Source organism: Methanosphaerula palustris E1-9c (assembly GCF_000021965.1).
Taxonomy (GTDB): Archaea; Halobacteriota; Methanomicrobia; order Methanomicrobiales; family Methanospirillaceae; genus Methanosphaerula; species Methanosphaerula palustris.
The window spans coordinates 1,256,281-1,312,539 of record NC_011832.1; the positions used below are offsets into that span (position 1 = coordinate 1,256,281).

The window sequence follows — 56,259 nt, forward strand, 5'->3', positions numbered from 1 at the left end:
GAATGATGAAGCGGTGTTCTGGGTCCGTCAGAGTTATGAACGGGCCCTTGATGAATCCAGGTCCCCCTGCATCAGAAAGATGAGCAGGTACCGTGATATTGCTGCGGTCATGGGGACATTTCCTGCAACGCTGTACCTTGAGATGGAACTGGTGACGATGGCACAGGTTCAGAGACTGCAGAAATCTCTCAATTTTACCGATGTGAAGGCGGTTGATGCCGAGGTGGCCGCTGTCAGGTCGGTGAAGAGCGGCTACGAACTCTCCCTTATGGAGAAGGCTGGAAGGATCCACCGGCATGTGCTGGAGGATTGTATGCCTTCCCTCCTCTCAGAAGGGATCGATGAGGTAGAACTCAACAGCGACCTTTACTCCCTGATGGTGAAGGAAGGTCACCAGGGGATCATCCGGTTTGACATGTTCAATGAGATGATCCTGGGACAGATCGGTTTTGGTGTCAGTTCCATCTATCCGACCTGTGTCAACACCCCTGGAGGGATTTCAGGTATGCATCCGGCGGTACCGCTGATGGGATGCCGGGAGAGGCGACTCCGGAAGGGCGACCTTGTTGTTGTGGATATCGGGTGTGGGGTTGAGGGATACCAGACCGACAAGACCATGACCTACATGTTTGGTTCGCCCATTCCTGATGCAGCGGTCCAGGTGCATGAGCACTGTGTGGATATCCAGAATGAACTGGCTTCGCTCCTGAAACCGGGTGCGATTCCTTCAGAGATCTACTCTACCATCATCGATGGGCTGAGTCCTGAATTCCTAAAAGATTTTATGGGATTCGGAGGGCATCAGGTGAAGTTCCTTGGTCATGGTATCGGATTGTGGATCGATGAAAAACCCGTGATCGCGAAAGGGTTTGATGAACCGCTGGAGGAAGGGATGGTCTTTGCACTTGAGCCCAAAAAAGGAATCCAGGGAGTCGGGCTGGTTGGCATCGAGAATACCTTTGTCGTGACTCCTCAGGGGGGTCGATGCATCACCGGTGATAATCCCGGACTGATCCCGGTATACTGATCCTGAAGTCCATCGTCCACTCCGGTCGACCCACTCTCTACCTCGTCAAATTTTTTTGGATATGAGGATCTGTAAAACAGTTTAATATTTTGAACCAATCGGTTGATCACGCAATCCAGTCTGACCTGATCGGCAAGAACTGTGTCAAGAATTATTTTGACGCCGTTGTTTTAATAGACAATTCACCCGACAGTCCAGGTGATCTCTGCATGCATGGACTTTCCGCGGTACCTGAGCCCGTTATGCTCCATATTGAGGTGATTCCGAAGGTACTGGCGGATAATTCCGTCCTGCTGTTCATCGACGCCGCCCATTCTGGCTCCGAGGTCCATGACGGCGTGGCCGAGTGTCGGATACAACCGACCGTCCGGGTACTCTTTGCAGACGATAGAAGCCGGTACCCCGAGCTGGCGGAGTCCACGGTACAGGCAATCGGCATGGGGGATATCGTTGAACTCGCATCCGAGGACCTTTGGCCAGAGTTCCTTCATCGCAACAGCGATCGGTGGGGGGGTTCCATGCCAGAAGAGGACGACCCTCCCCGAGCAGCAGGTGTTGACTGCTCTGACCACTGCTTCCAGGTCCGGGGTGAAGAGTGAATAGGGAGCGACTAGGAGAGGATACTTTTCTGTGCATCCTGTGTCGAGGTGTTCCCATCCCCCTGCGATGACCGAGATTCGTGACTCCATCGAATGTTTGACTGCACACTTGGTCAGGGAGTCTATCATCGCCTCGGATTTTGTCACTTCGGTGACCCGGTTTCCTTTTCGGGAGATCAGATAGGGGAGCATCGATCTGTCCCCAACCAGCAGTACCGACGAGCCGGACGGGGGGGCGACCCGCTCCATCAGATATTTGGCCTGAGTGACCCATAGCCGGGGATCTGCCATTGAAAGTCGAATTGTCTCTTCTGGTTCCTCTGGGACAAGATGTGGAGTGGAGAGGTACTGGTTATAGGTAAGGCGCCAGGTCTCGACCCAATCTGTGCTGCTATCAGGTTCTTTCATCTGCATCATCTCGTCCAGTCCTCGTCGTATGGGTATTGAATGTGATAGGTCTTTTGATAATATATTGTTCTTAATTATTTCTGAAGTTAATTAAATTTATCTATATCTGTGATGCACCGGCATGTCAGTCCGAGTTTCTATCGCTGGATGATCAGCAGACCTCCGCATCTGGATCGGACTCACACATGACGAAGGTCGGTGAATGCGGCGATCGTAGCACTGGTCGTGACAAGGTCGTCCCTGCTGAGATCATGAACATTGGTGTGTCCGGTCAGACGAGTGAAGTCCTCTAACTCTGCTGTGGTAACGTTGAGGAAGTTTGCCAGTCGGTCGGCCCCAACCTCGCTCTTCATCCTCGGTCGAAGATCGATATCCTGAGTGGTCAAACCCTCCGGGCATCGTCCGGTTGAACAGATCCTGTGCTGCTGACAGCCGCAGGCCATCAGGGCGGCGGTCCCAAGGGCGACAGCGTCCGCACCAAGGGCCAGAGCCTTGGCAATGTCAGAGGAGATCCGAAGCCCGCCGGTGATGACCAGTGACGTCCCGGTTGCACCCAACCGATCCAGTGTCTCCCTCGCCCTGTAGAGGGCGAATATGGTGGGGACCGAGGTCGAAGCTTTAATGAACTTCGGGGCTGCCCCGGTTCCTCCTGGTCGACCATCGATGGTGACAAAGTCGGCCCCTGCATAGACGATTGCCTCGAGGTCAGCTTCGATATGTCCGGCTGCAATCTTGACCCCGACCGGGCGTCCTCCGGAGATCTCCCGGAGCCAGGTTACCTTGGTTTTCAGGTCGTCCCGGGTTTTGATATCAGTGAAACGTGCAGGGCTGATGATATCCGTTCCTTTCGGATACCCCCTGACCGTCGCGATCTCGGGGGTGACCTTCTCACCGGGTAATCGAGCTCCGAGACCTGGTTCTGCAGACTGACCCAGTTTTATCTCGATCGCGTCGACAGACCTGAGCATCTCGGCTGTCACGCTGTACTGGTTCGGAACATACTCAAAGATGTATCGATACGCCTGCGCCTGCTCTTCGGGGAGCACCCCGCCTTCACCCGATCCGATGGCAGTTCTGACCTTGGCTGAACCGCCTGCAAGGGCGATCTTTGTCTCCTTTGAGAGAGCACCAAAGGACATGTGTGTCACATAAAATGGGGTGTCGATCACCAGCGGATGAACTGCCCGGGGACCTATAACGGTTCTGGTTAATACCGGAACGTCTGCATTGATCGGAATGCGTGCGATCTGGGCTCCACAGATCAGCAGTTTGTCCCAGGTTATCACCTGCTGTGTGGTCCGCATCGGCTCGATCACAGACCGTCCGGTCTCTGCCATCTGGTGGATATCGGTCAGGTACTCCTCGATGAAGAGAGGTGCCTCCATACGGTTGAGTAAAGCCTCCGTAACCCTGTCCGGAAGGGCCGGCGGAGTCGCCATCTGACTCGTTGTTCCGCAGACCGGGCAGGTGAACCCGATATGTATCTCCTTTCCCTTTTCGATCACTGGCTGCAGGTGTGAACGGTCTGATCCGCAGATCGGGCAGATCCAGGTATCGGAGAGGTCATAGGGCTCGGCTCCCTTTGGAATGTCATTCTCCTCTTCACCCTCGTTGCTGTCATATTCGAATGAATTACAGACATTACACCGGTAGATCATGATATTGTATCCGTTGAGATTGAGAGGGCGAGGGGGATAAGCGTTGTGACGGCGGGTCTCTCGCTATGGAATGACCTCTTCTATATTCGGTCTTTTTAAAAATATGAATATGGGGAGCACGGTTCCTCTCCTAGGGTCAGATGATCAGTTCAGATTCTCCTTCTGGACGGGTCAGGACGATCCCCGCGATCAGCACCGCGAGTACAGCCACGGTTCCCATAATTTCGTATGGGTTGGTGAACGTGGTGGCATTGCTGACATTACTGACGATCACATGTCGGATCATGCTGGTCAGCCCGGCGATCAGCAGCGGTCGTGGTTCAAAGTGTCGTGTCTGAAAGTAGACGGTCACGGTAGTGAGCAGGGTCAGCACGGTGATCGAGAGAAGGAGTGCTTCGAGAACCTCTACGACTCCCGTCTGCAGATCCGGGGATGAGAAGAGGTCGAGAATCTCTCTGATCGCGTCGTATAGTGAGAAAATGGCGACGATCGAGAAGAGGGCTGCGATAACCACATACGCTGTCAGTTGTATATCTGTGATCACACGGATCACGAAATGTACACTTGTCGCTTCGTCAGGGATTTTTGCCATCCCCAGTCTATCGGCGCATAATAGATATATGCGTGTCGAACTGGTTGGACTGGTAGTGCTCGTCGTCGATGTATGTTCTGATCAGAGGGGAATGATAGAGAAAACGTGCACTTTTCTTTCCACTTTTTCTTTGGGTTCACTCGATGTAAGAAGCCATCAGTCCGAAACCTATTCTCTTCTACGATAGGAGATCTGTCGACTCATCTCAACGGACCACAATAAATATCTGGCCACCTGAACTTTTACCTACCAGGTGAGGTGATGAAGGATATGAGAAGGAAGGAGAGGCAGTTGACACCAGAGGAGACGGATCGCCTTCTTCAGACTGGTGTATTCGGTGTCCTCTCGACGGTGGGTTCAGGGGGAGTACCCTATGGGGTCCCTTTGCATTATGTCTATCACCATAAAGTGATCTACTTTCACTGTGCAACAGATGGCCTGAAGCTGGACCTCCTGGATCAGAATAACCGGGTCTCGTTCTGCGTTGTCGTCGATGCAGTCGTTCTCCCTGAGCGATTCAGCACCCGATATTCCAGTGTGATTCTCTCTGGCAGGGCTTTTGAAGTATTTGACCTGGAGAAGCGGGCCGGCCTGGTGGCACTTCTTGGCAAGTATTCAGCCGGCTATCTCGATCAGGGAACCCGGTATATCGAGAAGGCCTGGGAGAGAACGAAAGTCTACAGGATCGATATCGAGACCTGTACCGGAAAAGGGACGATCACCTCAAAGTCCAGTCGAGACTGAAATTCCACGGGATACGACCCACGGTAGAAGGGGGCCGGTCTGAATGATGGAATCTCTGACCAGCGAGGCATGATGGGGCGAGTTAGATCTGGATCCAGATATGATAATGGCATGGTGACCATCTGGGATGAATCAATGCCCGCAGGTCATCGGAAAAAAACAAATACATTTATATTTCTATAGGTCCTTATAACACCACACGGAGTTGAGTACATCCCATATAATCGAACAACAGATACCCCCCAGGAATACAGTCTTGAAGGTGGGGTAAACTCTTCAGGGGTTCAGACTACCCGCGTCAGGTTGCCCAAGCGATGGAATAAAGAGCAGTTTGCCTCGGCTGATACACTGCTCGGGGCAAATCATATCCGGGTCAGATGCATCGATGGTGTCACCCGGATGGGAAGGATCAAAGGGAAGATCAAGAAAAGATCCTGGATACGTGAAGGAGATACGCTGATCGTGGTTCCATGGAGTTTCCAGGATGAGAAATGCGATATCCTGTACCGCTACCTGCCTCCGCAGGTCGAGTGGCTCCGTAAGAACCATTACATCTGATTCGTCCTCTTTTTTCTTCAGTGCCGGTTCGGTTGTATTCATCTTCCGGGTCATTACGATCAATTGTCACCGAGCGGAGCTGGTCAAGTATCTGGCCGCGTCTGCACGTTCCTATAACAGATCCCAATTATCATCGTGACTGTATCCGCGTCTACGTGTGCTATCCGGTATTCGTTCCACTCGGTCTGACATTTGAAACCGGCGGCGATGATCGCATCAAGCACTGTCATCACCTGTGCTGCTATTCACAGGGGAGGTGATAGGGAGATCTTCAAAAAAAGTGTTCCTTTCCTCTCCACAGTCAATGTGTGTTTCCCCTCGCATACGAAGCGTAAATCCCCACGACGCAGAGGATTGTGAAGAGGATGAACGTATCATGAACACTGATGACGAACTGTGGGTAGAGTGCAGGGACGATCTCAACACGACCGATCACGATCGCAAAGATCATCGAGGCGATTCCCATCGAGAGCATCTGCCCGAGGAGCCTCATCGTCCCGTTCATTCCGGAGGCCACCCCATAGAATCGTCTGTCGACGGAACTCATGATCGCATTGGTGTTCGGTGAAGAGAAGAGCCCTGCTCCGACACCGAGCAGCATAAGGATTGAAAGGATGGACCAGAGCGGTGTGCTCTCAGTGAGGAAGAGACTGAAGAGACCGAGACCAAGGGCTGTACACCCCATCCCGATCGAGGCCACCACCCGTGGTTCAATCCTATCTGAGAGTCGGCCAGCAACGGGTGAGACGATCATCATCATGAATGCCTGGGCGACCAGGATCAGGCCGGCGTGTTCTGGAGTGAAACCCTTGGTATACTGGAGGTCCAGGCTTAAGAGGAACGTCACCGCAAAGGTCGCACTGTAGTTGATCAGGGCGGCGAGGTTTGAGAAGAGGAAGACTCTGTTCTCGACAAAGAGGCGCATGTCGAGGACTGGGGTGGGTACCCGTCTCTCATACCAGATAAAAGCTGAAATCGTGACCAGTCCGACGGCGATTAGGGCCCCTCCGGTGACGGATGGGAGTTGTGAGAAGCCGTACATCATCGCCACCAGCCCGACAGCGTAGATCAGAGAGCCGGCCCGGTCCAAGCGTTCGGTGGGGCAATCTGCCCATTCGCCTTTGAGTTTCCAGATGATGAGCAGCACCGCGGCGACGCCGATGGGGACATTGACGAGAAAGATGGACCGCCAGCCGAAGTACTGGGTCAGCACGCCGCCGAGAGGTGGGCCGAGGGTGAGTCCAAGGTAGACCGATGTGATATAGATCCCGAGCGCTCGCCCACGCCGCTGTTTTGGGACCACCGAGGTGAGGATCGCAACAGCGGTACCGAAGATCATTCCACTTCCGGCCCCCTGGATCACTCGCATCCCGATCAATGCAGGCGTGGATGGAACCATGGTCATCAGAAGCGAGGCGAGGGTGAAGATCGAGAGCCCTGCGAGAAAGACCTTCTTCCTTCCATGGATGTCTGCGATCTTTCCGAATGGAACGATGACGAGTGCAGAAGCGAGCAGGTATGCGGTCGCAACCCAGGAGAGTGAGACTGCATCCATATGAAATTCACCACTGATGAAGGGCAGGGCGATGTTGGTGGCAGAGCCATCGAATGGGGTCAGAAATCCGGAGATAATGGCTATGATGAGGACGATCCGCTCCTCTGAAAAAAATGATGCCGGCGACGATGAAGGCTGTGCATCATCAGCAGTTGCTTTCTGTTCCTTCATCCTGTTCCCACTCCTGGGGTGCTATAGAGACCATACGTTCCAGTCATGATTGTGATCCGACCGTTGTAATATTCTCTTTTCATAGTAAAAAAGAAAGAGGAAACTGTACCCGGGGAGACTGGGGTGGGCCCGGAGATCCTCTCAGATCCAGCTCATTTTTCTACTTCTTCTCCGATACTCAAGTATGGAAGAGATACAGATCATCGAAGTTCTGCCTCAACTGGTACTTGGTATGCGGCAAAAAGGGGCTTATCGTGATATTCCGGCGATGCTCGGCGAGCTCTATATCTATGGGATCTCTCATCAATCAGTCCTGACCGGACCGCCGGTCTTCATCTGCCACGAAGGATCGGTCGAGGAGGCTATGGTCGCCAACGAGACCGGGGATGCCGATATGGAGGTTGCTTTTCCGATAGAAGGATCGATAGAGGGTGAAGGGCCTATATCGATCTATGAACTTCCAGGTGGGAGGATGGCGAAGGTGCTGCACCGGGGGCCCTATGAGGATTGCGGGCCGACCTATACCCGGCTCTTCGCCTGGATAGAGGAGCAGGGGCTTGCCGTCACCGGCCCGGTTCGCGAGGTCTACCTGAACGATCCGACCCTGGTGAAGCCAGAGGAGTTGATGACCGAGATTCATGTCCCGATTTAAGCGCTGGAGAGCGAGGGTTTGATGAAATCTTCCCCTCTTTCTCCCCGGTGGCGTCGGCCTGCCAGATCCGGGTTCGAATGGATTTTTGTAGGTTGGTACAATTCCGTGCAGTCGAACCTACCTGAACCATACTCCTTTATCGGTCTGGGATCCACCTGATCATCAGATGGATGCAGTGATTGAATCAGTGCTGATCGGTCTCGGCCTTGCGATGGACTGTTTTGCTGTCACCCTTGCGACGGGGAGTTCAGCCGGTATCGATCGATTCAAGACAGCGATCATCCTCGCGGCGACATTCGGTCTCTTTCAGGGAGGGATGACGATTGGTGGCTGGTTGCTTGGGATATCCTTCGCTGGTTTCGTCACCAGATATGCACCCTGGATCGCATTTTTGCTGCTGACCGGGATCGGTGTGAAGATGTGTATCGAAGGGGTCAGGGGCGGGGATACCCGGGAACGGCCATCGTCACTCCGTGCCGGTGTGGTCATTGGACTTGCCATCGCCACCAGTATCGACGCGCTGGCAGTCGGGATCAGCTATGCACTGCTCGGAGTCGAACCTGTGATCCCGTCCCTGATCATCGGTGCGGTTGCATTCTGTATTTCGTTTGCCGGGGTCTATGCTGGTATCAGATTGGCACCGGTTCTTGGCACCCGTGTGGACTTCTTTGGTGGGGCTGTGTTGATGTTGATCGGGGTTAAGGTGCTGGCAGATCACCTGGCCCTGATCTGAATGGCAATGAATGAGTTGGTGTGGGTTATACCGGCTATATGGCGATGAATTGTTTTTATTTTTTAAGAATATCCTGAAAAAAGTACAGGGTTTTTATGGTAAGCAGAGATCCTGGCGCCACCTGAATTCCGGCGGTCGTCTTCAGTTTCACTCAGTATTTTTTGTGATGGGAGAGGGATCAGCGCATCTCAAGGAATCTGCGTGTCGAAAGGCCGATGACCCGAAGGATACATTTCAATGTCCTGCGATCCAGTTCGTCAGACTTTGGGACAATCACGGTAACCAGCCCTGAACTGTCATGTCGCCGCATCTTCAGATGATTCTCCTGGATCGTTACAACCGTAAACCCAATATTGGCGAGGCACTTCTCCATATCCTTCCAGGAGATCACCGGAAGTTTTGAGAGTTTATCAGGTTTCATTGGTTTTGGTTGTTTTCCTGGTTTTTCTTGAATTTGAGGTGCGGTCTGTTTGGTCACAGTTCCACCTCAATTGATTCGGCACCATCGGGGAGATGCAGGTTTTCCTCTGGCTGAAGGTACAGGCAGATGGCCTCCCTGGCATGGGTAAGCGCCTCCTCCTTAGTCCGTCCCTGTGTGATACAGCCCGGTAATGCTGGACATTCCATCACGATCCATCCATCCTCTCCTTGTCTGCTGGTAATCATCAGTTTCATTGGTTGCCGTCCTCACCAGTTGAATGATAGTTACTGTGATTTGGTTCCGGAAGATATAAATTTAGTACAGATGGCTGATCCCACATTTATCTTAAGTGGAATCTTAAGTGGATACCTTTTAACATGGCTCGATTTAATGCATCATGATTCCTTCATCCCCAACGTGGTTTGTTCTCGGTTATCCGCTGTCAATTTTCTCAATTTCTTTCTCATTCTGACCAGTCTTATTCCAGATTTCGAGAGTTGCCGCTCTTTGAGTGCCTGTTGATGAATTGTTCTGAGTTGTGCGAGATTGTAATCGAAACCTGCGAAGAGGTTTTGCAGACTTGCTCGTGCCACGGTCGTGACCCGGATATGTCCTGGGTAGAATTGCCGTTTGATGACAGTATAGGTTCGTTAGGTTCGTTCCACCAGCGAGCGTACCCTACTGATAACTCTGTTTCTTCGTTTTTCTTTGATCGATAAAGGATGGTTTCGCACTGTACGATGCATGGTTTTGTCCTTTGATGCGATTGGCTTAACGCCTAAATATCCTTTGTCAAGGAACATCGTCTTCTCTGACTGCGAGAGATCGATCCGACTATCATGGACTGATGCAGTAGTGGTTACCTGCGCCCGGACCAGTTGATATTCTCTGGTGATGATGGTGTGGAGTTTATATTCGAGATGAGAATTCATTCCTTTTTTTTGCCCAGGTACCGTCCCGTGATCGTCGGGTACAGGCAAGATCACTTTGTGCTTTCTCTGCCGGGGCGTGACCGGGATCTGATGTGATGAATGGTGCATCCAGGATGACACCATGTTTAACCTGAAGTCCACGTGCATCGATCTGATGCTGCAGTTCGTTCCAGATCTCATCCAGTACCTCACAATCAGCCGATTCTGAAACGATCAGGGCGTCGAACGATCCGGGATCGTCGCAGAAAAATTCAGAAAATATCGGAACGAGATCTGATCGTTTGCCTGTCGTTTGAGTTTATAAACCGAAAGACCATATCACTGCTGGAGAAAAAGCAACTTCATGACCTGGATCACGTTGGTGTGGGGATGACCACCCAATTCTGTATTGCTCTGATACGCCAGGGCCTGAAGAGGATGAAACCGCTCCCAGTCGATCATACTACTGATCCCTTGGAGAGGATCTCCGCCACGGGCCGCGAGATCAGCATATTCCTGGTTGAGAATGAAATTCCCGAACGTGCTCATATCAAAAGATCGATCGATAAATGGATGAGGGTAAGTTAGGGTTAATAACAATTCTCTGTAGAGTTCGCCGTTTGCGTCGAGGCACTTGAGGGTCGCGCAGAATGCATCCTTTCCGGCATCCTGGGCCACAGTTCCACCGTGCGCTGTGCTGACCGCAGAGGCGGAAGCAGCGTGGTCACCCCGGCATTGATCTGGCAAGCGTGTCAAACGTGTGGTTGCGGTACCGACACTCTTTGCATTGCTGTTCTGGTAGACCAGCTGTACGGTGTATGCCTCTTTTCTCTTCTCGGCAGCAGGGTCGCTTTCGCCGGCAGTCATGTATGCTACGCAGGCAAACTGGTTGGATAAGATGACCGACTGGATGATCGTGTTGAACGTCGCAGCGTCAGCAATCGGGATCGCAAGTTTGCGTAATGCGCTTTTCATATTTTCACTCTGTATAATATCTGCTATGGGTGTAGTTGCTCCCGGTTCGTTTTACGAACCACAAACAGTGTAATTTGAGGGATTTTTTTACGGTTTTGAAAAATGGGGTGAAAACAAAGAAATTTTCATATCCTCCCTTCAATTTTTTTCAATTGTCGAAATTATTTCGTTTTAGATTCAATTTTTATACGCTCCTGAATCGTAGTTCTCCAGTTGAAGCCAGATTAATGACTCAAGGAGCAATTCTGTCTGGGTTCTGCCAGATTCTTCCTGGTTCATGGTTCGAATGAAAACGCCCGTTCATGGGCATTTTTACCGAGCTGTTTTTGATTTATGATTTAAGAATCACTACCATCTATCACACATCTAAAGATTTTTAATTCAGCCGTCAAACCTGTCAGAATCCTTCAAATAAAAAATATATAAATACTCGGTATTATAAGATATATCTTGAGATACGTCTTGATTTTATGAGATGTTTTAGTTAAGGAGAATAAATAATGAATGAACACTATTTTAGAATGGATGATGGCCGCGCCCAGAGAGAGCCTGGTTTTGCAGGACGCGAAGGTTTCAATTCAGGACCTCCCGAGAGGAATGAGGAGAGTTTCGGAGATAGAGAGCACCACAGTTTTGGTGGCCACGGGGATTTCAGACCAGGGCCTCACGAGAGGTTTGATCGAGGTTTTGGTGGCAGAGGGCATGGCGCCTTTGGTGGCGGGCGTGAACGTTTGTTCAATTCAGGCGACTTCAAACTTGTCGTCCTCAAACTGCTCTCTGAGCAGCCGAGTTACGGATACCAACTCATCAAGACCATGGAGCAACGCCTTGCAGGCGGTTACACCCCGAGCGCCGGCGTTATTTATCCTACCTTGACAATGCTGGAGGAAGAGGGGCTTGCCATCGTATCTTCAGAGAACAACAAGAAGATCTATTCGGTGACCCCAGAAGGAGTCCAATACCTTCAGACCAACGAAGGTCGAGTAACGGAGCTGTTCAACCACCTCGAAGAGGCGGGAAGGCATTTCCAACGCGGCCGGTCTCCTGAACTCATGCAAGCCTTCCATAACTTACGCGGCGCTGTAGCGGCACGCGTGTCGCGCGAGAGCGTGACACCAGAACAAATCAGCAAAATCACGGAAGCGATCAATGCCGCTGCCAAGGCCATTGACGAACTCTGAGTTTCCACCTCAATCACCGACAGCGTACGTCGAAACGACGTTAACCCAATATAAGGAGGATCGCAATGCGAAAACAGTTATCATGAGCCCATGCCGGATTTACGAAAAAATACGTTACTAAAATTGGAGATTTAGGAAATCACCTGACCCGGAAATTTAACGAGCTGGTCGCAGTGACTGACATTTCATTTACTATGGGACCGGGGAAGATTTTCGGCCTGCTTGGCCCAAACGGCGTCGGCAAGACCACTTCACTCTCGATGCTCGCCACCTCCTCAAACCTATCGAAGGAACTGCAACAGTGAGCGGTATCGATGTCCAGAAGGATCAGGACGGGGTCCGGAAGGCCATCGGGATCGTTTTCCAGGATCAAAGCCTTGACGAGGAACTCACAGCATGGGAGAACATGGACTTCCATGGCCGGCTTTACTGCGTACCCACGGGAGATCCGGAAGCAGCGGATCGCCGATCTTCTGGACCTTGTCGAACTCACCGACTGGAAAGACGACATTGTCAGGACCTTCTCCAGCGGGATGCGGCGGCGTCTTGAGATCGCCCGGGGACTGCTTCACCACCCCTCGGTTCTCTTCCTCGATGAGCCCACGCCCGGCCTTTGATCCCCCGACCCGGAATCACCTCTGGCAATATATCGCCACTCTTGCGAAGAGGAGGGGATCACAATCATCATCACTACCCACTATATGGATGAGGCAGACCGGCTCTGCAACCGGGTCGCCATTGTCGACCACGGAAAGATCATCGCGCTGGACACTCCCGCAAACCTCAAGGATGGGATCGGTGGGGACGTAGTGACGATCCGCTCCCTGGATACCGCTGCAATTGTCGCTGTTATCAGGGAACCGTGAATCAGCCGGGTTGACGAACACGAAGTGGGAACCGCCGAGATCATGCGGCAACAGATGAAGATAATGAGGAGGCACTGATCATGGATATCATCTACACCATCTGGCTCCAGAGCATGATGCGGTTCATCCGGTCGCAGAGCCGGATCATCGGGAGCATATCAATGCCGCTCTTCTTCCTCGGGTTCGGGCTGAACTCGGTGGTCAGCATCCCGGGTCTCGGCAAGAACTATCTCCAGTTCCTGATCCCGGGCCTGGCCGCGATGAGCGTCCTCTTCACCTCGGCCTTCTCGGGTATCCAGATCATCACGGAAAAGCAGTTCGGGTTCCTGAAAAAGACCCTTATTGCACTGGTGATAGGGCTTGCGATCATGCTTGGCCAGACTGCCGGCGGGGCAACGACTGCGGTGACATCATCCATTTGGATAGATCAGGTGGAACATGATCCGGCGGATAAAAAATAATTTTTCCCGGCTTCGCCAGAAAACATTTTAACGAGCGGGATAATCGGACAACCGGGGGTTATAATCCCCTGATTAATAGAGGTCTGATTGTAAACCATGTCACAAGGACAGAGAGTATGATGGTGAACCCAATAAAACCAAAGACCAGCACTTTGCTCTCAAGAAAGACTCTGTATGCAGCCGGTGAAAGGAGTGCATTGAGCATCAGGTTTGCAAGCCAGTTCAGCACCATCCAGACCAGAAAGACAATGATCAGCGAGATGAAATTAATAACGCCCAGATCCTGGACATTTCCCTCCTTTTGTCGATTATTTTTTTGTTTTTTCATTGATAGGATCCATTTCATCTCTTCAGATGGGATATCAGGATTCTTCAACTGGTCCGGGTGATCAGACTTCCTGTCTGTATGCTGCACAATCTCTCATCTGCAGTCAATATGTTTAAAGAGGATCCTCATACCTATGATCCTGATCGAGCAAGGGTTTTATTATCTGACTTGCGGGAAGCCAGGGAGCCGATCACGCACTTCACCGCGCAAAAAAAACATGGGGTCTGAGCGCTAGATCGAACTGATCTGAGTTCCCTCGCCCAGGTACACCCTTAATCGATTCCTGAACCTGACGGCGTCCGGTGTGTCGAACAGTAACTGAATCCGCTCCGATATACGCTGCACCCCCTCGGGTAACGACGCGCAGGGAATCGTCAACTGGAGAGAGCGATTGGAGAGGGTGAATTCCTCCCCCTCCCTGACAGCCTGAAACCGGATCGGCTTGATTAACGGTACTGCCCGCCCCTGCAGAGTGATCACCCTGATAACCAGTGAGTATGGCTCGCAGAGGGAGATCCCCGGTTCTTTTCCTGCAGTGAATGAGCGCTTCTTTGATTCCTTCATTCTTTCACCATATTCTGTTTTTAGGACAGAACAGATTTCCGTAAGAAATAGATGTGGCTGGAGGGATATACGTTCCTCTTTGATTCAGGGGCCGTGATAATGGGAATCCAATCCACGGGTTAGATCTGAGGGGTTCTCTGTGCCAAACGTTCATTGTCCATGAATAACAACCGTTGTGGGAAGTGAACCGATGAAACAGTGTCCGGGATGTGGAACTTCGGTCCTGCCGGGGTGGTCGTTCTGCCCATCGTGCAACAGGGATCTGCGGATTCTGCCAACTGCCGATGATCCTGAGTTGCCGGCCCCGAGAACTGAGGTGGCACCGTCACATTCTGGCCGTGCGCGGCGGTGCGAAACCTGCGGGCATCTGAACCCAGAGGATGCTGATCGTTGCGAGGCCTGCGACAAGCGGTTCGTATCTCACGAATTGAGGCTGGACAGTCCTGTGGTGATCGGGATTATTTCGATCGTGATGGTCCTGCTCTTTGTCGTGTTGTCACTTCCTGGTGGTCTCTTATCCGGACAGCAATACACCCACCAGCTCCCGCCTTCTGCCGGTATCGGGCCGCTATCGGGTGCAGGTCCCAACGCAAGCCTGACCCGGGTCACAACCCTGACTACGTCCCTTCCATTGCCGGTCGTTTCTGCACCGGTCGTCTCCACCGTCCTCACTACAACCCTTCAGGCACCAGTTCCTGTTGCGAGTGGTGTACCTTCGATCGTTCAGCAACCCGTGGTCATCACCTCGACCGCTCCGTCTACACCGGGGAGCCAGGTACCGGTGGTTCCGGCCGGACTTCCGAATGCGAGTTCGTTTCCGGTGTCAACGGCTGGAACCCCAATTGGAGTGTCCTCCCTTTCGTCGACACCGACAGCAACCCCTTCGCTCGCCTCCACATCCAGCCAGGTTGTGACGATCCCGGTGCCGGCAAACGGACATCTGACCGGGCAGTTAACGTGGGCCGGTACAGGGAACTATGCCAGCGACTTCTTCACTCTATCTCCTGGAGAGGTGCGGCTGACCGCCACGGCTGATACGAGTTCTGGGGTGATCGCCGAAGTTCGGGACCGGACCGGTACAGTCCTAGGCAGGGTATCGACCGGTGGTTCGCAGCAGGAATCGACGATGCTGACCATCCCGGAGAACAGCACGTATCTGATAGCCATGATTGGCGAAGGTGGTTGGACGGTGGCGGTCACCCAGGCCACGGTGAACACGCTGTCGCAATCGGCAGATCTCTCTATGACTACTTCTGCGACCATGACTGCAACCCAGGGAACGGGGACCTCTACCCAGCAGGGTGTTGTCACCCCGCAGGTACCACCCACCCATGCTTCGCTGCCGGTCAGTTAAGGGATGATCATTCCTGATGGGGCGATGGTTTTGGATCCTGGGCTACCGTCTGGCAAACCATTATCGTCCCAGCACCGTATTCACACTTTATGAACAACTGGAAGTCTGTTGCTGCAGTCCTCCTCGGGCTGCTCTTCCTGGTCACAATCTGTGCAGCAGAAGATGATCAGTTCACTCCAAACTCAACACCTGCCTCGGTGAATCAAACCCTTCATTCCATGCGTTCTGATAATCTGACGAACTTCAGTGGAACCACAGAACCCGTGATTACGCTCGTTCTGCTCCAGAGCAACAACACGAAGATGCCGGGCCCCCGGGACATGGCTTTTGGGCCGACCTCGATCTCGATCAAGACTACTCCATCCTCGCTGATTGTTATCTCGCTGCTGGCAGTAGCCGCACTCGCAGGACTTATTCTCTTCAGGAGGCGTTGGTGAATAGATCGGATTGGATCGGTTTCATCACTCTGGATCAAGGGATCGGTTCCTTACCAGATCCTCTATCTGTGAGGAGAGTCCAGTGATGGGTATGATGGAAGAGAGCAGTGGCAGAGGTACCACTCGGCGAGCGGGCCCTCGGGAACAGGAGAACGTTGCCATCTTTGGATCACTCAGAACTATCCACAATGATCTGACCAGTATCCCGGCTGACATTATCGCTGTCAGGGAATGGACACGTTTCCGATGCAGGTTTGGCTGTGCAGCATATGGCACACACTTCTGTTGCCCCCCCTTTGTCCCTTCGACTGAAGAGACCAGAACGATGATCGCTGAGTATCATTCTGCGGTGCTGGCCCGGTTCGACACCGCGACCTTTCCATCCGGACCGGACGGCCTTCCCCCATCGAGAGGGGAGATTCTCCGGACTGTCCAACAGACGATCGCCGATCTGGAGAGGGCCGCTTTCCTCGCCGGGTACTATCGTGCGTTTGGGATGGGTGCCTCCCCGTGTGCTCTCTGCTCGACCTGCGTGGCGCAGGAGATGCTGGATGCCGGTACCACTCCTACGCCTGCTGATGCAGTCAGATGCCGGCAGAAGAAGGTGATGCGTCCTTCGATGGAAGCTCTTGGGATCGATGTCTTTGAGACAGTCAAAAATGCTGGACATTCGATTGAGGTGCTCACTGGACGGGATGATCCTCCCATCTACTTCGGGTTGGTCCTCCTCGATTGAAAGGGTATGGATTCATCAGATAGTCGATCAGATCCCTCATACAATTTTCACCTCGAGGTCGTAGAGGGCAGCGAAGATACCTGTTTTTTCTCTTCAGTCCTCTCTTTCACCATCAGATGCATGGTCACTATCCTAAGTATTATCAGTTCCATCTGCGAATGTGTAAGATAGTTGACAGATCAACTTGATTTGGGAGATATTCATCTCATCAGAAAACTGGCCTACCTGTACTGGTTCAAGCGACGATTTATGGCAAAAGAGTTGACGTTGTACGGGCTGAGCCCCGGGCATCACCCCTTTCTCATGGTACTGTACCACATGGATGGTGTTCGCCTTGAGGAACTGGCACGAGTGCTTCGTGTCGATAAGGCTGTATCCACCCGCATGGTCAGGGGGCTGATCGAGGAAGGCTTTGCATACCGGGAGAGAGATCGCACGGATAAACGTGCCTATCGCGTTTTTCTGACTGAAAAAGGTCGAGCGCTTCATCCCAAAATTGTCGAGATGATCGATATCCTGACTGAGGTGTACCTGGATGGGTTTTCAGATGAAGAACGGATCCTGCTTGTGCAGATGTTCGATCGTATGGTGAAGAATGTGGAACGGGCGGAATGCGACCTGAATGAAAGGAATCAAAAGATTATGAGTAAGAGTAGTAAGGATGCCGGGGAGGATCTGACGGAAGAGCCCGGGTCAAAGAAGGAGGAGGATGGAGTATGAACCGCCTTTCTGATAATACCAGTGATGAAAAGTACAAACGGGTCGCTCTGGCCATTGCCGCCCTCGGCACACTGGTCGGGGTGCTGAACGGTTCGACCCTGATCATTGCACTGCCGACGATCATGGTGCAGCTGCATACCACCCTGTTCGGCGTGATGTGGGCGCTGATCGTGTACATGCTGATCACCACTATCCTGGCCCCGGCCTGGGGTCGGCTGGCCGATATCTATGGCAGAAAACGGCTCTATGTCTGGGGGCTCGTCACCTTCACCATCGGTTCGATCCTCTGTGGCTTTTCAGCCGACATCGGGCAGCTGATCGGATTTCGAGTTATTCAGGCGATCGGGGGATCGCTGCTGGTTGCGAACGGGACGAGCATCGTCGCTGATGCCTACCCGCGTGGGGAGTTGGGCCGGGCGATGGGTGTCCTCTCGATGATCATGGCGGCCGCGTTCGTCGCAGGACCGATCCTCGGCGGAGTTCTGACCGTGATCGACTGGCGGCTGAACTTCTTCTTCAACGTCCCGTTCGGGATCGCGGCGATCATATGGGCACAATGGAAACTGAAAGATATCGTTGCCCTCGATCGACACAAGCATTTCGACCTGCTGGGCATGGTCTACTTCACGGTTTCAGTGATCGCCCTGATGGTCTATGTCGGTGCAGGGTTCATCGTCGGCCTTCTCTCGCCGGCGATGCTGGCGACGCTCGTTGTGGGTCTGATCAGCACCTGGGCCTTCATCAGGCAGGAGCAGAAGAGTCAGTCCCCTCTGATCGACTTATCGCTCTTCAAGATTAAGATCTTCACCTACGGGCAGGTCAGCGCACTGCTGAATTCGATCGCCAGGGGTGCCGTGATGATCCTGCTGATCCTCTTCTTCCAGGGGGTCAAGGGTGAGGATCCGTTCACAGCATCGATCATGATCGCCCCGCTTGCCATTGCACTGACGATCAGCGGTCCGATCGGTGGGAGGCTCGCCGATAGATATGGCTCACGGTTGATCGCCACTGTTGGTCTGATCTTATCGCTGGTCGGACTGTTCGGCCTTGCTCTGATGCATTATGATACACCCTATTGGTACCTGGCTGTCTGCCTCTTCATCAACGGGTTCGGGTCCGGGCTCTTTCAGCCGCCGAATACCAGTGCGATCATGTCATCGGTTCCACCTGACCGGCGAGGAGTCACCTCCTCGATCAGGGCGTTCTTCGGGAACATGGGTATGATGGTCTCAATGTCGTTTGCGACACCGATCCTGCTCGGCACCATCTCAATGGACGAGATGATGCAGATGTTCGTGGTCGGCGGGTCCAGTATCCCGGTCGCGGTCCAGCAGACCTTCACCGGCGGGATCACCATGGCCTTTCTGCTCGCGTCCCTGATCACCGTACCGGCGATCATCGTATCGGCACTCAGAGGGAAGGACGATCTCCATCATCTGCATAGCATACCTGCAGAGTAGATCGATGGGTGATCCCACACAGAAGAACAGATTCACTCGGCCGGGGCAGAGATCCTGGTGCAGGTGATCATCCTTTTTTGACGGTCGTTCACCGCAAGTGATTTATCCGAGTTGAGCACTTCGAAACGATACATATATGGCCGGCATATCCCATCCAGGGGCGTATATCTACGTCTGTACCAGGCTGCAGATCCGCAAGGGAAGGTTGATTCCCGAAGATCAGTACGAGCGGATGCTTCAGATGTCGTCTTCGCAGATCATCAGAATGATCGGGGAGGGGAACTACCGGGCACAGGTACTCCAATTCCCTGGGGGGGCCCTGAATGCAAATCAGATCGAACAGGCCCTTACCGATAACCTTGCCCTGTCGTTTCAGAAGGTGCTGGATCTCGCTCCCGGAATGCTCGGTCTGCTCACCTCGCGATATCTGGCTCGATGGGATATCGTCAACGTGATGCTGGTTCTCCATGGTAAAGAGCACAGGATCTCAGATCAGCGGATTCTGAGCGAGTTGATCCCTGCCGGGGAATTGGATCGGTCATTTCTTGAATCCCTGATCGGTCAGGAGTCAATAGATCGGATCGTGCCGATGCTTGAGGATTGGGAACTCTACCCTGTGCTTTCTCAGTGGTACATGCAGAAGGAGGGAGCCGGCAGGTTTGCCCGGCTCGAAAATCGACTGTACAAACAGTATTATGTCAATCTCCTTCATGCACTGCGAAACGATCCTCAAACAGATTATGTCTTCACCCGGTACATCCGGCTGGAGATCGATCTTGTCAATCTTAGGAACATCTTTCGGCTCAGGAGCGGCGGAGTCACCCATGATCTCGATCACTACCTGATTCCTGGTGGGACCGTAGACCTTACAACCTTGAACACCCTGTACGGTATCGAGGAGAAGGGTGCGTTCGTCGAAGAGATCCGGAGAACCGGTATCTTTCCGCTCATCATCAGGGGGTTACAGGAGATAAATCGTGAAAAAACAGTCGATTCAGAGATGGTTGGGGAGATGCTCTGGCTCCGCTGGCAGCAGCGGAGGACCCCAATTCATGAGGTCGAGATGGCCGTGACCCGGGCCCGGTTGGATCAGATGGATCGTCTTGCGATCCGTCACCCCTTCTCCGTCCTTCCGGTGCTCTCGTACCTGGAACGGAAGAAGTATGAGGTATTTAATCTGCGAGCGATCATCAGGGGGAAGGAATACCGTCTCCAGAACGACCTGATCCGTCGGTATTTGGTGATATGATGCCCAAGGAGGAGCGATGAGAACTGCTGATATCAAACCAACCAGATCGGAACTTCTCGCGGTCAAGCGACGGATCCGGTTATCAGATCGGGCACACTCCCTGCTGAAGAGAAAACGGGATGGATTGATGCTGGAATTGATGCGGGTGATTGGAGAACTGAAACAGGTACAGCACGAACTTGCCGCACGATATGATGCTTCACAGCAACTGATCGCTGTCGCGTACATGATGGAAGGAGCGATCGGAGTGGCGATCGCTGCAGAGTCGATCGAGCAGATTCCAACGATCGAGCGGGGTTTGAAGCATCTTCTTGGCGTGGGGGTGCCGGTTTTTCATGAGCAGGGGGTGAAGAAGAATCTCGACGAGCGTGGGTACTGCATCCTCGGAACAGATTCGGTGATCGATGATGTGGCTGGAGCCTTCGAGGATCTGCTCGACGTCGTGATTCGTGCAGCAGGTCTTCAGACCGAACTCCGATTGATCCTCGCCGAGTTCGTCCGCACCCGCCGCCGGGTCAGGGCCCTTGAGTACCGGGTGATCCCGGACCTGATCGAGGAGCGAAACTATATCCAGTTGAGGCGGGACGAGATGGACCGGGAGGAGGCATCACGCCTTTTTCATATTAAGAAGGTCAAGATCGGTCGGAATCCTGTCAAATGATGAGATCTGAAGGGGGTCGACCATCCGCATCCCACTCCGGCCGACCGGTTCGGTGGAGACGGCCCGACTGATCAGACATTTTGCCTCTTGTGCAGCGGTGGGAAGCGGATACCCCCGAGCGAGGAGAGCGGTCAGTGCTGCTGAGAAGCAGCAACCAGTACCATGTACTGGATAGGGCCTCCGGAATGATGAGAGGGGGATGACGGTGCTGGCTGTGATCAGCAGATCGGTGGCTCTGGCACCTGCTCGATGACCCCCCTTGATGATCACCGCCGCTGCACCGAGATCCAGCAGAACCTTCCCTGCCCGGATCACCTCATCGTCTGAACAGAGCGGGCTGAGTCCAGAGAGCACCTCTGTCTCGGGGAGATTCGGTGTGATCACGGTCGCCCGTGGTAAAAGACGCTCTTTCAGCAGTTCTATCGCCTCTTCTGCGAGGAGCCGGTGACCGCTGGAGGAGACCAGCACCGGGTCGACGACGAGGGGAACGCCCTCTGGGAGGAGATCGGTGATGGTATCGATCACCGATCCGTCACCGAGCATTCCTGTCTTGAACGCTCCTATGTGAAACTCTTCGAGCAGAACCTTGAGTTGGGTCGCCACGATAGGTGCGGGTTGAACCCAGGTACTGTCGACCCTCTCTGGGGTCTGGGCTGTCAGCGCTGTGATCACTGAAAGACCCCACACTCCCATGGCAGCGAAGGTCGACAGGTCGGCCTGGATCCCTGCTCCCCCGGTCGGGTCCGATCCAGCGATCGTGCAGGCACAGACGGTTTGAGATCTCTGCATCCAGAGAGGATGGTGTCTGTGGTGTCTTGAAGGTATGTATATCCCGTAACCGGAACGAATCCAGGGATTATCTGGGGGACACTGAATCCATACGTTCATATACGGCCACCCGAATATCTGCTGTTGCATGGATCTCACCTACCTGGTTGTTCTTGGCTTTGCCCCCGCGCTCTTCTGGGTCTGGTTTTTTTATATGCGGGATCGGTGCAGGTCCGAATCGCCGACCTGGATGCTCTGGCTCTTCATCCTCGGGATGGTGGCGATACCACCAGTTGCCCTGATAGAGGGGGCTTTTGATCCCCTTGTTCATTCTACCGTGTTCATCAGTGTCATAGTGGCCCCGATCGTTGAGGAACTGGCCAAGTTCTTGGTGGTGTACCTGACAGTTTATAGAAATCATGCCCTCACCGATCCAATGGATGGGATCATATACTCAACGACGGCCGCACTTGGATTTGCAGCCCTTGAGAACTTCTTCTATGTCTTCGGTGCATATCAGGAACTGCTGGTTCTGCCGTTCGAGTTGAGCATCGTTCGAGCGCTTCTTTCAGTACCTGCCCACGCCCTGAACTCAAGTATGTGGGGGTATTCACTTGGTCAGGCAGTGGTAGTGCCACACGAGGCGAAGAGGCCGATCATCCTGCAGGGACTCCTGGTTGCGATGTTCTTTCATGCTCTCTTCAACCTGTTACTCACCTTTAATGAACCCGGGTTTGCCGTGACAGCGCTGGTTCTCGTTCCATTGATGTGGCTGATCGTCAGCAAACGGATCAATGCAATGCTGGTTCGAAAATTCTGTGTCCTCAGACGATGAGGAAAAAAAGGGTGAAGCCGACGTCACTCGTATCGAAGGGCATCAATCGGGTTCAGGTTAGAAGCCTTCCATGCCGGGTACAGTCCGCTCAGCACGCTGGTCCCAATTCCGAAGCCCATTCCATAAACTATCGCGATCAGACTTGACGGATAGAAGAGATACTTGGTGGTCTGGAGCATGAAGAGGCTGATCACATACCCGCCGCCAAAGCTGAGCATCCCGCCGATCAGGGAGCCGATGAATCCGAGGATCAGCGCCTCATAGATGAACATCCAGCGCACTTCTTTCCGTCGTGTCCCGAGCGAACGCATGATCCCAATCTCTCTGATCCGTTCAGTCACCGACATCATCATGATGTTCAGGATACTGATCCCTGCAACCAGGAGAGATATCCCACCAATCACTGTTGTGAATGTCGAGATCTGATTGAAGGCACCCAGGATAGAGTCAAGGATCGACTTGGTGTCGTAGACGTCGACGACCTTATCCTGTCGGTTGAATCTCTTCTCAATTGCCTGCTTCACCGATACAATCTGTTTCAGGTCGGAGGCTTTGACGATCGCTTCATTGTACCCCTTGACACTGTAATGCTCGGAGAACCATTGTTTACTGACGATCAGAGCGTTGTCAGGGTTGATATCCAGCCCGAGCCCGCGCTCCTTGAGGATTCCGACCACCGGGAGGATCGTCCCGTCTCCCAGGATCACCTTCGAGCCGACCTTGACCTTCAACTGATCGGCGATCGTCTTCCCTATCATGGCCCCGCTGTTTCCACGCAGATATACTCCGCTCTCCACGGTGAGCATGGTGGGCATGTCGTCAGGGTCCATCCCATAGATCGAAGCGACTCCTTTCTCATTTCCATAGGTGATCCTATCGCCGCCGGTATAGATTGGAATCACCTTGTTCGGAGAGACTGCCCGGGAGAGTTCAAGGATTTGCTGTTCAGAGAGCCGGTCATTGGTGACGGTAGTCCCCGAAAGCCCTCCCGTACCTGAATGGGGCGAGACCACGATTGAATCCCCAACCGAGGTGAAACTATCTGAAACCGAGAGGACGATTCCATTCCCGAGGATCCCCATCGATGAGATCGAGAGCACTCCGATGATGATCCCGAGGATCGCCAGCAACGAGCGGAACCAGTTTCTTCGCAGGTTTCTGACTGCAAAATCAACGAATATCATGCAATTCTCCCGTCCACGATCCGGATCATCCGACTGGCATAGTCGGCAACCGATGCATCGTGCGTGACCATGATGATGGTCTTTCCGTCCTGGTTCATCGTGGTCAACAGGTCCATGATACCCTTCCCTGTCTTGGAGTCCAGGTTGCCGGTAGGCTCATCGCAGAGGAGGATGTCGGGGTCGTTGACCAGCGCCCGTGCGATCGCAACCCGCTGCTGCTGTCCGCCTGAGAGTTCACTCGGCTTGTGTGTATAGAGCTGGACATCATCGAGCCCTGCGGCCTTCAATACCTCCAGCGGCTTGAGGCCGCATTCATCGTTCTGACATTTCAGGATCAGCGGAAACTCCACATTCTCCAAGACCGAGAGGAGTGGGATCAGGTTGAAGTGCTGGAAGATGAACCCGATCGTGTCCCGTCGCAGCCAGGTGAGTTCGTCATCACTCAGGTCCTTAACATTTGAACCGTTGATGATCAGGTCCCCTGATGTTGGGATATCGAGGCATCCCATCATGTTCAACAGCGTGGTCTTGCCTGATCCAGAGGGGCCCATGATCGCGATGAACTCGCCCGGGTAGACCTTCAGCGAGACGTGATCGAGTGCCACCACATCCCCTGCTGGGAGGGGATAGATCTTGGTCACCTGATCGAAGAGGAGGACCGGTTGATCTGATCGTTCATCAGAGGGTTGAAGCGCGTTCACCCGAACAGGTCACCCCCTCTTCCAGGATTTGTTGATCACATATCCGACGACGAGGATTGCCAGGAGCAGGATCACAACCCAGAGGATGGGAAACGAAGTATCTGCTGTGGTTGAGGTGTCAGCCGTATCTCCCAGCGAAAGTGGAATGGTCTTGGAGAACTGGTTTCCATCGGCATCCAGATAGGTGACGATCACCGGAACGCTGGTTGCACCTTTTGCATTGAAGGTCAGCTCAAAGCTCGAGAAGTCGTCTGGCTGGAGAGAACCGACAACATACTGTTTGTACGGATCGATCCCGGTCACATCCTTGCCAGGCGTGACAACGACCGCCTTGGCCGGGGTGAGCCCGGCATTGGTGATGTCTCCGGTCAGGTCGATCGTTGAATTGGACTGTTTGATCACGATATTCGAGATGACCATATCTGCCCGTGTCTTGGACTCACTGAATTCCACCGGGATGACAAGCGTCTGGGTGTGTCGGTTCAGACCATTGGTGAACAGGACCTGCACCGTGAGGTTCGACGGGGCGGCCGGGGTGATGTTCAGCGTGGTGGTCGAAGCGCTGTTCGATCCGAGCGTCCCGATGAACGAAGTGGCAGGAAGCATCGTGATCGAAGGGCCGGCTGCATTGACGGTCACTCCGTTCACACTGTTCTGACGGGGGTTTCCCACAGAGAGGGTGATGGAATCCTTCTGGCCGGCACTGTAGGCGTCAGGCTGACTCTGAATAGCGAGGACAAGGCCGGTGTTGTCGATCTTCACCGGCACCAGGTATCGAAGGCTGGTTCCTTCGGGAAACTGAAGCGAGAACTCTGGGTAGTAGATCCCATCTGGGGCTCCCGCCTTGATGGTGAAGGTGAACGACATCTTCGCCCCGGGACCGATATCCCCTACTGCCGCGTAATTCTTGTCGTTGACCGTGATAGCCCCGTTTCCGGTCAGCGCCCCCCGCTTGACCGTGATACTGTGGCTGGCGGTGTTGACCACATCGACGGTCAGCGTACCGGTATCCCCGTACATCAGCACTTCAGGGTCCAGTTTCGTACCGGTCACCTGCAACTGCCCGGTATCGCTCGTCTGGGAAGCGATGACGCTTTGACTCAGCGTCTGGGTGGTGGTCGATACAACTCCAGATGTCGTGGATGAGGTGGTTATTCCTGCAGGGATTGTATATCCTGCAGGAATGGTCTGGTCTACGGCCCCTGCTGCGCTGATAAGGAGGCAGAGGAGCAATCCGATGAATACAAGTCTTCTCATGGTTATAAAACTCCAATTATTTTTACTGCGACGGCGATGATGATCGGAATACAGACGATGATCGCCGCATGGTGAGTGGAGAGGTCTTCAGCCTCCCGTACTCCAAAGATCCAGATATATCCACTCCAGAGCAGGCAGATGATCCCAATCAGGGTCACCATCTGCATCGTTTGGGTGTGCTGGATCTGGTCGACCATCGCTCCGATCATCTGTGGATCCCCGAGCGCTGGCAGTCTGAGCGATCCGGTGAACGGCGCCAGCACCGGAATCGTGATGAGCGAACCGATGAACCCTGGAATGAACCCATAACTGGTGAACTGGAGCAGCTGCAGGAATTCTCCACCACCGAACAGAATCCTTGAGATGATCGTAAAGATCCCGGTCACGATCACCCAGACCAGGTAGGCCATGAGGATCGCAGAAGCCAGGGTCAGGAGAGGATCCAAACTCGTGGGGGTGTGGCCAATCAGTTGATTCTGGATCTGACTGTTCAGATAGCCAGTCCCTGCACCTCCAAACCCAGATATCAGGACCAGCAGTGCAGGGATTCTCAGATCGAAGGGATCCTGTTTTTTTGCTGCAAAAAAAACCCCTGGTGTGAGGAGCGCCAGGATCGGGTTCGTGTTCTCCATGTGTATCTCGTTACTCTTTCTTTGTGGTTTATTTGAACATTGGTATCTGGTTGGCGCCGCTCGTTTCAATACAGATACCTTCAATCTGTATCTATGCGATCAGTCCATATATCGAGAACAGCACCGATACAAGCACCGGGATGCCAACCGTGATGACTGCGTTACGGGTGGTCAGATGCCGGGCCTCCCTGACACCAAAGATCCAGATGTTTGCACTCCAGAGCAGGAAGACGATGCCGATAAGGGAGATCACCGCCATCGACGGGGTCTTCATCATCCCGGTCATCGCCGACTGCATCAGGGTGGGATCCGCGATCGATGGCAGGTGGATCGTTGAGAGGTACTGGAACATCAACGGCAGCGAGATGATACTGCCGATCAACGAGGGGATATATCCGTACCCTGTGACTTCGAGCACCCGCTTGAAGTCTCCGGTCCCATTGAAGGCCATCGAGATCAGATAGAAGATCCCGGCCATGATAAACCACATCACCAGGACGACGATGATAGCACTGATCGCACCGATCCCCTGAATGATGCCGATCATCTGCTGTGAACTTGCAGGGAGCACCTGCATCGTGACGCCGGTGACTATATAGGCCGAGATGGCGCTGACAATTCCCATGAGGAGAACGATCACTGCCGGGATGCCGAGGCTGACCGGTCTCTCTTCGATCCCGATAAAGAAATTTTGAGGAGCAGTGAGTATTGTTAAAAATTTATTATCCATGGCTGATCAGTGAATCAATGAGTTATCATCAAAGTTTAATTTGTTGGTCAATTTTTCTGAATCGCATCCGAACCGAGGGGAAAAAAGGAGATTATCCTCTTATCATGTCCGTTCAGGCAGGTACATCACGGTTCTGTATCAGTTCGAAGGCTGCAGAGAAGATGGCCCCGGTTCCCAGCAGCAGGGCGATCAGCCAGATTATTCCACCGAGGATCGGGATCAACTGGAGCAGATTCAGCAGGACGAAGCCGATAATGAAGAGGATCAGCGGCGAGGCTGTCATCTTCAGCACATCTCCGAGGAATTTTCCCAGCGCCAGAGATGTGACGAGCCCGGAGAGCGTCGTTGTGGCCATGATGAGCAGGGCGACGAGCAGGGCCAGCGGAATCCCTACTATGGAGATCAACAGCAGCAGACAGATGATCCCGCCGCCGATCAGTCCTCCTATCCCGAAGATCAGTGTCCTGACGGGATGATTCAGCACAGATCCTCCGACGGCCGTCGCCGCTCCCGGGAAGAGAACGATCAACACGAGCCCGATGATCAGGAACCCGAGCGCCATCAGAAGAGCCAGGACCGCAGATATCCAGCTCCAGTTTCCGTGATCTTTCGATCGATCTCCAGTCTGGTTCGCCTCTTTGTGGTCCTGGGGACTATCGATCACCATGCTTCCGGCTGTCCCGGTGTTCTGGAAATTCGAGCTGCCGACCCGGAGCGTGCCGTTGATATTCCCGGCATTGGTAACGGAACCGCCACTGAGCAGGGCGTCCCTGCTCACCGTTGTGGCGTTCATGACGTTCACCTTCCCGCCGGCTGCGATCAGGTTGGTTCCCACACTCCCGTTCATCACTACACTGCCCCCGGCAGCGATCACCTTCCCGCCAACATTGGCGTTGATCGAGACTTTACCGCCGGCTGCGATCAGATCTCCTTTCACCGGTGCATTCACCTGAATCATGCCGCCGGCCACCACCAGGCTGTCGACCGGTGCATCGATCACAATGGTACCGCCGGTAGCGAACACATCATCAGAGATGGGTGTGGTCAGATGGGTCTGGTTGTCGTCGAGGATCACGACGGCCATCGAGGCGGTGGGTATGAGCATCAACAGCACGAGCCCTACTATCAGGGCCGGCCATTGCAATATCTGTGGAGTCATAGAGTTTAGGTCAGGCTCAACCGATTTATCTGTTGTGTCAGGTGTTGATAGGAATGACGACTGGTTGTTCTCTTACCTGCTGCCAGTGTCTCATATCCTGAACGGAGACCCGGGGGTGAGATAATTGCCAGGTGATCGATTCGGTCTGCTCGCTCCGTATCACTATATTATTATCTTAAGGGTGACACCTTGTGTCAGTGGGGATCGGGAAGGTCGTCGGTACTGGACATGTCGACTTTCCTGAGTCTCCCCAATCAGGAGACCAATGAACCATATCGTACCCGTTGATCAGGATCTACCGGATCACCATGCAGCCTTGAGGGAGGGGCCGGTCCCTTCAGCAGTGAGGGAGAGTATCATCCGGATCGAACATCTCTCCAAGGTCTTCCCATCCAAACAGGGACCGGTGGCCGCTGTCGATGATATCTCTTTCGAGGTAAAACGTGGCGAGATCTTCGGCCTGCTCGGCCCGAATGGGGCCGGCAAGAGCACGCTCATCAGGATCCTCACCACCCTGATCTCCCCGAGTTCCGGGGCCGCGTTCATCGATTCCTATGAGGTATCGGCTTCTCCCGAGCAGATCCGCGGGTTGATTGGTGTCTGCCCGCAGAACAGTACCCTGGATCAGGAACTGACCGCCTACGATAACCTTGAGTTTTACGGCAGGTTGCAGAACATGGAGGATCGGGTGCTCAAGCCCCGGATCTGGCAACTCCTGGAGATGACCGGGCTTCAAGACAGGGCCCGTTCTCCAGTCAGTACCTTCTCCGGCGGAATGAAACGGAAACTTGAGATTGTCCGGGCGTTCATCCATAAGCCGGATATCCTCTTCCTGGATGAACCGACGATCGGACTCGATCCCGAGTCCCGGCGCGAGGTGTGGCAGCAGATTGAACAGTTGAACGTTGAAGAGACGACGATCATCCTGACCACCCATTATATGGATGAGGCCGAGAGGCTCTGCAACCGGATAGCATTCGTCGACCAGGGTCGACTGATCGCCCTGGACACGATGGAGAACCTGCGACGATCGTTTCCGGTTGGCGACCTGATCGAGATTGGGGTTGTGAAGATAACCGGGGATCTCCTCGCCCGGATCAGAGAGATACCCCAGGTTGGTTCTGTCGATGTCAGGGGACTGAACCTGCTGATCGTGACAAGAGATGCGAGTATCGTCCTCCCCGATCTCCTGCGGGTCCTCGAACAGTTCTCAAACCCAATGACCTCGATTGCAATCCGGTCGCCGTCCCTCGAGGATATCTTCATCTACCTGACCGGGCAGGTTCCAGAGTCCGATGCGATCGCGACCGGTGAAGTCGGGAGGCAGGATTCATGACATCATCCCTGCTGCGGGGAGCCTTTGCGATCTTCAAACGGGATTTTCAGAAGTTCCTGAGCAATCCGTTTGTGATCCTGATGACCCTCTTCATGCCGATCATGTACCTGATCATCTTCGGCAGCGCGATGGGCGGGTCTATCAGCCACATCCCGATCGGGGTGGTGCAGGACGAGCCGTACCTGGTGGAGACTCCGCTCTTCGCCTCGGCAGTTGCTGGATTGAGCACGATGCAGCAGGTGGACAACCCTCCAACCTTTGATGTAACGGTCTTCACCGATGAGGCGAGCGCCCGGCGTGCGGTCACTGACGGAAGGATCATGGCTGCTGTCATCTTCCCCTCCAGCATCTCGGCGGATAATACGATCCGCATGTACATGGACAGTTCTGAGTTTACCATCCCCGCACTGATCCAGGCTGGATTGAACGGTGTCCTGGCCCAGAACGGGGCGCACAATCCGGTGCAGGTCACCAAGATCTATGGGGATATCGGTTACTTGCAGTTCTTTGGGGTTGGTGTCATTGTCATGGCCATCTTCATGACCACGATGATGGGGGGCGGCATGGCGATGATCCGGGACCGGGAGATGGGGATCGTCGAAGGGTATCTGGTCACGCCGGTGAAACGGTCGAGCACCCTCCTCGGCATCATCGCAAGCGGCACGGTCAAGGGATTTCTCGCAGGATTTATCATCCTTCTTGTCGACCTCTTCGTGGCCGGGATCGTCATCGACAGTGCGGTGAACTTTCTGCTGATCCTGGCTGTCATCTTCATCATCAGCATCGGACTCACCAGTCTGGTGGTCGCTTTCGCCTCCCGCTTTGCAAACCAGCAGATCTTCGCCTCCTCTGTCGCGTTCCTGAACCTGATCCTCTTCATGACCAGCGGTGCTTTTTACCCGACACTCGGGATGCCGGACTGGCTCCGCTGGATCACGGTGATCAATCCTGAGTCCTACGGCGTGCATGCCCTTCGCTCCCTGGTTCTCAGGGGTCAGGGGCTCAATCTCATCGGAATCGACCTGCTGGCGCTGATCATCTTCTCGGTCTTTGCGATCGCGATCGGCATTGCGACCTTCCGACGGACCCTCGATTGAGGGATTACCCTTTTTTGTTCGGACCCGGGGATGTTTGGTCTCTGGTCGGTAGAACTTTTGAAGGCTGCAGTTCCCTAGCACTGATCGACCATTTCCTGCAGCAGCAGTGCAGGGCCGGTCACGATCTGTCCGGTCCCCCCGTCGAACTGATGATCTTTTTAAAGGTTGCCTGGTAGGACTTTCGAGGGCTGTTCAACGATCCGGGAAGGACAACGGGAATAGATCCACGGTGTCCGGGTGTGTCAGAAAAAGTGATGCCGGCTGCAGTCCCAAACGCGGCCTTTGGAAACGACAGTTCCGGGGGGACCGTGATGATCGAGGATTTTCAAACGGGATCATACATCACAGGTGGTTGATGAACAGGGATTACGCATCTCTTCTTCCAGGATCTTATACCCGGTCACCACCAGTGCGACCAACACGGGGCCGACGATGAAACCCAGGATTCCCATGAATGGGAGGCCGGCAAAGATGCCGATCATCATCAGCACCGGGTTGATGGCGACTCTCTTCCCCATCATCACCGGCCGGTAATAGAAATCGATCCATCCACTTAAGAGTGGATATCCGATGAACACCGTAATGGCCGCACCCTTCATATCCCCTGTGGCGATCAGGTAGAGGGTCATGAGAAGAATGATGAATTGGGCCCCAATGAGAGGGATCAGCATGCCGAGTCCTATTATGGTGGCGAACAGGATCACGTTTCCATAGCCGAGCACCATGAAGAATGGTATGGCAAGGATAAAGGAGAGGATCGCAGCCGATATCTGGATGATGATGAGCGAGTAGATGGTATCTCCTGAAATTCTGGCCATCTTTTCCACGGCAGATGCCAGTTTGGGGGAGAGGTTGCAGGTCAATGTGCCCCAGATACTCTCCCCGAAATAGAGGAGCATCGAGAGGGAGAGGAAGAAGATCACAACCTGAATCAGGAGCTGCAGCAGGTTGCTGGTCATTCCTATGATCGACTCCAGCATCGACTTGATCAGCATTTGAGGGATGCTGGAGAGTTGACTGGCTATGGACGATGGGAGAAATGAGGATATGCCGGCATTTTGAATGCCCATCACCAGCGACGTGATCATGGAACCGATCTCACCACTGTTGGCCAGGAGCACGTTCATCGATACCGATACCACCAGGATGACTGTACAGAGGATCATGATGGTAATGAGCGCTGCAGAGATCGATGGTTTGAGACGACGCGATAATCTTTTTTGGAGTGGCATGAATGCAACGGCAAGGGCGACGGCCCATACGATCACCGTCATCAACGGCCAGAATGCAAAGACGGCCACAAGAAAGATCGCACTGATAAGGAGCCACAGTTTCTGCTCTTCAGTGATCAGGGTTATCTCCATATATCTCATCTATTCGAGGAGTGAAGTGAAAAATGTATGGAACTTGAAGATCGGAGGATCTCTTTCGTTTAACTCGCTCACGAATTCTCCTGATCCCGGCAACCCTACGAGCATCACCCGTGCTCGTCATCACGGTCACGTACCACCCGGCCGGCTCTTCGACGCCATCATTCCACCTGCATGCCCCTCTTCGATCACGATGTGCCGGCCCAGGGTGGTCACCATGCTCTCGGATGGTTAGGATTCCCTTTCCTCTCCATGGCACCGGGTCCGCACCGACACCGCTGGTGGGAATCGGTCCCTCATCGGGAACTGAGGGGCCGGGTCGTTCTCTTCGTTTTCTGATTCGAATGCGATCGGGTACTCGAGGAGACCGGCTTTGTTCAGAACGGCGAGATCTGTGGAGGGGATGGCACGGAGGAGGGAACGGTCCGGTTCGCGCCTGATCGATGGGGATGAGCCTGGTCCTTCACGCATCTCCTGCAGAGCCGGGTGGGGACCGGATAGATATGATTCAAACGGCCAGGTGCCGCCAAAGGTCCAATCATCGGTTTTCTGCAAAATCCCTTCTGTTTCATTCAGGCGTTTGTCCCTCTTTTTCGAATTCCTGCAGGATTCTCTTAAAATCTTCTTTCTCGATCTCCAGGAGACCGAACCGGAATGCATACCCCCATGACTTTTTGTTCCGGATGAAATGGAGATCTTCGATGAGCGGCTCGATCTTGACCTCTCCCGTGTACAGGTACTTCACATCTCTTCGGAACGGTTTGAAGTCTGGCGTCATCTCCACCTGCACAATCTCCTCGCCTGCAATGGTCCCCAACGCCGTGAATGCATGGAGCGGGTCATCCCCTCCCAGCACCCTCTTTGGGGAGTAGTACACAATGGAATCACCGGCATGCATCCGGGCTAAACCGGATCGTTTCCCATGTCCTGTCTGGGCAAATCCGCCTTTGACGCCAACCATCACGTGTTCTCTGGACGCCACAATGATCCAAAAGTGGGGAATGTTCATCTCTCTCAACAATTTTTATTCATTGTTTTGTATGAAGAGTAATCACATACCCATCGGGATCTGCGAGAATCAGCATCTCTCCAAATGGTCCCATCGTCGGGGGTTGAATTATTCGTATTCCGGTTTCTTTAGCGTTTTCAAAGATGTCTTTTACATCTGGAAGATAAAACCAGAGCCCTATTCCAAAGCCTACCTGTGATACCTGATTCAGATCTACAAGCGGTTTGCGTATAGCAAAAATTGCACCCATGCCTGTAGAGAAAACTACTGCATCAGGACGGGTTTCATCCTCTACACGAAAGCCGAGATTATCGTGATAAAACTTTTTTGAGAGGGATATATCCCGGACCTGTAACGAAACAAAATCGAGACTTGTTGGATTTTCTTTTAGTTTTTTTGACATCTGTTTCACCTTCCCATTGATTTTTGGTCATGCGTCAGTGTTCCTTAAAACTACATAAAGGAAGTATATGTTACTCAATTTCAGTATTCCTACAGTTAATAGAATCTGAAATCTCTGGAGTATGAGTGATGAGAGAACGTGTCGATTATCATGATTTGGACCACCCCCGGTTGCAGTACTTAACTAATTTTTTCAGTGTCTTTAATAATTCATCAGCGCTTCGAGTCTCCTTCAGATATACAGGGTTTCTGAGGGCCGGAATTTTCAACATGGCCTAAAAGCTAATCGTACGGCCTCCCAGACAAACAACTGGAACTGATCAAATCTGAACGCGTCCATCTTGATGGTTCCCAGATGAAAAAAGTGTTCTGGACGATGTTTGTTTCGATGACCGGGCTGGTTTTGGCGAGGGTGCTGGACCCGAAGACGGCACGGTTGATGGTGGGTGAATGTAAGTATCAGGGCAAATGCCCATTAATAATTAATTTTTTATAGATTTTATGGATATAATTTGACTGGTTCTGTCGCGTTATCGGGACCTTTTAACCAGACAACATTAATCGATTACGACGATATTCTTTTCTTTAAGTCCCGTTAATGCAACAGTACCTTAATTGTCATTGCTTTGTCGTTTTATTTTATTATCGGCATCCTGAAGGATACCGTCGAGATCTTCGAGCAACTGACTAAGTTTAATGGGGTCTACTTCCACTGGCTCGGACAACCCCTCACAGACAGTATTGGATCCAAGGTAGATTACACTCCATATCCCGAGAATCTTCAAAACCGGAATCAGTTTTTCACCTGACTGCGTAAGCGAATATTCAACCTTCGCGGGGACTACTGCATAGACTGTCCTTGTGATTATACCGTCGTGCTCCATCTCACGGAGTTGTTTAACGAGCATCCTCTCGCTGATTGCCGGAAGTTTACGAGAGATCTCGTTATACCGCTGAGTCCCGTCCTTTAATGCAATAACGATCAGCAGTTTCCACTTCCCTCCGATCACATTAAGTGCAGCCTCGATCCATCGCCAAAAATCCTTGTTCTTCGTCATCACAGTCACTTTCTATTTTGTTAGCACCGGCTAAAATTGTTAGTATCCACTATAAATTGACATACATTGGATCTTTGTAGTGAAGAAATACAAAAAAATGGAGTTGAAGGATTATGGAGATAGTGCCTGGAATTCACCAAGTCGATGGTGTAAATGGTAATTGTTTTATTATTGTTCGGGACGATCTAACACTTATAGATACGGGAATGCCCAAAAACAGCGCAAAAATTGTAAACTATATTCAGGATATTCTTAAACGTAAACCAACAGATATCAAAACGATCGTCCTGACACACTTTCATATCGATCACGTGGGCGACGCCAGCGATCTCAAAAAACTTAGCGGTGCGAAGGTGGCCATTCATGAAGCGGATGCGGACTATGTTGCCGGCAGAAAAACCCAGCCTGTACCGGGAGGTGTTAAGGGAATGATCTTTAAAGTCCTCATCCCCTTGTTTTTTGGATCACGACCTGTTGAACCGGATATAGAGCTCAACGACGGTGATACCATCGCTGGTCTCACCGTCATTCATACACCCGGACATACTCCGGGAAGTATTTGTCTTTTTGATCAGGCATCAAATGTTCTGTTTGCAGGGGATCTATTGAGGTTTAACGGCAGTAAAATCGAAATTGGAGTGGTGCCATTAGACACAAGTGAGGTACAACAATCAATCAATAAAATCGCCGCACTTGATTTTGCTATCATGCTGTCGGGACATGGAATACCTCTTAGACCCGATGCATCGGTAAAGGTCCGGGAGTTTGCAAAGAGAGATATTCGAAAAAATGGATTCCCGGGAAAATGAAAAGGAAGACTCTGAAAATATTTGAAGAGGGTCCTAAGAATTTAAACGGGACCTCGTACCCTGTCTATCGCACTACACATAGATCAGCTGACAAAGCGTTTTAACAGCCTCATGGCTGTAGATAAAATTTCATTTGATTCGAACACGGGGAGATCTGACAGCATGTCAATTAAAATTTGATTGTTCTCTTATTTCCTCCAATTGAAGATTTAAATGGAACATCATTCGCCGATTTCCGGAGATGAAGAATGAATAAATCCAACTCACCTCAACCCACAAAAAGTGAAAAAGCGTTCGATTGGCGTTTTGTAACACCTCTCTATATCGGCTCCGCACTAAATCCTGTCAACAGTTCGTTCATTGCCACTGCGCTGGTGCCAATAGCAGCGGCCATCAACGTTCCGGTCGGACAGACTGCTGTTCTGGTCGCAGCACTCTATATGGCATGTATCGTTGCCCAGCCGGCAGCCGGAAAATTATCTGAGGCATGTGGGCCACGGCGGGTGTTCCTTGCAGGTATTCTCGCTGTACTGGTTGGAGGAGTGCTGGGTGGCTCAGGCCATGACCTCGCAACGTTGATCATATCGCGGGTCCTGATTGGTGTGGGCACCTCGACCGGCTATCCTTCGGCAATGCTTTTGATCCGACAGCGGGCCGAATCGGCCGGGCTGACCGAGCCCCCGGGAGGAGTGCTTGGCGGCCTTGTGATAGCGGGAATGGCGACTGCGGTTATAGGTCTGCCCATTGGCGGATTCCTCGTCGGCGCCTGGGGCTGGCAGAGCGTGTTTTTTATTAACGTCCCGCTGGCTCTCGTAGCACTCATTATGGCTGTGTCCTGGATCCTCCGGGACCCGCCAAGCAGGAGTACAAAGACGCTCCGTACCCTGGCAGCCCGCATCGATCTGGCCGGCATCACGGTCTTTAGTGGCGTGATGCTTTCCCTCCTGGTCTTTCTCATGTCATTGCCAGATCCGGATTGGGTTGTTTTAGGCGTAGCTGTTCTGCTCGTTTTGGCCTTTGTCTGGTGGGAAGGACAGGTGAGTCAACCTTTTATTGACCTCCGCCTGTTGGCAACGAACCGGCCATTGATACTCACCTATGTGCGCTTTGCCCTTGCATCGCTGTGCGTCTACACCGTAATGTATGGTGTCACGCAATGGCTTCAGATCGACAAAAATATTCCATCCGCTGATGTCGGATTCATCATTTTGCCAATGAGTCTCATATCCATTGTGCTTGCGTGGCCGGTATCGCGGCTGAACCTCGTGCGCACTCCCCTTATTGCGTCCGCCGTTGCCTGCTTGATAGGGTCTGTGGGTGTACTTTTATTTACCACGGCGACTCCACTAATCTGGATAGTTGTAGTCACTGCGATCTTCGGGATTACCATGGGGATGTGCACCAGTGCGAACCAGACAGCCTTTTACACCCAGGTCACCGCAGATCAGATCGGTACCGCTTCAGGCCTGTTCCGTACCTTTGGGTATTTGGGCTCGATTACATCGTCGGCCCTTATCGCGATATTCTTTAATCCAAATGTCAGCGATCAGAGCCTGCATTCAATTGCTGCCGTTATGGTGATCCTGAGCGTTGTGGGGCTGCTTATTGTCATTGTCGACAGGAAAATCATGGTGCTGGCAAAAGTATAGCGGGTTTTCTCATGATGATTAATCACTAATTACCTTAATGTCTGAACTGGTTCTATGTACTGCTATGGATTTAAGGGATCTATTTGCTCAGTTTATCGAACGGTACAAATATGTTACTATTGAGGCAGATAAGATTGAAATGGAAACGATTGGCTCTTGTGATCTTACCCTCAACCAGTTCTATTATTTACGGGGCATCCAGCGCAACGACAGTATCACCCTAACCGAACTTGCCCAAAAACTCGGTGTCTCAAAACCTTCGGCCAACGCCGCGATTACAAAACTCATGAAGGACGGGTTTGTTGTCCGGACCCGGTCCGATGTTGATCAGCGCAAATTTCTCCTGACCCTGAGCGAAAAAGGTTGTCAGGTTTTTAAACACAAACAGCGGGTTTTTGAGGCATTCATAGAGCTGATTGAGAAAAACACAACAGAAAACCAGCAAAAAACCCTTATCAAATCATTTCGGATTATGATTGAGTGCTCATCAGAGAAGAAAGAGTGAATCAACAAATTAGTTTGTTAGTCTAACAAACTATTTATCCTGTCCATGCGTACTATTTGGTATGCAAAGCAAACGATTCAAATCTGGTATGAGAAAAATTGAAGAAACTGACGACAATGCCGATCTCACATTTTCAGGATGGGTATCCTTGTGATCGGAATAACCGTTGATCGTGATCTCTGCACCCGGTGCGGGATCTGTTCGGAGGTTTGCACGACGCAGATTATAGCACGGGCTGATAACGATACTGCGCTTCCGGAAATCCCGTCCTCGAAGGAGGCAGGGTGTCTGTCCTGCGGGCATTGCGAAGTGTTCTGTCCGACAGGGGCGCTGACCCGCGAACACAAGGAAGGTGTGCACCTTCAAAGTGCAGCAGCACCCGGATCAGTCAGTCCGGAGACATTAGGTACCTACCTCAAAAGTCGCCGTTCGGTCCGGGTATACCGTCCCGAACCGGTGGCCAATGAAACCCTCATGCAGATCCTCAAAAACGCCCGCTATGCTGCGACCGGGAGTAATTACCAGCCTGTCGAATGGGTAGTCGTGAACGGTGCTGAAAAAGTCCATACCATAGCCGCACTTACGATGGATTATTTACAGGAATCGGGGAAAAGTGATCATCCTATCAGTCAATACATCCCTTTACTCACTGAATACTGGAATAACGGGATCGATATTGTCTGCCGGGGTGCCCCGGTTCTTATCTGCGCCCATGTTCCCACGGGCACGGCGGATACCACAGGTCTGGTACAGACCGACGCGATCATCGCACTTACTCATGTCGATATTTGTGCCCCGGCGTTCGGACTCGGAACGTGCTGGGCTGGCCGGCTGGTCAGTGTTGCCCAGAATTACAGCCCCCTAAGTGAAGCCCTCCACATCCCGGACGACCGCAGGGTTGCCGGCGCGTTGTTGGCCGGGTATCCAAAGTATAAGCCGGTGCGCATCCCGGAGCGCAGCAAACCCCTCAAAGTGACGTGGTTATAATGAGAGTTATAGCGGTTCTGATGAGTTGTCGTATCAGGATTTGGAGTGATTCCTTTTAATCCTTATATCGTAAATTTTTTTTTCACATTTCCACATGGTCCCGTTAATCTATCAAAACCCCTCTGTCGATTATTTGGGAATGCCAGACTTTCGTGCCCATACCGTGAAAACCATGTCACTGACGTAGACTAAATTGGCTTTTGTCCGTTCGTCAAAAAGGCGTTGTTCGAGGGTTTCGAGATCGATTTCCTCTTCAGTGGCAACACCTGCCTTAATGATCCGGGGGAACATCGCTCGGATGATAGCTACTGTTGGGTACTGCGTGCGAGGAGTCTGGATGATCGCCTCGGCTCGTACATGTTCTAAGGTAAGCCCAGCCTGTTCGAAGAGAAGTGGAAGGTTAAAACCGATATGAATATCGGCGCCTTCATACTCGATAGTTTTCCTGATCCAAGTGCTTACCTGCTCCTGGAGCGGCAGGGGTTTCAGCCGGCCCGGCACCATCGTTGCATCATGTTCCACAAAAGCGACAACCCCCCCGGGTCGCAATGCTGCAGCAATTTTTCGGATGGCATCAACCGGCTCGGGCAGATACGTGATCACACGCCGGCCGACAGCAGCATCGAATGGGCCGAGTCCGGGCGATATCGCGCAAATATCCCCCTTGATGAATGTGATATTTGAGAGATGGAGCTTACGCACACGTTCCCGTGCTATCTCAAGTGAAGGTCCGTCCCGATCGATGCCGGTGATCTTCCCATCCTTGCCAACCAGTTTCGCGAGCAGGAGCGAGACGTCGCCGCTCCCGCAGCCAACATCAAGAACACGCATCCCGGGACCTATTCCTGCATCGACTAACAGACGTACAGTCATTTCGTCAACGGAATCTATCAGCGATACCTTGTGAGCTGGCTCCTGAATTGTCTTCTCACCTCGAAGGGCTTCGTTAGACATCAATTCCTTATATCATCTCAGGAGTATATTATTTCTTTTTCTGATTCATCCAAAATCTGCATTCAAACGTATCTTTCACAGGGTTATCATTTCCCCGTATTGACGTCACCGTCGTAACCAAGTCACCGCAGATCAGATCAGTATCGCCTCAGAACTGTTCCGTACCTCTGGGTATTTTGGTTCGATTACATCGTCGGCCCTTATCGCGATATTCTTTAATCTAAATGTCAGCGATCAGAGCCTGCATTCAATTGCTGCAATTATGGTGATCCTCAGCGTTGTGGGACTGCTTATTGTTATTGCCGACAGGAAAATCATGGTGCTGGCAAACGTATAGCGGGTTTTCTTCTATACAGTATGACACATACGATCGATTCAATTTCATTTCCTTTTATCGTCTTCGACAAACAGGAGAGTTAGTTTTCAATGCAATCGGAAGAAGAACGATATACGCTCAAATGATCTTAAGAGGATGTCCTGCGAAGTCCTTTGAGGTAAGAAGATTATTCCGAAGTCTGCCCGGAACCTATCACTGACAGACTCTGTCGATGACATGACCCGGCGAATGCTCATCGACGCAGGCTGAGGGAAGATCGTCGACCCGCACGCTTCGTGCACCTTCGGCGCGCTCGCACCTGTTTCGTGGGCCGGCTCTGTCGTCAGGTCTGATACCTGGCTATTGATGCAGATTTTAATATCTTCCGCGCTAAAATGAATAGAGCAAATTTTCAATAAGGAAATTTGTGAATATTCAACCAGAACAATATCCACCCCCGTAGTGTAGCGGTCAATCATGCAGGACTTTGGATCCGGCGACCCCGGTTCGAATCCGGGCGGGGGTATTCGTTTTTGATTTTTTCTTTTTCTGTGGGTTTATTTTCGGTTTATACTTCCATATGTCGTTCTAATGACTGGCGCACTTTAGATATCTTCTCGTTCAGTGATACCAAAATAATTACCGATTCCTTCTGATCTAAAGGTACGATAATTAATGTCCTATCATGGTCTACGATGCCGGCATGTTTCCCGATTAGATTCTTGCACGTGTTCTTTGGGAACATCAGAATAATGTATTTGTAGATATTCTTCGGCTCTTATTTCTTGAATTGGATAACATCAACCTTCACGATGGTTGATACTCGATTACCAGAAAAAAGTATTCATCCTTCTTAATTATAATGGAAAAATATAACGTCTTTGACTTCTGATTTTCAACCGTGACGTTTCATGGATTTTATTGATGATATTTGTACTTTTTCCAAGAAGATACCCACAATAGCAGAGAGCATCAAGACTGAGGAGGCGACCAAGACGGCCTTGGTGATGCCGTTCATTCAGATGCTTGGGTACAATGTCTTCGATCCGACTGAGGTATGCCCTGAATTCGTTGCCGATGTCGGCATCAAGAAAGGCGAAAAGGTTGATTATTGCATCTACAACAATGGGGAACCAACACTGTTGTTTGAGGTTAAACCAGTGTATTTTGACCTATCTACAGCCCACGCGTCTCAATTGTATCGATATTTTACAGTGACTCCTGCCCGGATTGGAATTTTGACCAATGGTGTAGTTTATAAATTCTTCACGGATCTTGACAAACCAAACACTATGGATGAACGTCCATTCCTTGAAATCAATCTTCTCGAACCTAAGGAATCTTCGTTACAGGAATTGAAGAAATTCACAAAGGCAGGATTCAACCTCGAGGATATCGATAGTGTCGCTTCTGAATTAAAATATACACGAGAAATTAAGCAAATCCTTCTTGATCAATCTACTTCACCTACACCAGAGTTTGTTAAGTTCTTTGCCAAGCCTGTTTATGGTCGTCCATTGATGCCATCGGTGATGGAGAAATTTACCCCCATCGTAAAAACAGCCTTTGCTCAATTCATTAATGAGCGTATAAACGATCGGTTGAAGTCGGCAATGGCCCCAGAACCCGCTCCTCTCCCTGTTGAGCCGATATCTGATGTTACCAAAGATGAACCGGATATAATCACAACCGCTGAAGAATTGGAATCATATTACATAATCAAGGCAATTGTAAGAGAATCTGTTGACCCTTCAAAGATCACGCTTAGGGATGCCAAGAGTTACTGTGCTATCCTCTATGAAAATAATAATCGCAAACCAATATGCCGCCTCTATTACAATTCTCCAAAGAAGAAAATTGGACTATTTGATAGTCCGGAAGGAACTGAAGAGCGTATTCCCCTTGGTTCACCCGATGATCTATTCACATATGCATCCCGATTACGAACAACAGTTGAAAAATTTACAACGGTAAAACAATAAATTTATTACCTATATATCCAGTTTTTCGAGTATCGATAATATTTCCGGATGACCAGAGCCCTCCGACGGCTTGAGACGTTTACGGTTCAAAGCCGCACGTTTTTAAAATTGCAGCGTTTTTATGATTTAATTATTATTTCCAGATCCATTATAACGTCATATATTGAGATATAAAAAGAGAGATTTTCACGAGACGCGTGTAATGGACGATATACCAAAGAGGCCTCTATCGGGGTGCGCCCTCTATTTTACCCCGCCAGATCCGCCATAGACGATCGATCGCGACCAGGTTGGCTGCAACGAATGCCTAGAGGAGGACCCGTGAGTGATAGGGAGGCTCCAGTCCCGATCGAATAACCAGACCGCTGGCACCAACATGGCGGCATCGACCTACTGAGATATTGTATGATCCACTGATGCAAGGGGTAATAAAAGACAAGAATTTTCTTTCAAACCTCGCCGGGGAAGTAGCGGATCACATGGTAATTGAGAAGAAAAATTCAGATGATCGTAAAAAAACACTTTCACCCCACTTACCACCAGTATCAATGTTAACTCCTCCAAATCTCACTCTATGGATAGAATTGAACTGGAATTTTTGAAGTTCTTACAAACAGACGATGGGTTACCCGTTCTTGAGGAATTGACCCAGTTAGTGGTACTTAAACTCAAATCCAATATAGAATGAATCAATAAGCATATCCTCTATTTTTATTCTCAAAAAATCATTTAGAAATATTAAACACCTCTCATAACAATTTTCATTAATGAAATGTCCTCACTGCGGCCAGGAGATCCCGGACCACAGTAAAATCTGTTCTTACTGCCAAAGGATAGTTGAAACCCCTTCTGGCAACGCAATACTCCCATCAACAAAAATTTGTCACGTTTGTGGGAAAATAAACTCGAAGGAAGCTTTATTCTGCATGGGCTGTGGGGCAAATCTTCAAGAGAATTTGTCTGGAATATCATCACCAATCCCGCCGCCACCCACCACACAAGGAGCCCCACGTAACCCTCCGACCTCGGGGGGAGGTGTAGGGAGATTCATCAAAATTGGGTTAATGGGGATCGGAGCGCTTGTAGTGTTTATAATAGTCTGCATTATTATTGCTGCGTTCGTTTTCGGGAGTACAGGTACAACCCACCCCGCATCGACGGCAACATCTGTTTCCGGGGCAGCAGTAACAACGATTGCAGCGCACACAACGGCCAGCACCTCAAGCATGGTGGATTTTTCCAAGGTGACTCATATCTCTGCAAGTACTATCCAAAAACATTGGAGTTCTGGGGCTGGTTATGATGGCATCACCGTTCATGCTGATCTACGAGATAGTAGCGATGCGACGATAAAATGGAGTGGCACCACCCTCCCGGTGGACATTCAAATCTATTCAACGAAATTCGATAGCAATTACAAGAAAGTCAAAGATAAACTTGTATATCAAGGAACTGGACAGATAACATCCTGGGTAGATGGTAATATGTTTATGGGTGGGGGAATTAAAGTTCCGTACTCATCCATGAATGTCCCAGCCGGCGAACAATACGGATGGACCATCGTAACCGTTCACACCCCTGATGGGAAAACATATGCTGATACAGATCAGATCACCGCACTAACACCATAATCCCTTTTTTATTTGGGCTGTGGGAGATCACCCGAATCAATCAGATGCTGAAGATAATCTATCATATCTTTTGCTCGTCGTGCACTCTCCATATCAAGTTCTCCTTCTTCTGCTGCGGCCTCCTCACTCAGCCCCTGCCCGCATTCGAGCAGTAATCGATCCCCGGTCCGTTGAGTGTGTGGCATCTCGGGCAGACAGTCGGCCGGAGTGCATCGGATAGGCTCTCCTCTTTCACCACGAGGCCGGCTCTTTGAGAGGAATTCGGCATCGATCTCTTTCTCGGCAAGGTGAACGTAGGTCCTGAACATCTCAGTGTCTAGGTTTCCTCACAGAGACATCTTGATTACAGATTCTTGATACCCCTCTGCGACCATGTGTGTCGCTCGGGACTTTCTAAATAAATGGGCATAAATCCATTTGGTAATGCCGGCGAGGTCGGCCGCACGTTTGATTGTGCGATCCACAGTAATGTCAATAATCTCCCGACGGGTACGATCAATAAAAACCTTAGAATTCCCTTCTGGTTGACCTGGATAAATGTTTTTCCAGGCCAATACGCAATCTTTAGCACTGACCATCCGACTATACCTGATCTGTTTACTCTTGGTGTCATGGATGTAGACCTTCACCACCAGTTCGTCAAATATCAGGTCTTTCCATTCCATTCGGGCGAGTTCCCCGACCCGACACCCCGTTTCGTAGAGAGTGAAGATCAATGCTTTATCTTTGGTACTCAGACAGTTATCCTGGATAAGAGAGATTTCGATCTCTCCTCTGGTCCGGCCGCCGTCCGGGATGAAGAACGGAGCGATCAGTAAGGATTCACCCGTTACCTGTCTCGGACTAAATCCACGAGCGGGCGGTCTCATGATGGGCGTGTTCAAAAGGTGACAGGTGACAGGCAGTGACACCTGTTTTGTAATCCTTCTTCATGGGAGTACACATGAGAAGTTATCCAAAAAAGGTGTCACTCCCTGTCACCTGTCACCAGAGAGGAGAGGGTGTGCTGATACCTCAAATCGCCTTCCCGGTCCTTGAACTCAAATTCTTCCTTCGTTTCCAAGGTTTTTGGTCTGATCCAGGTGATTGCCCGGGCGCTCGCCCCCGGGGATACCGGACCCGCCTCACCTTCGGCACGGTGGGCTGTCTCCACTCCGCCGGCTCCACAACGCAGACCGGATGGTCGGGTCGCCCGGGTTGGACGCGGACCCTCTGGCATACTCGCCCGCCCTTCTGCCGGAGGACCTCAGCCCGCCTGATGGCAGGACGTCGGCCCCGCCTCCGGTGGAGCGTCGCCGGCACAATTATCCTGATTCTCTCCCGGCCCTCTCTGATCAAAAGATCAAAGATAGCCGGGCTTTGTGTATCCAAAAATATGTATCAGCCTTATTACAGGAGGTCCCGGAGAATCAACGGAAAAGGCTAACATGAAAGCCAGCATTTTAAAGATAATCCAGGTGATTCAGAATGAAACCTTCGTATTTTATGTATCTAGTCTGTGCCCTGCTGATCCTTTTGAGCATCATCCCGGCCGTTTCAGCCGATGGGGGGTATGTGTACTCCACACAATGGGGCAGGTACGGCTCGGGGGACGGGCAGTTCAATTACCCCTGTGGTGTCGGCGTGGACAGCGCCGGCAACGTCTACGTGGCTGATACGTTTAACAACCAGACCCAGAAGTTCACGTCGACCGGCGGATTCATCACCCGCTGGAACGGTTCCGCCTCGGCAGGCGGAGCGTTCTATTATCCATGTGGTGTCGCATTTGACAGCGCCGGCAACGTCTACGTGGCCGACGAGTACAACGACCAGATCCAGAAGTTCACCGCGACCGGTGGATTCATCACCAGCTGGAACGGTTCTGCCTCAGCCGGTGGAGCGTTCAATAAGCCCGGTGGTGTCGCAGTGGACAGCGTCGGGAACGTCTACGTGGCTGATTCTGCTAACAACCAGATCCAGAAGTTCACATCGACCGGCGGATTCATCACCAGCTGGAACGGTTCCGCCTCGGCAGGCGGAGCGTTCGAGTATCCCGGTGGTGTCGCGGTGGACAGCGCCGGCAACGTCTACGTGGCTGATACGTTTAACGGCCAGATCCAGAAGTTCACGTCGACCGGCGAATTCATCACCAGGTGGAACGGTTCCGCCTCTGCAGGCGGAGTCTTCGATAAGCCGAGTGGCGTCGCCGTGGATAGCGCCGGCAATGTCTACGTGGCAGATTGGGGTAATAACTGGGTCCAGAAGTTCACATCGACCGGCGGATTCATCACCGGTTGGAACGGTTCCGGCCTGGCAGGTGGAGCGTTCCAGTATCCCGTTAGTATCGCGGTGGACAGCACCGGCAATGTCTATGTCGCCGACTACGGCAACAACCGGATCCAGAAGTTCGCTCCTGCCGGCACGACCCCGGTGGTGATCGTCCCTGGCGGGTCAGCCATCCCGCACGACCTCAACAATGACGGGCTCTATGAGGACGTCAATGGCAACGGGGTCCTCGACTTCGACGACGTGGTCCTCTTCTTCGACCAGATGGATTGGATCGCCACAAATGAACCGGTCAGTGCGTTCGACTTCAACAAGAACGGCCAGATCGATTTCAATGATATCGTTATCCTGTTCAACGAACTCTAGGGATTGAAATGGATCCCTCCCTGGATTCCGGGGGGAGCAAGCGGACTCAAACTTATAATTGGGAAAAACACAGTCCCCTCGATTGGAATGTCAGTGTTCGCCGGTAATGATCGTCAATTATAGTTGAAAAGATATTATCAAGGTGAAAACGAATGAAAAGCCAATCAGAGCAGAAAGAATCTCAGTCAAAGTGGTCGGCAGCAGATCTTTGCCTGCCGATCTACCTCGATCAACTCATCGTCTTTGATATGCTGGCGGTTCTTGAAAGAATTGTTAAATTAATGGAATTGGCGAAAGTGTTCCAGAATCCTTCAACGACACAAGCGGTGCCCAAAAGAGGGAAAATCAGTAATAATCAGCATCCCTCTATCGCCAATCCTCAGGAAGAAATGTATCAGCAGTTAAGAAATTTTCACGAACAGATGACTAAGTCTGATTCCATTGAAGTTAAGGGAAAAAGTGTTATCTCTCCAGAAATAAGCGTTGTAATTTCAATGAATCGCAATTCATTCGTAAAAAATGAGTCTGAGTTTATTGGAAATATTTTCACAATCTTTGGTAAAGTAGCTAATGTTATCACATCCAATGAGAATGGCAGCATTAACCTCCTATCACGGACACCACTTGCCGGCTTCAATAACAGTGAAATCCAGAAAATGTTCAATAGATTCGATGAAGCAAAGGAAAAGGGTATTGATCTTCCAGAAGTTATTACTGAAGTCGAAGGGCCAGCTTTGCAGATAATCCCAATCGCTGCATTTCTATAAATATTACCTCATTTTTTAGTAATGTGAGAGATCAACCATTGAATCCACTCCATACCTCGATGAACCAAAGATTGGGATTCGGTTCAATCTATAGATGAAACATAACTAATACCATCGTAACGAGGTGCTGATCACGAAGAGGAACTTATATCACGGAGTATGGATTCTTTCAGTTCCATGTTCGACAACGTCCCAAACTCTGGGTTGTGAGTGCTGTTGATCTGGATTCGCCGGCTGAAGCAGATTCATTCTGGTTCATTTATGGTACGGTCAGAATTGACCTTTTTTTCGTCCGGATCTCCTGGTTGAATTCAAGATTTTTTCACAACACGTCCGGCACGCTACCAACCTCATCCAGCATCGACCGGCCCGGTCCCGACCGACCCACATCTACAGATAGGACCGTCGACGCGATTGTCTTCGTCGTCCGGATCCCACTGATCCTCATCGACAACCGGATGAAGACAGCGGGAGCAGATCCTCTCGCCTCGTCGTCGAGAACGAGCCGGCATCCCCCCTGAGCGATCAGCCGGCCGCCCAGACCATCAGCTTGATAGCGCTCTCCGGGAGGCCGTGCATACCTGCGCTTTGAGAACGGGCACCACCATGATCCGATCAAAGTACGTGACAGCCCATGAGATCGATGGCACCGATGTGATCATCATATTCAAAGAGCCGGCCGGTTTTCAGTCATCGAATGAAGAGATCTGTGCCGGGTATGATGCATGAGAACGACAATGAGAGGTATAACCAGAAATCAGAACAGAATGGTCGAACGCTTCTTCGGGAGGTTACGAGAATCACCGGTCGGTTTTTCGTTTCGAAGATTGTAGTGGCCAAAACAACGATACAGGGATATTTTAAGAAGGAAAAAAGCTAATGGGAACCAGTCAAAGGCGTAGCGAGGTGACTGAATGCCAACAAGTAAGAAACAGATGGTAAAATTGAATCAGGTGAAGAAGGCTAAGGCAGAAGAACTCTCGAAGCAGGCTGCTGCGGGTAGTGATGCCGCCAAGAAGAAACTGAAGAAACTCGAAAAAAAGCTCAAGTGATCTCCCGGGAAGCTGCCTCCCTCATTTTTATGGGTCTCTGCGGCTTTCGGTGGGAGACGTTTTATACATAATTTCCTTTTCTCGATAGTGAGCACCACATATAATTGAACTTCATCAATTCCTTCATGATTCGGGGAGATCTGCTCGAAGTGTATTCCCTGAACTCATCTCTAAACTCTCCAAAGAGGATACACAGGCGATGATGATCAGCCCTCGAAATGATACTTTGAGTCGTTCCTATCCGGGTGAGATCGTTCTGAATGCCTTGATCCAGTTAAAGATCTGATCATAACTCCCCTGAGTACTGAGGAACAGGTGAAATCCGGATAGAGCAGATGCGATCGCATCCTGGATTATTGCTGGTGCCGTCATGATCAACCCGGGCATGAGGTGTGAACCCAAAAGCGCCCTTCGGGGGATTTTTGTCGACCGGCATCGATGGCCTGGAAGAATATCTGGAACTCAACACAATGGTGGAGTGCAACGGTGGAAATAAAAGATCTGGACTCTTCCTTATTACAGAATATATTTCTATTTAACCCGGAAATTGCACATTCCGGGCAATACCTCATTCACCATTACACAACCCCCATAACGATCTGATAACCATGATAGAAACCAGGGATTCCAATCAACCAGACCTCCCTCCACTCGGATACAACACCCGGCATATCATCCTCGCGATTGTCCTCGTCGGTTTATTCATGTGCGTGCTCGACGTCCAGATCGTTGCGATCGCTCTGCCTACCCTTATGCAATCTCTCGGTGCAGGGATCGGAGAAGTCCAGTGGATCGCAACCGGATACGTGATTGTGGTCCTTGCCACCGTGCTGCTCTTCGGATCGCTCTCCCATTCTCTGGGCAACGGAAGACTCTTCAAGGCAGGGCTCCTGCTCTTCACCCTCAGTTCTCTGGGTTGCGGTCTTTCCCAATCGATCCCGGAACTGATCCTCTTCCGGATTCTCCAGGCGGTGGGGGCATCGATGCTGATGGGTGTCTCTGTGGCAATCATCATACAGGTCTTCCCTCCGGGCGAACAGGGCCGGGCAATGGGATATTATACCGCCGTGATCGCGCTCGGCCTGATCGTCGGCCCCAGTGCCGGAGGGTTTATCGTCGACCTCCTCAGCTGGCCGTTCATCTTCCTTGTCAATGTGCCGATCGGCCTTGTCCTCCTCGTCTGTACTCTGCGATACCTCACGGTCGACAGGGATCCGCCGGCCGTTCAGCACTTTGACTACCACGGGGCATTCTTCCTCATCGGTCTGATGGCGTCGCTTTCCCTCGCCCTGAACACGCTCTCGAACCCTCCGATCCGACTGGATTTTTTCGGCATCTGGTCCGGCATCTTCCTTCTCCTGCTCATCGCATTTGTTGCGCGTGAACGGTCCGTGGACAACCCGATCCTTCCGATAACGATCTTCTGCAAACGGTCGTTTCTCCTACCGACAATAAGCCTGATCCTGTACATCATGGCAGTTTTCCTCCTTCTGACGATCCAGCCGTTCTACTTTGAGTACGTGATGGGTCTCCGGCCATCGCATATCGGTCTCATTGCCCTGATCCTGCCACTCTCGATGTTGTTTGCCTCTCCAGTCTTTGGCTGGTTGTACGATCGGTACCGGTCGTCGCGATATCCGTTCATAGGGATTGTGATCGTGGGTAGTGCATTCCTTGGATGCGGCGCTGCATTCTCCTGCATGGACTTCGGACTGATTATTGCCCTATTCATCATCGGCGGAATATCCCGTTCAATCTATCAGGGACCCAACAGTATCGAGATCATGACAGCACTCCCGCCGGCACAGCAGGGAATCGGTTCGAGTCTTCTCACTGCTCTCCAGTATCTCGGTATCCTGCTGGGGATCTCGTTCGCGACCTTCCTCATGACCGCCCAACTGGATGTGGCCGGCTATAGTGAGTTGACCGATGCCGGCCCGACGTTCCTCGCGGCGATCTTCGGGAACTGTTTGTACATTGCCGGTCTTCTCTGCCTGGCTGGGGCTGTCTGTGAGTATAAAGTCTGAATGGATTTTTTTACCTCCCGTACATTATAATTTGGAGAAGTAAGCATCCAGAAAATTTATTGAGCTTTGATTCCGGGATAACTGCGCCGGAGTATCGTCGTTCGTTCGTCTGGTGGATCGCCGGCAAGGTGGCGTCTCTGCTGGGTTGACGGTGAAAAATTGTGAACGCCATGATTTCGACGCCAGGGGAGGCGGACATCGCTGCCATCGATTGCAGCGATCTCCCTGATTTCGGTGGCAGGACGCACGGTTCTGGTGTGTTTTCGGGACCAATCATTAGTCGACACTTATGGTACCGTTCATTTTTATTCAGTCCTGTCAACGCACCAGCACCGACACGGTCCGAACCATCCACCCGGACGCTGTGTGCATCATTTCGGTTTATGAACGCTGGTACGGTCGATCTGTTTCTGACTGGATGATCTGAGCGGCCATCTCACCGATGTAGGTCACCGGCGCCATGGTATGCCCGCGATTCACCTGCGGCATGATAGACGCATCCGCAACACGCAGCCCTTCCACGCCACGGACCCGCAGATGGGAATCCACCACAGCCATGGGGTCTTTTTCGAGATCGCCGATACGAGCGGTGCCCACCGGATGGAATACGGTGCTTGCTTCATTGCGAATGAAGGCTTCGATATCAGCGTCGCTTGCGTCCAGGGCGGGATGCACCATCTCCGTATAGGGTGAAAGGGCTGTGGTTTGGGTGAGCTGCAATGCATAACGAATGCCTTTGATAAACCTCTTCATATCAGACGGGTCGTCGAAGTAGTTCGGATCGATGAGGGGCTTGTCATGCGGGTCCCCCGAAGCCAGCAGGACAGTTCCCCTGCTCTTCGGTATCATAAGAATCACCGGGAAGGAGTATCCGCTTCTTTCGGCGATATTTTCCACTCCTGCGAACTCTTTTTCAGAACCATTCGCGGTATGGACATACTGCAGAATCATTTCAAAGTCCGGACCGGTGTGGGTTCCATCGCTGGATACCAGACCGGCCGCCGGGCCGGGATAGTAACAGGCAGGCCCGGTCTGCTCTTTTCGCCACTGCGCCAGAGACTCATCGCTGATAGGGTTGAAATGAGTATCTGGAATGGGTACAGAAGAGAGGGCCCGGACGTTGACCATCAGATGATCGTTGAGGTTTTCGCCGACACCCGGAACATCTGCAACCACCGGTATGCCGTGCCTGGCCAGTTCCTTTTTGGGCCCGACTCCTGATAATTTCAGGATCTGTGCCGTGTTGAAACTGCCCGCCGAAAGAATGACCTCGGCACGCGCCTCGACCTGCTGCAGTTCGCCCTTATATTCGACTTCGACGCCTACCGCCCGGTTTTCTTTAAAGATAACTTTTCGGACAAAGGTGTCGGTCTGAACGGTCAGGTTGGGCCTTTTGCGGACTTCTTCGGACAAATAACTGTCGGCAGGGGTGTGCCGGACCCTGTTGATGTAATCTTTCTGGACGATATCCGCACAATACGGATCTTCAGCCTGAAAATCTCCGATGTCGCCAAACCCGGCTTCTTTAAACGCGTCAAACTGGGTCTGAGTAAATTCTGACGGATATGCTGAATCTTCCAGATGTACCATGCCGCCCTTTCCCCGGTACCTGGTCGGTCCTAGATCAGTATCCTCAATTTTTTGGAACATCTTCAGTGCCTTTTCATAATTCCAACCCTTGGCGCCCTGCTGCTCCCAAAAATCGTAGTCTTCCCTGGTCCCCCTCATCCAGAATCCGACGTTGATTGCCGAAGATCCCCCGACAACACGACCCCGGGGAGCGTAGATCTTCCGGTTGTTTAAGCCCTTTTGCGGTTCAGTCTCATACTGCCAGTCGTAATCGGTCCCCCAAACCTTAAAGAAGGCTCCCGGTGCCCGGGAGATATCGTTGATATTCTCCCCACCTGCCTCCAGCAATAGAACGGAGACATGGGGGTCTTCACTCAGTCTGGATGCTACGATCGGTCCGGATGTACCGGCCCCTACAATGATATAGTCGTAAATCTGCTTCATCATCGATCCTTCTTTCTTCTGCATGATTGAGTAGTGGTAGCGTCTCCAGGGTACAGTAGGTTCTTTCTTATCTACGGTTGATGGTGAATTTTTCACCTCAGAAGAATTTTTATTCCAACTTCAGACGCACCAGAACCCATCTGACACACTGGACCGCCAGGTTTTTCCTTCTCGCTGGAGAAGACAACCCTTCTTTGTGGATCGTCTGGGTTGAACATAATATTTTTGTAACTTATACGTGGGTATATGTCACAGTCAAACGAATGCAACGCCGGTTTCATCCTTGTTCTCGCGGATGTTTCGCTCGCAGCAGACTCCGATCCATGGGTACGTTTCCAAAGGTTCTGTTGACTCGGCGAGGGATTGAGATTTTTTCAGGTGTTGCAATATTGATCCTATCCCAACTCGTTACCAGAGCAGGTAACTCTGGACAAATGTCTTATCATAACGCTGCCTGGAGTTGTACTGTCTCATGAGCAATCAGACCGAAAGCGAGCAAAAAACTATAGTACCAGGTTATTTTAAGAGAAAAGCCGGTGCTGTTGCGTTAACGGGACTTAATAAAAATGATCTCGTGATAACAGATCATTGTTGATTATTTTAAAGTCCCGACAACGCGACAGAACCGTTATGGAGAATTCCCGGTCCATTCAGGGTTAGCCCACATAATGTTGAAGGCATTATTGATGGCTTTCGTCACCATCTCGTTCTCGATCCAGAGCGCGACCAGGTTGCCCTGATCCACCGACTCTTCTTCAGACATCGGGAACATCATCAGCATCTCCTTGCTGTCAATCGTGAGGGTCCGGATGAATGGTTCAGGGGCTATCTGGAAGTCCTTTGTCAACCGGGAAAAGGATTCGCGGACATCGAGAATATTCTCCTTCGTACGCACCGGGTTGTTCGACGAGATACGGAGAATGACGCCTCTTCGTTTTGCAGCGTCGAGCTGCTGCTTGATCGGTTCGAGTTCCTCCGGGTAATACAGGGTGCCAAACAGATAGAGGCTCGTCCTTGCCCGCCTCATCATATCAGCCGTTTTTATTGCAATATTGCCAATACCCCGTACAATATTGGTCTTGGGGAGATATGCCTCTGTCCGTTTCTCGTAGGTCATGGTAAACTCGTTGGCCATCTGATCGATATCGGCAAGGAGGGCAGACTTTCGGCTGCCGATAGCATCGCCGGGACAGACCGGCGTGATCTTTCCGGGTCTCCCCTTCTCGACGGTGATCCAGTGCTGGCGTTCAAGTCGCTTGATGGTATCGTAGATCTTGGTGCGGGGGATCCCGGCCTCTTCGGCAAGAGTAAACGGGGTCGTACTTCCGATCTGAGCCAGGACTGCGTAGGCTTTTGCCTCGTATGTGGTCAACCCCAGGGTCTGGAGCAGTGTGATCGTCTTCTGGTCAATGGTCATTGTACGATGTATTACACCATTTACCCGTATATAAGTTACAAAATAATTAATAGTCCCCATGGCCATTCACGATCGTAAAAAGGTGAAGAACCATTGTTCGTAGAAGAAAATATGTGTCTCATGCAGATGCTGGACGATACCGAAAACGCCCAAGGCTGGGCACAGTAGCATACCATGACAGAGACTGAGAAAAAATCCGGAGAACCGGAAAACAACTCCATGAAGATCACGGTCACAAAAAACGGCCCCTATATCGTGACCGGTTGCGTCCCGCTTATTCTGATGGAGATCTGCAACGATGACGAGGGCTACTGCCGGACCTGGCGTGAGGTAAAGCGGTTTCCCGTACAGGAGACCTATGCCCTCTGCCGGTGCGGCCATTCCCAGAACAAACCCTTTTGCACGGGGATGCATGCGAAGATCGGTTTTGACGGTACCGAGACTGCGGGAAACGAGCCCTGGCTCCGGCACCCGCGGATCATCCGGGGCCCGGATCTCGAACTGCTCGATTATGAGAATCTCTGCGTGCATGCCCGATTCTGTATGCGGGCAGGCGGGATCTGGAATCTCACCGAACAGTCGGACATCCCGGAGGCCAGGGAGATTGCCATCGAGGAGGCCTGCAACTGCCCATCCGGAAGGCTTGTCATGAAGGACAGAGAGAGCGGGAAAACTATTGAGCCTGATCTGGAGAAATCGATCGTTATCATTGAGTACCCGCCGCGTGGGGAGCACGGGCCACTCTGGGTACGGGGTGGTATCCCGGTGCTATCCGCCAACGGAACGCCTTACAAGGTCAGGAACCGGCTCACGCTCTGCCGGTGCGGGAAATCTGAAAACTGGCCGTTCTGCGATGGGAACCATGTACAGAACTGAGAAAAAAAAGATTGTTTACGAAGGTCTGATTGTATGAGTTTTGTCACCGTTGCTAAGACCGGGGAAATACCTCCCGGGACCATGAAACATATTGAGATTGCAGAAAAAGAACTGTGTATCGCCAATGTCGAGGGGGAGTTCTATGCTATTGGAGATCGGTGCGGTCACGAGAATGCAAGTCTTGCAAAGGGCACGTTGGAGGGGACATTGGTCATCTGCCCTATGCACTCTTCAAAATTTGATATAACTACGGGAAAAAAAGTGGCCGGGCCGGTTCTTGAGCTGGCCGGTATCACCAAGAAATTCGGCGGATGTCCTGAACACGTGAGAAAAGAGATGGGGGAGATGTTTGAGGGTATTACTGCAGCGCAGAGCTCGATCAAGACATATGATCTACCAACCTATGATGTGAAAATAGACGGCGAAAATGTCCTGGTGAACGTGTAAGAACATCGAGCATAGAATCGTCCTGTTTGGATTTGTATAATCAAGAAAGGAGGATTGATGAACTATGGAAAAGGAACTCAACAGGATGAGAGAGTGAAATAGCATCTAAAGACCTTTGTCGACCTGGGGGAACCTGCTCGACATATCCATGACCTGCGTGAACGTCTATACGACGCCTCCCGAAGAAGAATGTTTCCCGGCACAAAAGGGTTTATCCTTTTATGGATGGATGCCGGCCGGTTTGATGGGTGAAGATAGGTCCTGTCGCTGAACGATGCACAGCAGCTGTTCGTATTCTTTTTTGCGATCTACTTCTACATGATCATCGATCGTTCCCATGCCATGTACCAGTCATGGGATACCTATTCTGCTTGGAGGAGAAAATCCCATAATCTCAACCGTCTTCTCGCAGCATGGCTGATACTGATCATCCTACCCTCTACGATTAACATTGGGGGACGCCCGAACTGCACCAACGTCAACTCTGGCAGAACCACAGATAGGAACGCAGTGGCAATGTTGAAACTGGGAGTTATGTCATGAGGAGTCTGTTGCATGTGTGGGGGGTTGATGTGAAATCTCAACGAGGTGCAGGATCGGTCATCAACCATCACCGTATCAAACTGCATTTCACCCATGGCTCGGTAATGGAATGCTGCTATCCCTTTTTTTGAGAATTAACCGCTCGCGTACTTTGATTACAACGGCACCCGTTGGAGTCGACTTCGCCGACATTGTTGCCCTCTTCAATGATCAGACAGAGGATATGGTGAGCTCCTGCGTTTTCTGTTTATCAGAAGGTTTGGATACAGATCGGGGGTTGACAGCTGGAGTTATTCATCTCATAAAAAAAGGGGGGAACAGCCCCCTGACTGTTCTCTTTGCGCACCCTTTCGTCTATCCGTGCGGTCACTTCAGCGCACAGATCGCCTTTGGCTCTCTGATCAACAGCGCCAGGCTCTCTGAGATCGTGAAGTCCAGGCTCTCCTTGGACGGTCCGGTGAACCCGATCGTCATATCCTGTCCGAGGACGATGGCGGCGTACTGCTGTCCAGTCGCGATCAGCACCCCACCGTCCTTCAGGACTGGTGCCTTGAAGATTCCGTCGGTGATCATCTGCTGCAGGTGTTCGAGCTCGGTGGTCGACCCCTGCGGATACCGCCGGAAGAGCAGGTTGTAGCGGGCCGGCGACAGGGCCAGGGCGTAGGGGCCATGGAACCCTGCCAGGTCCAGTGCGGTGACGGCCTTGATCAGGTCGTCGGCAGCCGCCCCAATCTTCTCCCAACTGGCGAGTTTAACGGACTGAGACCCTCCTGTGTTCATCAGCCCTTTCACCTGATCGGTGCCGGTGAAGATCACCGCATCCTCCTGCCGGGCGGCCTCGATGGCTGCAACGGCTACGGCCGACGTGTTCGGGAGCATTCCGTCCCGCTCGTATGCGGCCAGGTCACGTTTGCTCAGCGAGAAGCTGGTCTGGATCAGGTCGACAGGGGCGAACCCTGACCGGATCAGGTTCCCCTCCGAAACACTGTCCTGCAGCGGGATTGCCTTCAGCCCGAGGCCATAGGGCCCTTCGAGATGAAGGAGGCGCCGGCCGGTCAGCATACTCTTTGCGGCTTCCACCATCGTTGTATCAA

The 56,259-nt window shown here is 51.8% G+C and carries 59 protein-coding genes, 1 tRNA gene and 3 pseudogenes (2 of these 63 cut by a window edge); 33 read left to right on the forward strand and 30 right to left on the reverse strand.

Going from position 1 to position 56,259, the window contains the following annotated elements; all coding sequences use genetic code 11:
- Positions 1-1,027: the 3' portion of a M24 family metallopeptidase gene (locus MPAL_RS06120; protein WP_012617880.1), read on the forward strand. The gene continues 170 nt to the left of window position 1, outside the view; only the last 1,027 of its 1,197 coding nucleotides appear in the window; the start codon falls outside the window, past its left edge; it ends in the stop codon at positions 1,025-1,027.
- 182 nt (positions 1,028-1,209) lie between these two features.
- Here the strand turns inward: MPAL_RS06120 and MPAL_RS06125 are convergent, their stop codons facing one another.
- The 3 genes from MPAL_RS06125 to MPAL_RS06135 form a co-directional block, all read right to left on the reverse strand.
- Entirely contained in the window at positions 1,210-2,034 is an 825-nt protein-coding gene (locus MPAL_RS06125; RefSeq protein WP_148208158.1) for a hypothetical protein, read from the reverse strand.
- 179 nt (positions 2,035-2,213) lie between these two features.
- Complete coding sequence (locus tag MPAL_RS06130) at positions 2,214-3,692, reverse strand: glutamate synthase-related protein (protein ID WP_012617882.1); 1,479 nt, start codon at positions 3,690-3,692, stop codon at positions 2,214-2,216.
- A gap of 136 nt (positions 3,693-3,828) precedes the next feature.
- Positions 3,829-4,284 carry a phosphate-starvation-inducible PsiE family protein gene (locus MPAL_RS06135; protein ID WP_012617883.1) on the reverse strand — a complete coding sequence of 152 codons (456 nt, stop codon included), beginning with the start codon at positions 4,282-4,284 and terminating at the stop codon, positions 3,829-3,831.
- A 261-nt stretch (positions 4,285-4,545) separates the two neighbouring features.
- Here MPAL_RS06135 and MPAL_RS06140 point away from each other — a divergent pair, with 261 nt between their 5' ends.
- Both MPAL_RS06140 and eif1A read left to right on the forward strand, forming a co-directional pair.
- Complete coding sequence (locus MPAL_RS06140; RefSeq protein WP_012617884.1) at positions 4,546-5,028, forward strand: pyridoxamine 5'-phosphate oxidase family protein; 483 nt, start codon at positions 4,546-4,548, stop codon at positions 5,026-5,028.
- A gap of 303 nt (positions 5,029-5,331) precedes the next feature.
- Positions 5,332-5,586 carry a translation initiation factor eIF-1A gene (gene eif1A / locus MPAL_RS06145; protein WP_012617885.1) on the forward strand — a complete coding sequence of 85 codons (255 nt, stop codon included), beginning with the start codon at positions 5,332-5,334 and terminating at the stop codon, positions 5,584-5,586.
- A gap of 301 nt (positions 5,587-5,887) precedes the next feature.
- On the opposite strand, the gene MPAL_RS06150 is transcribed toward eif1A, so the two are convergent.
- Complete coding sequence (locus tag MPAL_RS06150) at positions 5,888-7,312, reverse strand: MFS transporter (RefSeq protein WP_012617887.1); 1,425 nt, start codon at positions 7,310-7,312, stop codon at positions 5,888-5,890.
- Positions 7,313-7,496: 184 nt separating this feature from the next.
- Here MPAL_RS06150 and MPAL_RS06155 point away from each other — a divergent pair, with 184 nt between their 5' ends.
- Positions 7,497-7,964 carry a GyrI-like domain-containing protein gene (locus MPAL_RS06155; RefSeq protein WP_012617888.1) on the forward strand — a complete coding sequence of 156 codons (468 nt, stop codon included), beginning with the start codon at positions 7,497-7,499 and terminating at the stop codon, positions 7,962-7,964.
- A 166-nt stretch (positions 7,965-8,130) separates the two neighbouring features.
- Entirely contained in the window at positions 8,131-8,697 is a 567-nt protein-coding gene (locus MPAL_RS06160; protein WP_012617889.1) for a manganese efflux pump MntP, read from the forward strand.
- A 178-nt stretch (positions 8,698-8,875) separates the two neighbouring features.
- Here MPAL_RS06160 and MPAL_RS06165 read toward each other — a convergent pair whose 3' ends face one another.
- The 5 genes and pseudogenes from MPAL_RS06165 to MPAL_RS17500 form a co-directional block, all read right to left on the reverse strand.
- Positions 8,876-9,118, reverse strand: a complete 243-nt coding sequence (locus tag MPAL_RS06165) for a type II toxin-antitoxin system HicA family toxin (RefSeq protein WP_012617890.1) — start codon at positions 9,116-9,118, stop codon at positions 8,876-8,878.
- 53 nt (positions 9,119-9,171) lie between these two features.
- Positions 9,172-9,372, reverse strand: a complete 201-nt coding sequence (locus MPAL_RS06170) for a type II toxin-antitoxin system HicB family antitoxin (RefSeq protein ID WP_012617891.1) — start codon at positions 9,370-9,372, stop codon at positions 9,172-9,174.
- A gap of 396 nt (positions 9,373-9,768) precedes the next feature.
- On the reverse strand, positions 9,769-10,230 hold the full coding sequence (locus tag MPAL_RS17490; RefSeq protein ID WP_083767008.1) for a transposase: 462 nt from the start codon (positions 10,228-10,230) through the stop codon (positions 9,769-9,771).
- A 33-nt stretch (positions 10,231-10,263) separates the two neighbouring features.
- A pseudogene (locus MPAL_RS17495) lies at positions 10,264-10,356 on the reverse strand (hypothetical protein); the annotation flags it as partial.
- Positions 10,357-10,368: 12 nt separating this feature from the next.
- Positions 10,369-11,004, reverse strand: coding sequence for a hypothetical protein (locus tag MPAL_RS17500; protein WP_052292206.1), 636 nt, complete (start codon positions 11,002-11,004; stop codon positions 10,369-10,371).
- Positions 11,005-11,504: 500 nt separating this feature from the next.
- On the opposite strand from MPAL_RS17500, the gene MPAL_RS06185 reads away from it, so the two are divergent.
- The 4 genes and pseudogenes from MPAL_RS06185 to MPAL_RS06195 form a co-directional block, all read left to right on the forward strand.
- Positions 11,505-12,185, forward strand: coding sequence for a PadR family transcriptional regulator (locus MPAL_RS06185; RefSeq protein WP_012617892.1), 681 nt, complete (start codon positions 11,505-11,507; stop codon positions 12,183-12,185).
- 194 nt (positions 12,186-12,379) lie between these two features.
- Positions 12,380-12,802: pseudogene (locus MPAL_RS16880) on the forward strand (ATP-binding cassette domain-containing protein).
- Between the two features lie 84 nt (positions 12,803-12,886).
- On the forward strand, positions 12,887-13,051 hold the full coding sequence (locus MPAL_RS16885; protein WP_236610448.1) for a hypothetical protein: 165 nt from the start codon (positions 12,887-12,889) through the stop codon (positions 13,049-13,051).
- A gap of 80 nt (positions 13,052-13,131) precedes the next feature.
- A pseudogene (locus MPAL_RS06195) lies at positions 13,132-13,476 on the forward strand (ABC transporter permease); the annotation flags it as partial.
- 94 nt (positions 13,477-13,570) lie between these two features.
- On the opposite strand, the gene MPAL_RS06200 reads toward MPAL_RS06195, so the two are convergent.
- Together MPAL_RS06200 and MPAL_RS06205 are read right to left on the reverse strand one after the other, a co-directional pair.
- The gene (locus tag MPAL_RS06200; RefSeq protein WP_012617894.1) at positions 13,571-13,840 is read right to left on the reverse strand and encodes a hypothetical protein; all 270 of its coding nucleotides are present in this window, start codon (positions 13,838-13,840) and stop codon (positions 13,571-13,573) included.
- A 231-nt stretch (positions 13,841-14,071) separates the two neighbouring features.
- Positions 14,072-14,404 (reverse strand): hypothetical protein, encoded by a 333-nt coding sequence (locus MPAL_RS06205; RefSeq protein ID WP_012617895.1) that lies wholly within the window; start codon positions 14,402-14,404, stop codon positions 14,072-14,074.
- Between the two features lie 316 nt (positions 14,405-14,720).
- Between MPAL_RS06205 and MPAL_RS06210 the strand changes: the two genes are divergently transcribed.
- The 7 genes from MPAL_RS06210 to MPAL_RS06240 all read left to right on the forward strand — a co-directional run bounded on the left by MPAL_RS06210 (position 14,721) and on the right by MPAL_RS06240 (position 21,021).
- Positions 14,721-15,758: a RodZ family helix-turn-helix domain-containing protein gene (locus MPAL_RS06210; RefSeq protein ID WP_148208160.1), complete on the forward strand. Its 1,038-nt coding sequence runs from the start codon at positions 14,721-14,723 to the stop codon at positions 15,756-15,758.
- Between the two features lie 89 nt (positions 15,759-15,847).
- Complete coding sequence (locus MPAL_RS06215) at positions 15,848-16,195, forward strand: hypothetical protein (protein ID WP_012617897.1); 348 nt, start codon at positions 15,848-15,850, stop codon at positions 16,193-16,195.
- A 91-nt stretch (positions 16,196-16,286) separates the two neighbouring features.
- Positions 16,287-16,931 carry a DUF2284 domain-containing protein gene (locus tag MPAL_RS06220; protein WP_201763865.1) on the forward strand — a complete coding sequence of 215 codons (645 nt, stop codon included), beginning with the start codon at positions 16,287-16,289 and terminating at the stop codon, positions 16,929-16,931.
- Positions 16,932-17,102: 171 nt separating this feature from the next.
- Positions 17,103-17,651 carry a MarR family winged helix-turn-helix transcriptional regulator gene (locus MPAL_RS06225; protein WP_148208161.1) on the forward strand — a complete coding sequence of 183 codons (549 nt, stop codon included), beginning with the start codon at positions 17,103-17,105 and terminating at the stop codon, positions 17,649-17,651.
- Positions 17,648-19,111 carry an MFS transporter gene (locus tag MPAL_RS06230; RefSeq protein ID WP_012617900.1) on the forward strand — a complete coding sequence of 488 codons (1,464 nt, stop codon included), beginning with the start codon at positions 17,648-17,650 and terminating at the stop codon, positions 19,109-19,111. The genes MPAL_RS06225 and MPAL_RS06230 overlap by 4 nt, the downstream gene beginning before the upstream one ends.
- Before the next feature lie 136 nt (positions 19,112-19,247).
- Positions 19,248-20,360 carry a V-type ATP synthase subunit C gene (locus MPAL_RS06235; protein WP_012617901.1) on the forward strand — a complete coding sequence of 371 codons (1,113 nt, stop codon included), beginning with the start codon at positions 19,248-19,250 and terminating at the stop codon, positions 20,358-20,360.
- 16 nt (positions 20,361-20,376) lie between these two features.
- Positions 20,377-21,021, forward strand: coding sequence for a V-type ATP synthase subunit D (locus MPAL_RS06240; RefSeq protein WP_012617902.1), 645 nt, complete (start codon positions 20,377-20,379; stop codon positions 21,019-21,021).
- On the opposite strand, the gene thiD is transcribed toward MPAL_RS06240, so the two are convergent.
- Complete coding sequence (gene thiD, locus MPAL_RS06245) at positions 20,968-21,810, reverse strand: bifunctional hydroxymethylpyrimidine kinase/phosphomethylpyrimidine kinase (protein ID WP_012617903.1); 843 nt, start codon at positions 21,808-21,810, stop codon at positions 20,968-20,970. The genes MPAL_RS06240 and thiD overlap by 54 nt on opposite strands.
- A 127-nt stretch (positions 21,811-21,937) precedes the next feature.
- On the opposite strand from thiD, the gene MPAL_RS06250 reads away from it, so the two are divergent.
- Positions 21,938-22,624: a PrsW family intramembrane metalloprotease gene (locus MPAL_RS06250; RefSeq protein WP_012617904.1), complete on the forward strand. Its 687-nt coding sequence runs from the start codon at positions 21,938-21,940 to the stop codon at positions 22,622-22,624.
- Positions 22,625-22,647: 23 nt separating this feature from the next.
- Here the strand turns inward: MPAL_RS06250 and MPAL_RS06255 are convergent, their stop codons facing one another.
- From MPAL_RS06255 to MPAL_RS06280, 6 genes are all read right to left on the reverse strand, one after another.
- The gene (locus MPAL_RS06255; RefSeq protein WP_012617905.1) at positions 22,648-23,808 is read right to left on the reverse strand and encodes an ABC transporter permease; all 1,161 of its coding nucleotides are present in this window, start codon (positions 23,806-23,808) and stop codon (positions 22,648-22,650) included.
- Entirely contained in the window at positions 23,805-24,509 is a 705-nt protein-coding gene (locus MPAL_RS06260; protein ID WP_012617906.1) for an ABC transporter ATP-binding protein, read from the reverse strand. Before MPAL_RS06260 ends, MPAL_RS06255 begins: the two co-directional genes overlap by 4 nt.
- 9 nt (positions 24,510-24,518) lie before the next feature.
- Positions 24,519-25,766 (reverse strand): COG1361 family protein, encoded by a 1,248-nt coding sequence (locus MPAL_RS06265; protein ID WP_012617907.1) that lies wholly within the window; start codon positions 25,764-25,766, stop codon positions 24,519-24,521.
- 2 nt (positions 25,767-25,768) lie between these two features.
- Positions 25,769-26,398, reverse strand: a complete 630-nt coding sequence (locus tag MPAL_RS06270; RefSeq protein WP_012617908.1) for a Yip1 family protein — start codon at positions 26,396-26,398, stop codon at positions 25,769-25,771.
- 91 nt (positions 26,399-26,489) lie between these two features.
- Positions 26,490-27,128 carry a Yip1 family protein gene (locus tag MPAL_RS06275; protein ID WP_012617909.1) on the reverse strand — a complete coding sequence of 213 codons (639 nt, stop codon included), beginning with the start codon at positions 27,126-27,128 and terminating at the stop codon, positions 26,490-26,492.
- Between the two features lie 112 nt (positions 27,129-27,240).
- On the reverse strand, positions 27,241-28,287 hold the full coding sequence (locus MPAL_RS06280) for a hypothetical protein (protein WP_012617910.1): 1,047 nt from the start codon (positions 28,285-28,287) through the stop codon (positions 27,241-27,243).
- 265 nt (positions 28,288-28,552) lie between these two features.
- On the opposite strand from MPAL_RS06280, the gene MPAL_RS06285 reads away from it, so the two are divergent.
- Together MPAL_RS06285 and MPAL_RS06290 are read left to right on the forward strand one after the other, a co-directional pair.
- Positions 28,553-29,623 carry an ABC transporter ATP-binding protein gene (locus MPAL_RS06285; protein ID WP_148208162.1) on the forward strand — a complete coding sequence of 357 codons (1,071 nt, stop codon included), beginning with the start codon at positions 28,553-28,555 and terminating at the stop codon, positions 29,621-29,623.
- Entirely contained in the window at positions 29,620-30,720 is a 1,101-nt protein-coding gene (locus MPAL_RS06290; protein WP_012617912.1) for an ABC transporter permease, read from the forward strand. The genes MPAL_RS06285 and MPAL_RS06290 overlap by 4 nt, the downstream gene beginning before the upstream one ends.
- Before the next feature lie 335 nt (positions 30,721-31,055).
- Here the strand turns inward: MPAL_RS06290 and MPAL_RS06295 are convergent, their stop codons facing one another.
- The 5 genes from MPAL_RS06295 to MPAL_RS06315 all read right to left on the reverse strand — a co-directional run bounded on the left by MPAL_RS06295 (position 31,056) and on the right by MPAL_RS06315 (position 34,559).
- A complete protein-coding gene (locus MPAL_RS06295) occupies positions 31,056-32,084 on the reverse strand; it encodes an AI-2E family transporter (protein WP_048145219.1) in 1,029 nt (342 codons plus the stop codon).
- Positions 32,085-32,321: 237 nt separating this feature from the next.
- Positions 32,322-32,561, reverse strand: a complete 240-nt coding sequence (locus tag MPAL_RS06300) for a hypothetical protein (protein ID WP_148208163.1) — start codon at positions 32,559-32,561, stop codon at positions 32,322-32,324.
- A 97-nt stretch (positions 32,562-32,658) separates the two neighbouring features.
- On the reverse strand, positions 32,659-33,099 hold the full coding sequence (locus MPAL_RS06305) for an EVE domain-containing protein (RefSeq protein ID WP_012617914.1): 441 nt from the start codon (positions 33,097-33,099) through the stop codon (positions 32,659-32,661).
- A 19-nt stretch (positions 33,100-33,118) separates the two neighbouring features.
- The gene (locus MPAL_RS06310; RefSeq protein ID WP_012617915.1) at positions 33,119-33,502 is read right to left on the reverse strand and encodes a VOC family protein; all 384 of its coding nucleotides are present in this window, start codon (positions 33,500-33,502) and stop codon (positions 33,119-33,121) included.
- Positions 33,503-34,112: 610 nt separating this feature from the next.
- Positions 34,113-34,559 carry a winged helix-turn-helix transcriptional regulator gene (locus tag MPAL_RS06315; RefSeq protein WP_012617916.1) on the reverse strand — a complete coding sequence of 149 codons (447 nt, stop codon included), beginning with the start codon at positions 34,557-34,559 and terminating at the stop codon, positions 34,113-34,115.
- A gap of 113 nt (positions 34,560-34,672) precedes the next feature.
- On the opposite strand from MPAL_RS06315, the gene MPAL_RS06320 reads away from it, so the two are divergent.
- The 4 genes from MPAL_RS06320 to MPAL_RS06335 all read left to right on the forward strand — a co-directional run bounded on the left by MPAL_RS06320 (position 34,673) and on the right by MPAL_RS06335 (position 38,509).
- On the forward strand, positions 34,673-35,368 hold the full coding sequence (locus tag MPAL_RS06320; protein ID WP_012617917.1) for an MBL fold metallo-hydrolase: 696 nt from the start codon (positions 34,673-34,675) through the stop codon (positions 35,366-35,368).
- A 248-nt stretch (positions 35,369-35,616) separates the two neighbouring features.
- A complete protein-coding gene (locus MPAL_RS06325; RefSeq protein ID WP_012617918.1) occupies positions 35,617-37,017 on the forward strand; it encodes an MFS transporter in 1,401 nt (466 codons plus the stop codon).
- Positions 37,018-37,054: 37 nt separating this feature from the next.
- On the forward strand, positions 37,055-37,522 hold the full coding sequence (locus MPAL_RS06330) for a MarR family winged helix-turn-helix transcriptional regulator (RefSeq protein WP_048145222.1): 468 nt from the start codon (positions 37,055-37,057) through the stop codon (positions 37,520-37,522).
- Between the two features lie 138 nt (positions 37,523-37,660).
- Positions 37,661-38,509, forward strand: coding sequence for a nitroreductase family protein (locus tag MPAL_RS06335; RefSeq protein WP_012617920.1), 849 nt, complete (start codon positions 37,661-37,663; stop codon positions 38,507-38,509).
- A gap of 129 nt (positions 38,510-38,638) precedes the next feature.
- Here MPAL_RS06335 and MPAL_RS06340 read toward each other — a convergent pair whose 3' ends face one another.
- On the reverse strand, positions 38,639-39,463 hold the full coding sequence (locus MPAL_RS06340; RefSeq protein WP_012617921.1) for a methyltransferase domain-containing protein: 825 nt from the start codon (positions 39,461-39,463) through the stop codon (positions 38,639-38,641).
- A gap of 769 nt (positions 39,464-40,232) precedes the next feature.
- Here MPAL_RS06340 and MPAL_RS06350 point away from each other — a divergent pair.
- The 4 genes from MPAL_RS06350 to MPAL_RS15075 all read left to right on the forward strand — a co-directional run bounded on the left by MPAL_RS06350 (position 40,233) and on the right by MPAL_RS15075 (position 43,392).
- Positions 40,233-40,305, forward strand: a tRNA-Gln gene (locus MPAL_RS06350).
- A gap of 385 nt (positions 40,306-40,690) precedes the next feature.
- Complete coding sequence (locus tag MPAL_RS06355; RefSeq protein ID WP_012617922.1) at positions 40,691-41,761, forward strand: type I restriction endonuclease; 1,071 nt, start codon at positions 40,691-40,693, stop codon at positions 41,759-41,761.
- Between the two features lie 416 nt (positions 41,762-42,177).
- Positions 42,178-42,363, forward strand: a complete 186-nt coding sequence (locus MPAL_RS16235; protein WP_158303639.1) for a hypothetical protein — start codon at positions 42,178-42,180, stop codon at positions 42,361-42,363.
- A 165-nt stretch (positions 42,364-42,528) separates the two neighbouring features.
- Positions 42,529-43,392, forward strand: a complete 864-nt coding sequence (locus MPAL_RS15075) for a zinc ribbon domain-containing protein (RefSeq protein WP_012617923.1) — start codon at positions 42,529-42,531, stop codon at positions 43,390-43,392.
- Between the two features lie 8 nt (positions 43,393-43,400).
- Here MPAL_RS15075 and MPAL_RS06370 read toward each other — a convergent pair whose 3' ends face one another.
- Both MPAL_RS06370 and MPAL_RS06375 read right to left on the reverse strand, forming a co-directional pair.
- Entirely contained in the window at positions 43,401-43,700 is a 300-nt protein-coding gene (locus tag MPAL_RS06370; RefSeq protein WP_048145226.1) for a hypothetical protein, read from the reverse strand.
- An 18-nt stretch (positions 43,701-43,718) separates the two neighbouring features.
- Positions 43,719-44,261, reverse strand: a complete 543-nt coding sequence (locus tag MPAL_RS06375; RefSeq protein WP_012617924.1) for a tyrosine-type recombinase/integrase — start codon at positions 44,259-44,261, stop codon at positions 43,719-43,721.
- 598 nt (positions 44,262-44,859) lie between these two features.
- On the opposite strand from MPAL_RS06375, the gene MPAL_RS06385 reads away from it, so the two are divergent.
- Complete coding sequence (locus MPAL_RS06385) at positions 44,860-46,023, forward strand: hypothetical protein (RefSeq protein ID WP_012617926.1); 1,164 nt, start codon at positions 44,860-44,862, stop codon at positions 46,021-46,023.
- A 152-nt stretch (positions 46,024-46,175) separates the two neighbouring features.
- Positions 46,176-46,790 carry a DUF6414 family protein gene (locus MPAL_RS06390; protein ID WP_012617927.1) on the forward strand — a complete coding sequence of 205 codons (615 nt, stop codon included), beginning with the start codon at positions 46,176-46,178 and terminating at the stop codon, positions 46,788-46,790.
- Between the two features lie 322 nt (positions 46,791-47,112).
- Here MPAL_RS06390 and MPAL_RS15760 read toward each other — a convergent pair whose 3' ends face one another.
- Positions 47,113-47,409 (reverse strand): hypothetical protein, encoded by a 297-nt coding sequence (locus MPAL_RS15760; protein WP_148208164.1) that lies wholly within the window; start codon positions 47,407-47,409, stop codon positions 47,113-47,115.
- 295 nt (positions 47,410-47,704) lie between these two features.
- Between MPAL_RS15760 and MPAL_RS16450 the strand changes: the two genes are divergently transcribed.
- Together MPAL_RS16450 and MPAL_RS06400 are read left to right on the forward strand one after the other, a co-directional pair.
- A complete protein-coding gene (locus MPAL_RS16450) occupies positions 47,705-47,842 on the forward strand; it encodes a hypothetical protein (protein ID WP_012617930.1) in 138 nt (45 codons plus the stop codon).
- A 608-nt stretch (positions 47,843-48,450) separates the two neighbouring features.
- Positions 48,451-49,869 carry an MFS transporter gene (locus MPAL_RS06400; protein ID WP_012617931.1) on the forward strand — a complete coding sequence of 473 codons (1,419 nt, stop codon included), beginning with the start codon at positions 48,451-48,453 and terminating at the stop codon, positions 49,867-49,869.
- Between the two features lie 381 nt (positions 49,870-50,250).
- Here MPAL_RS06400 and MPAL_RS06410 read toward each other — a convergent pair whose 3' ends face one another.
- Complete coding sequence (locus MPAL_RS06410) at positions 50,251-51,906, reverse strand: GMC family oxidoreductase (RefSeq protein WP_052292208.1); 1,656 nt, start codon at positions 51,904-51,906, stop codon at positions 50,251-50,253.
- A gap of 604 nt (positions 51,907-52,510) precedes the next feature.
- The gene (locus MPAL_RS06415) at positions 52,511-53,299 is read right to left on the reverse strand and encodes a TrmB family transcriptional regulator (RefSeq protein WP_012617933.1); all 789 of its coding nucleotides are present in this window, start codon (positions 53,297-53,299) and stop codon (positions 52,511-52,513) included.
- A gap of 174 nt (positions 53,300-53,473) precedes the next feature.
- Between MPAL_RS06415 and MPAL_RS06420 the strand changes: the two genes are divergently transcribed.
- The gene (locus MPAL_RS06420; protein ID WP_012617934.1) at positions 53,474-54,175 is read left to right on the forward strand and encodes a CDGSH iron-sulfur domain-containing protein; all 702 of its coding nucleotides are present in this window, start codon (positions 53,474-53,476) and stop codon (positions 54,173-54,175) included.
- A 33-nt stretch (positions 54,176-54,208) separates the two neighbouring features.
- On the forward strand, positions 54,209-54,622 hold the full coding sequence (locus tag MPAL_RS06425) for a Rieske (2Fe-2S) protein (protein WP_012617935.1): 414 nt from the start codon (positions 54,209-54,211) through the stop codon (positions 54,620-54,622).
- Positions 54,623-55,531: 909 nt separating this feature from the next.
- Here the strand turns inward: MPAL_RS06425 and MPAL_RS06435 are convergent.
- On the reverse strand, positions 55,532-56,259 hold the 3' portion of the coding sequence (locus MPAL_RS06435; protein WP_012617936.1) for a family 1 encapsulin nanocompartment shell protein. It continues 64 nt past the right edge of the window; only the last 728 of its 792 coding nucleotides appear in the window; its start codon lies beyond the right edge, outside the window; it ends in the stop codon at positions 55,532-55,534.

Coding starts and splice junctions, on each gene's coding strand:
- MPAL_RS06125 (WP_148208158.1), bottom strand. CDS start 2,034: ATGAAAGAACCTGATAGCAGCACAGATTGGGTCGAGACCTGGCGCCTT.
- MPAL_RS06130 (WP_012617882.1), bottom strand. CDS start 3,692: ATGATCTACCGGTGTAATGTCTGTAATTCATTCGAATATGACAGCAAC.
- MPAL_RS06135 (WP_012617883.1), bottom strand. CDS start 4,284: ATGGCAAAAATCCCTGACGAAGCGACAAGTGTACATTTCGTGATCCGT.
- MPAL_RS06140 (WP_012617884.1), top strand. CDS start 4,546: ATGAAGGATATGAGAAGGAAGGAGAGGCAGTTGACACCAGAGGAGACG.
- MPAL_RS06150 (WP_012617887.1), bottom strand. CDS start 7,312: ATGAAGGAACAGAAAGCAACTGCTGATGATGCACAGCCTTCATCGTCG.
- MPAL_RS06155 (WP_012617888.1), top strand. CDS start 7,497: ATGGAAGAGATACAGATCATCGAAGTTCTGCCTCAACTGGTACTTGGT.
- MPAL_RS06160 (WP_012617889.1), top strand. CDS start 8,131: ATGGATGCAGTGATTGAATCAGTGCTGATCGGTCTCGGCCTTGCGATG.
- MPAL_RS06165 (WP_012617890.1), bottom strand. CDS start 9,118: ATGAAACCTGATAAACTCTCAAAACTTCCGGTGATCTCCTGGAAGGAT.
- MPAL_RS06170 (WP_012617891.1), bottom strand. CDS start 9,372: ATGAAACTGATGATTACCAGCAGACAAGGAGAGGATGGATGGATCGTG.
- MPAL_RS17490 (WP_083767008.1), bottom strand. CDS start 10,230: ATGAGATCTGGAACGAACTGCAGCATCAGATCGATGCACGTGGACTTC.
- MPAL_RS17500 (WP_052292206.1), bottom strand. CDS start 11,004: ATGAAAAGCGCATTACGCAAACTTGCGATCCCGATTGCTGACGCTGCG.
- MPAL_RS06185 (WP_012617892.1), top strand. CDS start 11,505: ATGAATGAACACTATTTTAGAATGGATGATGGCCGCGCCCAGAGAGAG.
- MPAL_RS16885 (WP_236610448.1), top strand. CDS start 12,887: ATGGATGAGGCAGACCGGCTCTGCAACCGGGTCGCCATTGTCGACCAC.
- MPAL_RS06200 (WP_012617894.1), bottom strand. CDS start 13,840: ATGAAAAAACAAAAAAATAATCGACAAAAGGAGGGAAATGTCCAGGAT.
- MPAL_RS06205 (WP_012617895.1), bottom strand. CDS start 14,404: ATGAAGGAATCAAAGAAGCGCTCATTCACTGCAGGAAAAGAACCGGGG.
- MPAL_RS06215 (WP_012617897.1), top strand. CDS start 15,848: ATGAACAACTGGAAGTCTGTTGCTGCAGTCCTCCTCGGGCTGCTCTTC.
- MPAL_RS06220 (WP_201763865.1), top strand. CDS start 16,287: ATGATGGAAGAGAGCAGTGGCAGAGGTACCACTCGGCGAGCGGGCCCT.
- MPAL_RS06230 (WP_012617900.1), top strand. CDS start 17,648: ATGAACCGCCTTTCTGATAATACCAGTGATGAAAAGTACAAACGGGTC.
- MPAL_RS06235 (WP_012617901.1), top strand. CDS start 19,248: ATGGCCGGCATATCCCATCCAGGGGCGTATATCTACGTCTGTACCAGG.
- MPAL_RS06240 (WP_012617902.1), top strand. CDS start 20,377: ATGAGAACTGCTGATATCAAACCAACCAGATCGGAACTTCTCGCGGTC.
- thiD (WP_012617903.1), bottom strand. CDS start 21,810: ATGCAGAGATCTCAAACCGTCTGTGCCTGCACGATCGCTGGATCGGAC.
- MPAL_RS06250 (WP_012617904.1), top strand. CDS start 21,938: ATGGATCTCACCTACCTGGTTGTTCTTGGCTTTGCCCCCGCGCTCTTC.
- MPAL_RS06255 (WP_012617905.1), bottom strand. CDS start 23,808: ATGATATTCGTTGATTTTGCAGTCAGAAACCTGCGAAGAAACTGGTTC.
- MPAL_RS06265 (WP_012617907.1), bottom strand. CDS start 25,766: ATGAGAAGACTTGTATTCATCGGATTGCTCCTCTGCCTCCTTATCAGC.
- MPAL_RS06270 (WP_012617908.1), bottom strand. CDS start 26,398: ATGGAGAACACGAACCCGATCCTGGCGCTCCTCACACCAGGGGTTTTT.
- MPAL_RS06275 (WP_012617909.1), bottom strand. CDS start 27,128: ATGGATAATAAATTTTTAACAATACTCACTGCTCCTCAAAATTTCTTT.
- MPAL_RS06280 (WP_012617910.1), bottom strand. CDS start 28,287: ATGACTCCACAGATATTGCAATGGCCGGCCCTGATAGTAGGGCTCGTG.
- MPAL_RS06285 (WP_148208162.1), top strand. CDS start 28,553: ATGAACCATATCGTACCCGTTGATCAGGATCTACCGGATCACCATGCA.
- MPAL_RS06290 (WP_012617912.1), top strand. CDS start 29,620: ATGACATCATCCCTGCTGCGGGGAGCCTTTGCGATCTTCAAACGGGAT.
- MPAL_RS06295 (WP_048145219.1), bottom strand. CDS start 32,084: ATGGAGATAACCCTGATCACTGAAGAGCAGAAACTGTGGCTCCTTATC.
- MPAL_RS06300 (WP_148208163.1), bottom strand. CDS start 32,561: ATGCGTGAAGGACCAGGCTCATCCCCATCGATCAGGCGCGAACCGGAC.
- MPAL_RS06305 (WP_012617914.1), bottom strand. CDS start 33,099: ATGAACATTCCCCACTTTTGGATCATTGTGGCGTCCAGAGAACACGTG.
- MPAL_RS06310 (WP_012617915.1), bottom strand. CDS start 33,502: ATGTCAAAAAAACTAAAAGAAAATCCAACAAGTCTCGATTTTGTTTCG.
- MPAL_RS06315 (WP_012617916.1), bottom strand. CDS start 34,559: ATGACGAAGAACAAGGATTTTTGGCGATGGATCGAGGCTGCACTTAAT.
- MPAL_RS06320 (WP_012617917.1), top strand. CDS start 34,673: ATGGAGATAGTGCCTGGAATTCACCAAGTCGATGGTGTAAATGGTAAT.
- MPAL_RS06325 (WP_012617918.1), top strand. CDS start 35,617: ATGAATAAATCCAACTCACCTCAACCCACAAAAAGTGAAAAAGCGTTC.
- MPAL_RS06330 (WP_048145222.1), top strand. CDS start 37,055: ATGTCTGAACTGGTTCTATGTACTGCTATGGATTTAAGGGATCTATTT.
- MPAL_RS06335 (WP_012617920.1), top strand. CDS start 37,661: ATGGGTATCCTTGTGATCGGAATAACCGTTGATCGTGATCTCTGCACC.
- MPAL_RS06340 (WP_012617921.1), bottom strand. CDS start 39,463: ATGTCTAACGAAGCCCTTCGAGGTGAGAAGACAATTCAGGAGCCAGCT.
- MPAL_RS06355 (WP_012617922.1), top strand. CDS start 40,691: ATGGATTTTATTGATGATATTTGTACTTTTTCCAAGAAGATACCCACA.
- MPAL_RS16235 (WP_158303639.1), top strand. CDS start 42,178: ATGCAAGGGGTAATAAAAGACAAGAATTTTCTTTCAAACCTCGCCGGG.
- MPAL_RS15075 (WP_012617923.1), top strand. CDS start 42,529: ATGAAATGTCCTCACTGCGGCCAGGAGATCCCGGACCACAGTAAAATC.
- MPAL_RS06370 (WP_048145226.1), bottom strand. CDS start 43,700: ATGTTCAGGACCTACGTTCACCTTGCCGAGAAAGAGATCGATGCCGAA.
- MPAL_RS06375 (WP_012617924.1), bottom strand. CDS start 44,261: ATGAGACCGCCCGCTCGTGGATTTAGTCCGAGACAGGTAACGGGTGAA.
- MPAL_RS06385 (WP_012617926.1), top strand. CDS start 44,860: ATGAAACCTTCGTATTTTATGTATCTAGTCTGTGCCCTGCTGATCCTT.
- MPAL_RS06390 (WP_012617927.1), top strand. CDS start 46,176: ATGAAAAGCCAATCAGAGCAGAAAGAATCTCAGTCAAAGTGGTCGGCA.
- MPAL_RS16450 (WP_012617930.1), top strand. CDS start 47,705: ATGCCAACAAGTAAGAAACAGATGGTAAAATTGAATCAGGTGAAGAAG.
- MPAL_RS06400 (WP_012617931.1), top strand. CDS start 48,451: ATGATAGAAACCAGGGATTCCAATCAACCAGACCTCCCTCCACTCGGA.
- MPAL_RS06410 (WP_052292208.1), bottom strand. CDS start 51,906: ATGCAGAAGAAAGAAGGATCGATGATGAAGCAGATTTACGACTATATC.
- MPAL_RS06415 (WP_012617933.1), bottom strand. CDS start 53,299: ATGACCATTGACCAGAAGACGATCACACTGCTCCAGACCCTGGGGTTG.
- MPAL_RS06420 (WP_012617934.1), top strand. CDS start 53,474: ATGACAGAGACTGAGAAAAAATCCGGAGAACCGGAAAACAACTCCATG.
- MPAL_RS06425 (WP_012617935.1), top strand. CDS start 54,209: ATGAGTTTTGTCACCGTTGCTAAGACCGGGGAAATACCTCCCGGGACC.